At 68.6% G+C, this 57671-nt stretch carries 51 protein-coding genes (2 of these 51 only partly in view); 38 read left to right on the forward strand and 13 right to left on the reverse strand.

Going from position 1 to position 57671, the window contains the following annotated elements; genetic code table 11:
- The 15 genes from ACFVU2_RS06020 to ACFVU2_RS06090 form a co-directional block, all read left to right on the forward strand.
- Positions 1-17, forward strand: the end of a protein-coding gene (locus tag ACFVU2_RS06020) for a carbohydrate ABC transporter permease (protein WP_387872108.1). Its footprint begins 958 nt before the window's first position; only the last 17 of its 975 coding nucleotides appear in the window; the start codon falls outside the window, past its left edge; it ends in the stop codon at positions 15-17.
- Entirely contained in the window at positions 17-961 is a 945-nt protein-coding gene (locus tag ACFVU2_RS06025) for a carbohydrate ABC transporter permease (RefSeq protein WP_387872110.1), read from the forward strand. The genes ACFVU2_RS06020 and ACFVU2_RS06025 overlap by 1 nt, the downstream gene beginning before the upstream one ends.
- Positions 962-963: 2 nt before the next feature.
- On the forward strand, positions 964-2973 hold the full coding sequence (locus tag ACFVU2_RS06030) for a TIM-barrel domain-containing protein (protein ID WP_387872112.1): 2010 nt from the start codon (positions 964-966) through the stop codon (positions 2971-2973).
- Complete coding sequence (locus ACFVU2_RS06035) at positions 2970-3833, forward strand: NAD-dependent epimerase/dehydratase family protein (protein ID WP_387872114.1); 864 nt, start codon at positions 2970-2972, stop codon at positions 3831-3833. The genes ACFVU2_RS06030 and ACFVU2_RS06035 overlap by 4 nt, the downstream gene beginning before the upstream one ends.
- Before the next feature lie 14 nt (positions 3834-3847).
- The gene (locus tag ACFVU2_RS06040) at positions 3848-6517 is read left to right on the forward strand and encodes a right-handed parallel beta-helix repeat-containing protein (protein WP_387872116.1); all 2670 of its coding nucleotides are present in this window, start codon (positions 3848-3850) and stop codon (positions 6515-6517) included.
- Between the two features lie 22 nt (positions 6518-6539).
- Positions 6540-7685: a galactonate dehydratase gene (gene dgoD / locus ACFVU2_RS06045; RefSeq protein ID WP_387872118.1), complete on the forward strand. Its 1146-nt coding sequence runs from the start codon at positions 6540-6542 to the stop codon at positions 7683-7685.
- Positions 7679-9466, forward strand: a complete 1788-nt coding sequence (locus tag ACFVU2_RS06050; RefSeq protein ID WP_387872120.1) for an exo-alpha-sialidase — start codon at positions 7679-7681, stop codon at positions 9464-9466. Before dgoD ends, ACFVU2_RS06050 begins: the two co-directional genes overlap by 7 nt.
- Complete coding sequence (locus ACFVU2_RS06055; protein ID WP_387872122.1) at positions 9456-10403, forward strand: sugar kinase; 948 nt, start codon at positions 9456-9458, stop codon at positions 10401-10403. The genes ACFVU2_RS06050 and ACFVU2_RS06055 overlap by 11 nt, the downstream gene beginning before the upstream one ends.
- Positions 10393-11025 carry a bifunctional 4-hydroxy-2-oxoglutarate aldolase/2-dehydro-3-deoxy-phosphogluconate aldolase gene (locus tag ACFVU2_RS06060; RefSeq protein WP_387872124.1) on the forward strand — a complete coding sequence of 211 codons (633 nt, stop codon included), beginning with the start codon at positions 10393-10395 and terminating at the stop codon, positions 11023-11025. The genes ACFVU2_RS06055 and ACFVU2_RS06060 overlap by 11 nt, the downstream gene beginning before the upstream one ends.
- 15 nt (positions 11026-11040) lie before the next feature.
- Entirely contained in the window at positions 11041-11229 is a 189-nt protein-coding gene (locus ACFVU2_RS06065) for a twin-arginine translocase TatA/TatE family subunit (RefSeq protein WP_387872126.1), read from the forward strand.
- 51 nt (positions 11230-11280) lie between these two features.
- A complete protein-coding gene (locus ACFVU2_RS06070; protein ID WP_387872128.1) occupies positions 11281-11991 on the forward strand; it encodes a FadR/GntR family transcriptional regulator in 711 nt (236 codons plus the stop codon).
- Between the two features lie 386 nt (positions 11992-12377).
- Positions 12378-12773 carry a hypothetical protein gene (locus ACFVU2_RS06075; protein WP_387872130.1) on the forward strand — a complete coding sequence of 132 codons (396 nt, stop codon included), beginning with the start codon at positions 12378-12380 and terminating at the stop codon, positions 12771-12773.
- Between the two features lie 53 nt (positions 12774-12826).
- On the forward strand, positions 12827-13954 hold the full coding sequence (locus ACFVU2_RS06080) for a tyrosine-type recombinase/integrase (RefSeq protein WP_387872132.1): 1128 nt from the start codon (positions 12827-12829) through the stop codon (positions 13952-13954).
- A gap of 1046 nt (positions 13955-15000) precedes the next feature.
- Positions 15001-15663 (forward strand): hypothetical protein, encoded by a 663-nt coding sequence (locus tag ACFVU2_RS06085; RefSeq protein WP_387872134.1) that lies wholly within the window; start codon positions 15001-15003, stop codon positions 15661-15663.
- A 525-nt stretch (positions 15664-16188) separates the two neighbouring features.
- Positions 16189-17883, forward strand: a complete 1695-nt coding sequence (locus ACFVU2_RS06090; RefSeq protein ID WP_387872136.1) for an LPXTG cell wall anchor domain-containing protein — start codon at positions 16189-16191, stop codon at positions 17881-17883.
- A gap of 61 nt (positions 17884-17944) precedes the next feature.
- Here the strand turns inward: ACFVU2_RS06090 and ACFVU2_RS06095 are convergent, their stop codons facing one another.
- Genes ACFVU2_RS06095 through ACFVU2_RS06115 form a run of 5 tightly spaced genes read right to left on the reverse strand, consistent with a single transcriptional unit; the run spans position 17945 to position 22185 of the window.
- Positions 17945-18547, reverse strand: a complete 603-nt coding sequence (locus tag ACFVU2_RS06095; RefSeq protein WP_387872138.1) for a hypothetical protein — start codon at positions 18545-18547, stop codon at positions 17945-17947.
- 35 nt (positions 18548-18582) lie between these two features.
- Entirely contained in the window at positions 18583-19542 is a 960-nt protein-coding gene (locus ACFVU2_RS06100) for a DUF4862 family protein (protein ID WP_387872140.1), read from the reverse strand.
- On the reverse strand, positions 19539-20219 hold the full coding sequence (locus ACFVU2_RS06105; protein ID WP_387872142.1) for an N-acetylmannosamine-6-phosphate 2-epimerase: 681 nt from the start codon (positions 20217-20219) through the stop codon (positions 19539-19541). Before ACFVU2_RS06105 ends, ACFVU2_RS06100 begins: the two co-directional genes overlap by 4 nt.
- Positions 20212-21168 (reverse strand): ROK family protein, encoded by a 957-nt coding sequence (locus ACFVU2_RS06110; RefSeq protein ID WP_387872144.1) that lies wholly within the window; start codon positions 21166-21168, stop codon positions 20212-20214. Before ACFVU2_RS06110 ends, ACFVU2_RS06105 begins: the two co-directional genes overlap by 8 nt.
- A 54-nt stretch (positions 21169-21222) precedes the next feature.
- A complete protein-coding gene (locus tag ACFVU2_RS06115) occupies positions 21223-22185 on the reverse strand; it encodes a dihydrodipicolinate synthase family protein (protein WP_387872145.1) in 963 nt (320 codons plus the stop codon).
- 255 nt (positions 22186-22440) lie between these two features.
- Between ACFVU2_RS06115 and ACFVU2_RS06120 the strand changes: the two genes are divergently transcribed.
- The 9 genes from ACFVU2_RS06120 (at position 22441) to ACFVU2_RS06160 (ending at position 34494) form a co-directional block, all read left to right on the forward strand.
- Positions 22441-24021 carry an ABC transporter substrate-binding protein gene (locus ACFVU2_RS06120; protein ID WP_387872147.1) on the forward strand — a complete coding sequence of 527 codons (1581 nt, stop codon included), beginning with the start codon at positions 22441-22443 and terminating at the stop codon, positions 24019-24021.
- Positions 24022-24083: 62 nt separating this feature from the next.
- On the forward strand, positions 24084-25043 hold the full coding sequence (locus ACFVU2_RS06125) for an ABC transporter permease (RefSeq protein WP_387872149.1): 960 nt from the start codon (positions 24084-24086) through the stop codon (positions 25041-25043).
- Entirely contained in the window at positions 25043-27007 is a 1965-nt protein-coding gene (locus ACFVU2_RS06130; protein WP_387872151.1) for a dipeptide/oligopeptide/nickel ABC transporter permease/ATP-binding protein, read from the forward strand. Before ACFVU2_RS06125 ends, ACFVU2_RS06130 begins: the two co-directional genes overlap by 1 nt.
- Positions 27004-28008, forward strand: a complete 1005-nt coding sequence (locus tag ACFVU2_RS06135) for an oligopeptide/dipeptide ABC transporter ATP-binding protein (protein WP_387872152.1) — start codon at positions 27004-27006, stop codon at positions 28006-28008. Before ACFVU2_RS06130 ends, ACFVU2_RS06135 begins: the two co-directional genes overlap by 4 nt.
- Entirely contained in the window at positions 28005-29063 is a 1059-nt protein-coding gene (locus ACFVU2_RS06140) for a Gfo/Idh/MocA family protein (protein WP_387872154.1), read from the forward strand. The genes ACFVU2_RS06135 and ACFVU2_RS06140 overlap by 4 nt, the downstream gene beginning before the upstream one ends.
- Positions 29060-30055 carry a Gfo/Idh/MocA family protein gene (locus ACFVU2_RS06145; RefSeq protein ID WP_387872156.1) on the forward strand — a complete coding sequence of 332 codons (996 nt, stop codon included), beginning with the start codon at positions 29060-29062 and terminating at the stop codon, positions 30053-30055. The genes ACFVU2_RS06140 and ACFVU2_RS06145 overlap by 4 nt, the downstream gene beginning before the upstream one ends.
- Positions 30052-31116: a Gfo/Idh/MocA family protein gene (locus tag ACFVU2_RS06150; protein WP_387872158.1), complete on the forward strand. Its 1065-nt coding sequence runs from the start codon at positions 30052-30054 to the stop codon at positions 31114-31116. The genes ACFVU2_RS06145 and ACFVU2_RS06150 overlap by 4 nt, the downstream gene beginning before the upstream one ends.
- Positions 31113-31847, forward strand: coding sequence for a FadR/GntR family transcriptional regulator (locus ACFVU2_RS06155; RefSeq protein WP_387872160.1), 735 nt, complete (start codon positions 31113-31115; stop codon positions 31845-31847). Before ACFVU2_RS06150 ends, ACFVU2_RS06155 begins: the two co-directional genes overlap by 4 nt.
- A gap of 136 nt (positions 31848-31983) precedes the next feature.
- Complete coding sequence (locus ACFVU2_RS06160) at positions 31984-34494, forward strand: exo-alpha-sialidase (protein WP_387872162.1); 2511 nt, start codon at positions 31984-31986, stop codon at positions 34492-34494.
- 62 nt (positions 34495-34556) lie between these two features.
- Here the strand turns inward: ACFVU2_RS06160 and ACFVU2_RS06165 are convergent, their stop codons facing one another.
- Positions 34557-35204, reverse strand: coding sequence for a TetR/AcrR family transcriptional regulator (locus ACFVU2_RS06165; RefSeq protein WP_387872164.1), 648 nt, complete (start codon positions 35202-35204; stop codon positions 34557-34559).
- 152 nt (positions 35205-35356) lie between these two features.
- Between ACFVU2_RS06165 and ACFVU2_RS06170 the strand changes: the two genes are divergently transcribed.
- The 8 genes from ACFVU2_RS06170 (at position 35357) to ACFVU2_RS06205 (ending at position 44486) form a co-directional block, all read left to right on the forward strand.
- A complete protein-coding gene (locus ACFVU2_RS06170) occupies positions 35357-37033 on the forward strand; it encodes an ABC transporter substrate-binding protein (protein ID WP_387872165.1) in 1677 nt (558 codons plus the stop codon).
- Positions 37034-37134: 101 nt separating this feature from the next.
- Positions 37135-37959 (forward strand): ABC transporter ATP-binding protein, encoded by an 825-nt coding sequence (locus ACFVU2_RS06175; RefSeq protein ID WP_387872166.1) that lies wholly within the window; start codon positions 37135-37137, stop codon positions 37957-37959.
- The gene (locus ACFVU2_RS06180; RefSeq protein ID WP_387872167.1) at positions 37956-38804 is read left to right on the forward strand and encodes an ABC transporter ATP-binding protein; all 849 of its coding nucleotides are present in this window, start codon (positions 37956-37958) and stop codon (positions 38802-38804) included. Before ACFVU2_RS06175 ends, ACFVU2_RS06180 begins: the two co-directional genes overlap by 4 nt.
- Positions 38801-39871 carry an ABC transporter permease gene (locus ACFVU2_RS06185; protein WP_387872169.1) on the forward strand — a complete coding sequence of 357 codons (1071 nt, stop codon included), beginning with the start codon at positions 38801-38803 and terminating at the stop codon, positions 39869-39871. Before ACFVU2_RS06180 ends, ACFVU2_RS06185 begins: the two co-directional genes overlap by 4 nt.
- A gap of 2 nt (positions 39872-39873) precedes the next feature.
- A complete protein-coding gene (locus ACFVU2_RS06190; RefSeq protein ID WP_387872171.1) occupies positions 39874-40980 on the forward strand; it encodes an ABC transporter permease in 1107 nt (368 codons plus the stop codon).
- Positions 40977-43247, forward strand: coding sequence for a glycoside hydrolase family 3 N-terminal domain-containing protein (locus ACFVU2_RS06195; RefSeq protein ID WP_387872172.1), 2271 nt, complete (start codon positions 40977-40979; stop codon positions 43245-43247). The genes ACFVU2_RS06190 and ACFVU2_RS06195 overlap by 4 nt, the downstream gene beginning before the upstream one ends.
- Positions 43248-43321: 74 nt before the next feature.
- The gene (gene dcd / locus ACFVU2_RS06200; RefSeq protein ID WP_387872174.1) at positions 43322-43927 is read left to right on the forward strand and encodes a dCTP deaminase; all 606 of its coding nucleotides are present in this window, start codon (positions 43322-43324) and stop codon (positions 43925-43927) included.
- A 34-nt stretch (positions 43928-43961) separates the two neighbouring features.
- The gene (locus ACFVU2_RS06205) at positions 43962-44486 is read left to right on the forward strand and encodes a hypothetical protein (RefSeq protein ID WP_387872175.1); all 525 of its coding nucleotides are present in this window, start codon (positions 43962-43964) and stop codon (positions 44484-44486) included.
- Between the two features lie 251 nt (positions 44487-44737).
- Here ACFVU2_RS06205 and ACFVU2_RS06210 read toward each other — a convergent pair whose 3' ends face one another.
- Both ACFVU2_RS06210 and idi read right to left on the reverse strand, forming a co-directional pair.
- Positions 44738-45586, reverse strand: coding sequence for an SDR family NAD(P)-dependent oxidoreductase (locus ACFVU2_RS06210; protein WP_387872177.1), 849 nt, complete (start codon positions 45584-45586; stop codon positions 44738-44740).
- A gap of 151 nt (positions 45587-45737) precedes the next feature.
- Complete coding sequence (gene idi, locus ACFVU2_RS06215; protein ID WP_387872179.1) at positions 45738-46289, reverse strand: isopentenyl-diphosphate Delta-isomerase; 552 nt, start codon at positions 46287-46289, stop codon at positions 45738-45740.
- 154 nt (positions 46290-46443) lie between these two features.
- On the opposite strand from idi, the gene ACFVU2_RS06220 reads away from it, so the two are divergent.
- A complete protein-coding gene (locus ACFVU2_RS06220) occupies positions 46444-48312 on the forward strand; it encodes a glucoamylase family protein (protein ID WP_387872181.1) in 1869 nt (622 codons plus the stop codon).
- Positions 48313-48446: 134 nt separating this feature from the next.
- On the opposite strand, the gene ACFVU2_RS06225 is transcribed toward ACFVU2_RS06220, so the two are convergent.
- Positions 48447-49463: a hypothetical protein gene (locus tag ACFVU2_RS06225; RefSeq protein ID WP_387872183.1), complete on the reverse strand. Its 1017-nt coding sequence runs from the start codon at positions 49461-49463 to the stop codon at positions 48447-48449.
- Positions 49464-49518: 55 nt separating this feature from the next.
- Here ACFVU2_RS06225 and ACFVU2_RS06230 point away from each other — a divergent pair, with 55 nt between their 5' ends.
- On the forward strand, positions 49519-50205 hold the full coding sequence (locus ACFVU2_RS06230; protein ID WP_387872185.1) for a MarR family winged helix-turn-helix transcriptional regulator: 687 nt from the start codon (positions 49519-49521) through the stop codon (positions 50203-50205).
- A gap of 15 nt (positions 50206-50220) precedes the next feature.
- Here the strand turns inward: ACFVU2_RS06230 and ACFVU2_RS06235 are convergent, their stop codons facing one another.
- The 3 genes from ACFVU2_RS06235 to sigJ all read right to left on the reverse strand — a co-directional run bounded on the left by ACFVU2_RS06235 (position 50221) and on the right by sigJ (position 53397).
- Complete coding sequence (locus ACFVU2_RS06235) at positions 50221-50907, reverse strand: hypothetical protein (protein WP_387872186.1); 687 nt, start codon at positions 50905-50907, stop codon at positions 50221-50223.
- A 66-nt stretch (positions 50908-50973) separates the two neighbouring features.
- Positions 50974-52449, reverse strand: coding sequence for an MFS transporter (locus ACFVU2_RS06240; RefSeq protein WP_387872188.1), 1476 nt, complete (start codon positions 52447-52449; stop codon positions 50974-50976).
- A 60-nt stretch (positions 52450-52509) separates the two neighbouring features.
- On the reverse strand, positions 52510-53397 hold the full coding sequence (gene sigJ / locus ACFVU2_RS06245; protein ID WP_387872189.1) for an RNA polymerase sigma factor SigJ: 888 nt from the start codon (positions 53395-53397) through the stop codon (positions 52510-52512).
- 105 nt (positions 53398-53502) lie between these two features.
- Here sigJ and ACFVU2_RS06250 point away from each other — a divergent pair, with 105 nt between their 5' ends.
- Both ACFVU2_RS06250 and ACFVU2_RS06255 read left to right on the forward strand, forming a co-directional pair.
- Positions 53503-53925, forward strand: coding sequence for a hypothetical protein (locus ACFVU2_RS06250; protein WP_387872190.1), 423 nt, complete (start codon positions 53503-53505; stop codon positions 53923-53925).
- Positions 53922-54659 (forward strand): SDR family oxidoreductase, encoded by a 738-nt coding sequence (locus tag ACFVU2_RS06255; protein WP_387872192.1) that lies wholly within the window; start codon positions 53922-53924, stop codon positions 54657-54659. Before ACFVU2_RS06250 ends, ACFVU2_RS06255 begins: the two co-directional genes overlap by 4 nt.
- Here ACFVU2_RS06255 and ACFVU2_RS06260 read toward each other — a convergent pair.
- The gene (locus ACFVU2_RS06260) at positions 54656-55423 is read right to left on the reverse strand and encodes a GTP pyrophosphokinase family protein (RefSeq protein WP_387872194.1); all 768 of its coding nucleotides are present in this window, start codon (positions 55421-55423) and stop codon (positions 54656-54658) included. The genes ACFVU2_RS06255 and ACFVU2_RS06260 overlap by 4 nt on opposite strands.
- A 103-nt stretch (positions 55424-55526) precedes the next feature.
- Between ACFVU2_RS06260 and ACFVU2_RS06265 the strand changes: the two genes are divergently transcribed.
- Both ACFVU2_RS06265 and dnaK read left to right on the forward strand, forming a co-directional pair.
- The gene (locus ACFVU2_RS06265) at positions 55527-57110 is read left to right on the forward strand and encodes an MFS transporter (RefSeq protein WP_387872195.1); all 1584 of its coding nucleotides are present in this window, start codon (positions 55527-55529) and stop codon (positions 57108-57110) included.
- Between the two features lie 162 nt (positions 57111-57272).
- On the forward strand, positions 57273-57671 hold the start of the coding sequence (gene dnaK / locus ACFVU2_RS06270) for a molecular chaperone DnaK (RefSeq protein ID WP_387872197.1). 1461 nt of this gene lie beyond the right edge of the window; the window shows 399 of its 1860 coding nt (coding positions 1-399); it begins with the start codon at positions 57273-57275; its stop codon lies off the right edge, out of view.

Below are 57671 nucleotides of genomic sequence, written 5' to 3' on the forward strand. Positions count from 1 at the left end.
CCTGGAGCAAGAACTGATGACAGTCGACACGCAACTCCCCGTACCGGTCGCGACCCGCCGCCGCCGCGGCTCGCGCGAACGCGAGACCCCGACGCGCAGCGTCATCTCGCCCGCAGATCTTCGTCGGCCCGGTGTCCGCATCGGCGTGCGGGTGACCCAGGGCGTGCTCCTCCTACTCGTCGCGCTCGCCGGGATCGGACCGCTCTGGTGGCTGATCAAGGGGGCGCTCTCAGGGACACAGGAGCTCTTGCGGAACCCGGCTGCGTTCTGGCCGGCCGTGACGCAATGGTCCAACCTCGGCAACGCCTGGACTCAGCTCGATATCGGCCACTACCTGCTCAACACCGTGGTCTACGCGGTCGGCGCCGCCCTGACGCAGGTCCTCGTCGCCGTGACCGCGGGCTTCGCGCTCTCCGTACTGCGCCCCCGCTTCGGCCCGGTCGTCTACGGCGCGATCCTCGCAACGCTGTTCGTCCCCGGAACCGTCTCGCTCGTGGCGCTCTACCTCACGATCATCGACCTCCCCGGCCTCCACGTGAACATCGCCAACACCCCCTGGGCGATCTGGCTCCCCGCCGGAGCCCATGCGTTCAACGTGCTCATCGCCAAGCAGTTCTTCGACACCCTCCCGCGCGAGCTCTTCGAGGCCGCCTCCGTCGACGGCGCGAGCTCCCTCCGGATGCTCTGGCAGATCGCCATGCCGCTCTCCCGCCCGATGATGTTCGCCATCGGCCTGCTCTCGCTGATCGGCGCCTGGAAGGACTTCATCTGGCCCCTGATCGCCATGAGCGATCCCACCAGGCAGCCCTTGTCGGTGGCGCTGCCGCGACTCGCCCAGAACGCCGACCAGGCTCTTCTGCTCGCCGGGATGCTCATCTCCACGATCCCGCCGCTGATCGTCTTCATCGTCTTCCAGCGCCAGGTCGTACAGGGCGTCGGCTTCAGCGGGCTGAAGGGCTAGGCGTGGACCAGAACGACCGGACCGTCATTCAACGCCGCCTTCGTGGCGAAACACTTCGAATCGAACCCTGGGGGCCTGACGCCATCCGCGTGCGGTCGACGCGCCGAGGAACGATCGACCAGACCCGTCCCGGCGGGCTCGAACACCAGCAGCCACTGCGAACGGATGCTGTCGCACGTCCCAACGGCGACGGCGTCGTTCTCGAGAACGGACGACTTCGGGTCGGAGTCGGCGCCCGCGGTGATCTCACCTTCACCTCGACGGTCGACGATCGCATCCTGCTGGCCGAGGATCCGCAGACGCTCGCGTCGACTCCGCCGCGGTACAGCAGGCGCGAAGCCGGTGCAACGCGACTCGACGCGCGCTTCGCTGCCACCGAGGGGGAGCGGTTCTTCGGTCTCGGCCAGCAGCAGCACGGCCTCCTGGACCAGAAGGGCGCCGTCATCGACCTGATCCAGCACAACTCGAACGTGACGATCCCGTTCCTGCTGTCGAACCGCGGCTACGGGTTCCTGTGGAACGACCCGAGCCCCGGCCGCGTCGAGCTTGGCCGGAACCGCACGCAGTGGTCGGCGCACAACTCGGAGCAGCTCGACTACATCGTGATCGCCGGGGCGACCCCGAGCGACATCCTCGCCCGCTACACCGGACTGGTCGGACGCGCCCCGCGTTTCCCCGACTGGGCCTCCGGCTTCTTCCAGTCCCGGCTGCGGTATGCCTCGCAGGAGGAGGTGCTCGCGGTCGCCCGCGAGCACGTCGGACGCGGTCTTCCACTGGCCTCCATCGTCATCGACTACTTCCACTGGAACTTCTTCGGCGACTGGTCGTTCGACCGCGCACTCTGGCCCGACCCGGCCGCGATGGTCGCCGAACTGCGCGATCTCGGCGTGCAACCGATCGTCTCCGTCTGGCCGGCGGTCAACGAGAACAGTGCCAACTTCCGCACGATGGACCGCTCCGGATTCCTGATGACACGGTCGGAGGGCCTGGGCGTCGCCGCTCGCTTCCTCGACACGGGTCAGGACGGGCCGGCGTTCCTGCACTTCTACGACCCGAGCAACCCGGAGGCGCGTTCGTTCGTCTGGGACGCCGTCACCCGAGGCTACCGCGAGCACGGCATCGAGAGCTTCTGGCTCGACGCCTGCGAACCCGAGATCGTTCCCCAGGAGCCGTCGCAATGGGAGTACGCGGCCGGCCGCGCGGACGCCGTCGGCAACCTGTACCCGCACTGGAACGCGCTCGCCTTCAGCGACGGATTAACCGGGGACAACCCGCGAGACGCCCTCAACCTCACGCGGTCGGCGTGGCACGGCACGCAGCGTTACGGTGTCGCGCTGTGGTCGGGAGATGTCCCCTCCACGTTCGCCTCTCTTCGCGCCCAGATTCCGGCGGGGATCAACGCCGGGCTCAGCGGAATCGCGTGGTGGTGCAGCGACATCGGCGGGTTCCACGGCGACGAGACGAACGACTCGGAATACCTGCGCGAGCTCGTCGCGCGCTGGCTGCAGTTCGGGGTGTTCAGCCCGATCATGCGACTCCACGGCCACCGCGTCCCCGACGTCCCCGGCGAGCTGAAGCACGGCGCACCCAACGAAGTCTGGAGCTTCGGCGACCAGGTTCTCGCCATCGCGACGAGATTGCTGAACCTCCGCGAAACGCTGCGTCCCTACCTGCATCGCGTGATGGCGGAGGCGACGGCCTCCGGGCTGCCGGCGATGCGGGCGCTCTTCCTCCACCATCCCGACGAGCCGCGGGCTTGGGAGGTGGACGACCAGTACCTCCTCGGGGCCGACCTCCTCGTCGCCCCGCTCACCGAATCCGGTGTCGAGACGCGCGATGTCTTCGTCCCCGAGGGGGAGTGGACCTCCCTGCAGACCGGCGAGAGCGTCCACGGACCCACGACCACCGGAATCCGCGTGCCCCTCGACGGCATCCCGGCGTTCGTGCGCGCGGGCAGCGCAGTCGCCGCTGAGCTCGCGGACTGGATTCCCGAAGTGGAGGGTGCGGCATGACCTGGCTGGTCACGGGGAGCGAAGGCCGGCTCGGTCGAGCCGTGACGCAGCAGCTCCAGGCGCAGGGCATCACCTTCCGGACGTTCGATCGAGCGCAGGGAGACCGGCCGGGGCACCTCGCAGGCGACCTTACGAATCCTGCGGCGTCGGCTGCCGCCGTCGACGGGATCGACACGGTCATCCACCTCGCGGCGCTCCCGAGCGATAGCGCGGGGTCGCCCGAAGAGATCCTGAAGACGAACGTTCTCGGGACCATCTCGCTCGCCGATACCGCGCTTCGCGCAGGCTGTGCGCGTTTCGTCTATGCGTCCAGCATCAACGCCCTCGGAGTGACGGGGGCCGGCCGTCCTGACCGGCTCCCGGTCGATGCCGCGCAGCCGGCCCACCCCGCAACCCCGTACCAGATCTCGAAGCTCCTGGCGGAGGACTACCTCCTTTACCTCCATCGGGCGACGGACCTCGAGGTCGTCATCCTCCGGCCGTCGTACATCGCAGATGCGGACTTGTACGCGACGTGGAGGTCGCCGACCTTCGACGGCCTGCCCCGCTCCATCAGCGAGCTCTTCGCCTACGTGGACCTCGACGACTGCGCGCGCGCGTTCGTCCTCGCCGGTGAGTCGCGCGGGGCGGACCCGGGCCCATACCTCCTCTCGGCCGCCGACACGTGCTCAGCCGAGCCGACCCGCCGGTTGCTCCCCCGCTGGCCCGTTCCCGTCCGAGCGGACTTCGACGCCTCGCTCGACGACGACGAGCACAGATCGCTCCTCGATCTCGCCCCGACCACCGCTGCACTGGGCTGGCGACCCACCACGAGCTGGCGCGCAGCATCCATCGCACCATCCGACCATGCACCGCACTGAGAACGGAGTACACGATGTCACCTGAACTCACACGTCGCTCGTTGATTGGCGCTGCCGCCGCGGCGGGCGCCGCGGCCGCGCTCGTCAGCGGGTCCGGCGCCGCATTCGGGCTTCCCGTCCGGCCCCGGCTGACCGCGCCGGGAGCCATCGGGAACCTCACGCCGAGCGGCACGATCGCGAACCTCCCCGCGTCGTTCTATGCTCGGCCCGGCCTGGACGGCATGCCCGTCATCGACTACGAGAGCATGCCGGTCGTCAATGTCATGGACCACGGGGCGACCGGGACCGGGCTCACCTCCGATCGGGCCGCCTTCGACAGCGCGGTCGCCGCTGTGAACGCCCTCGGCGGCGGAATCGTCTACCTTCCCGTGGGCCGCTACCTCTTTCCGCCAAACGCGGCGGGGAACGTTAACTGGTGGAACCAGACGACGATCGCGAATGTCCACTTCGTGGGGGAGGGCGAAGGGAGTGTCGTCGTCTTCCGGCGGCCCAAGATGACGACCAACGGCCAGGAAGCGCCGCTGTACCCGGCGGGGGCGGGATGGACCTTCGTCAACGCGACCAATGTCTCGCTGCGCGATTTCGCGATGCAGTGGATCCCGCTCAACATGATCCGGCACACGACCACCGCGACCGCTCTGCTCGTCCGGGTTCCCGAGTCGATGCAGATCCTGCGGATGACGGTCGATCACTGCCAGCCGGGCATCATCCTCCCTCACGCGAACAACAGCTGGATGGTGGACAACGTCCTCCGCAACAGCGGCGCGGACGCCTTCAACTACGGCGGCGCGAAGAACAGCGTCGCAGCGTACAACTGGGCCGAGTCCATTGGCGACGACGGATTCGCCAACTACCAGGACAGCAATCTGTTCCCCGACAGCACCACCATCCCGAACGTCCGGTTCACCCGGAACACGGTCATCAGCGCGTGCTGGGGTCGTGGCATGACCCTGGGCGGTTCGCACCAGACGATCGACTGCAACTGGATCGAGAACACCATGGGCGCCGCCGTCCTCAGCGACATCAGCAACACCGCGACGCCGGCGACGTTGATCGACGCCACCGTGCTCGCCAACACGATGGTCCGCTCCAGCATGGAGATGCGACCCGACAACCGTGCCCTGGCCAGCGGGGGCGGCTATCACGGCGCCGTCGCGTTCCTGAACAAGGTCGATACCCTCACCGTGAAGAACAACAGCGTCCGAGCGTCCGAGGACAACGACATCGCGATCGGGATCACGAACTGGCTCGGGGTCACCGGGAACGACATCGAGGTCTTCGGCAACCATCTCTACGCCGCGGACGGAACAGGGATCAACATCCCGGTCAACAGCACCATCACCGGCCTCGACATCAGCCAGAACAGGATCATCGAGAACACCGGACCTTCCGTCACCGTCAAGGGCACGGCGACCGGTGTCACCTCGGGCGGCAACAACGTCACGACGCTACCCTCCGTGACGGGGTCGGTCACCGGTGACCTGACCGGTTTCACCACGACGACCTCCGCCCCGTACAGCGATCCGTATGCGCCCCGTCGCGCCGAACCGAGCGAGACAGCGTGGACCGATCCCCAGCCGCAGAGCACGGCGGGCCTGCCGAGTGTCAGCGTGACCAGCTACGGGGCGGTGGGAGACGGCGTCCACGACGACACCCCGGCATTCCGAGCCGCACTGGCCGCGCTGCCGGCGACCGGCGGCATCATCGCTGTTCCCGCCGGTCAGTTCCGCCTCGTGGTGGACCCGTCCTCGTCGACCTTCCGGGACACCAAGATCACCCATCACTTCGCGATCACCGAGCGTGACAACGTGCACATCGTCGGCGCGGGAAGCACCTCCGTGATCGTCTGCACGAGCCCGGACGCCCAGGGCATCCGCATCATCGGCGGGGAGGGGTGCTCGGTTTCGAACGTCGCGTTCTCTCTCCCGGACCGGCCCGACCTCCGCCGCAACCGCGCGCTGCTGGACATCAGCGGCGCCAAGGACGTCTCCGTCACGGACGTGTCGCTGTCTGGCGCGAGCGGCTCGAACCTCGTGATCGACACCTGCACGGGCGTCTATGTCGGAGGCGTCACGAGCACGAACGCCAACATGTACGGCATCGATGTTGAGGGTTCGCGCCAGGTGCGAGTGACCGGCTGCACCGCGGACGACAACCGCGACGGGGGAATCCAGATCGGCTGGGTGGGAACCGTCTTCCGTGAAGCTCAGTTCGTGCACGTCGACGCCAACACCGTCGATGGCTCCGTCGAAGGCGCGGGCATCCTCGCGAGCAGCGGTGCGGGTCTGCTCATCGACAGCAACACCGTGAGCAACACCTGCCAGGCCGGAATCTACCTGTGGGGCCGCGCCCCCGGCTTCCCGCTGTTCAGCGCGGACATCACGAACAACACCGTGACGAACGCGTGCACGGGCGCCTACACGTACACGCCCGGCGCCATCTCGATCCACTCCATCCGTGAGACGGCAGGGATGACGACAGGGACGTTCACCGTCTCCGGGAACACGATCTCGAACACTCCGTTCTCGGGAGTCTGGGTGGGTGGCAAATCGCCGATCGGCACCGTCCTGTGCCAGATCAACTCGCTGACGATCTCGGGCAACACATTCACGAGTGTCGGTGGCAGCAACGTGCTCATCGCGACCGACCAGCAGGCGAAGATCGCCAACCTGACCATCGTCTAGAAGGATCAACAGGAATCAGACAGTGAGAATCGAACGAGTAGAGACCTTCCAAGTCGCGCCTCGATGGCTCTTCGTGGCCATCACGACGGACGACGGCCTGACCGGCTGGGGAGAACCCGTCGTCGAGGGCCGGGCGGCGACCGTCGCGACGGCCGTGGCCGAGCTGAGCGAGTACCTCGTCGGCTCGGATCCGACCCGGATCGAAGACACCTGGCAGGTGCTGACGAAGGGCGGCTTCTACCGGGGCGGCCCGGTGTTCGCGAGCGCCGTCGCCGGGATCGACCAAGCGCTCTGGGACATCGCGGGAAAGCGCCTCGGCGTGCCGGTCTACGAGCTCCTCGGCGGCCCGGTCCGCGACCGGGTGCGCATCTACGGCTGGATCGGCGGCGACCGCCCGAGCGATCTGGCGGCGGATGCGGAACGCCAGGTCGCGGCCGGCCTGACTGCCGTCAAGATGAACGGGTCGGAGGAGCTCGCGGTGATCGACGTCCCGAGCTCCCTCGCCCGGCTCGTCGATCGGGTCGCCGAGGTCCGCGAGGTCCTCGGCGACTCCCGGGACATCGCCATCGACTTCCACGGCCGGTATTCGCCCGCGATGGCCCGGCGCGCGTTGCCGCTGCTGGAGCCCTTCCTCCCGTTGTTCGTCGAGGAGCCGGTCGTCCCCGAGCTCTCGTACCTGATCGGCCGGCTCGCCCACGAGACGCCCATCCCGATCGCGACGGGCGAGCGGCTCTATTCGCGCTGGGACTTCCGCGAGGTCCTCGCGGGCGGGATCGCAGTCGCTCAGCCCGACCTGTCGCACGCGGGAGGCATCTCCGAGGTGCGCCGGATCGCGACGGCCGCCGAGACGTATGGTGTCTCCCTCGCACCGCACTGCCCACTGGGCCCGATCGCTCTCGCCGCGTGCATCCAGGTCGACGTGGCCACGCCGAACTTCCTGATTCAGGAGCAGAGTCTCGGCATCCACTACAACGTGCAGACGGATCTGCTGGACTATCTCGTCGACCGCTCCGTCTTCTCGGCGACCGACGGGTACATCGACAGACCGCTCGGCCCGGGCCTGGGCATCGAGATCGACGAGAAGGAGGTGCGCCGCGCCGCCCAGTCGCCGCACAACTGGCACAACGCGATCTGGCGACACCTGGACGGGAGCTTCGCAGAATGGTGACCACCGCATCCGGGCCGCAGCTGCCCGACGATCCGCAGCTCGCCCGTCGCGACCCTCGACTGCTGGAGAGCGGTCACGTCATCCAGGCCAACGGCTACAGCGATCAGCCGTACGTCGTGGTGACCCGATCGGGATCGTGGCTGTGCGTCGTGACCAGCTCCGACGCCCACGAGGGGGATTCCTCGCAGCGCATCGTCGCACGGAGGAGCACGGATCGCGGCCGCACCTGGTCGGCCCCGATCGACATCGAACCCGCCGACGGTCCGGAGGCGTCCTGGGCCGTCCCGCTGGTCACGCCGTCCGGCCGGATCTATGTGTTCTACACCTACAACACGCAGAACATCCGCGAGGTCCCCACTGACACCGGGAGCAGCCCGCGAGTCGACACCCTGGGCGACATGGTCTTCCGTTACTCGGACGACGAGGGGCGGTCCTGGTCCGTCGATCGCTTCCACGTCCCGATCCGCACCTTCGACATCGACCGCCGCAACCCGTTCGGCGGTGACGTCCAGTTCTGGTGGTCGGTCGGCAAACCCGAGGTCGTCGGCACGAGCGTTTTCATCGCGGCGTCCAAGGTCGGTGAGTTCCGGGAGGAGTCGCAGGGCTTCCAGAAGACCAGCGAGGGTTTCCTGCTCCGCAGCGACAACCTCCTTGAGGAGCGGGACCCGACGCGGATCAGCTGGGAGACCCTCCCCGATGGCGAGTTCGGCCTCCGGGCACCAGAGGGCGACGTCGCTGAAGAGCACAAGGTCGTCGGCCTCCGCAACGGCGACCTCTATTGCGTCTACCGAAGCGAGAAGGGCTACGTCGCGAGCGCGACCAGCCGAGACGGCGGACACACCTGGTCGACACCGGAATGGGCGACCTTCTCCTCCGGCCGGCCGATCAAGAACCCGCGGGCGGCGACTTTCGCGTGGTCGTGCGGTGACGGCCGGCATCTGCTCTGGTTCCACAACAACAGCAACACCTGGTTCGGCGCGTACCGCAATCCGGCCTGGCTGAGCGGCGGCATCGAGGTCGACGGCGTCATCCAGTGGTCGGAGCCCGAGATCGCGATCTACGCGGACGACCCGCAGGTCAGCATGAGCTACCCGGACCTCGTCCAGTTCGACGGCCGGTTCTCCCTCACCGAGACGGAGAAGCGCACGGCGCGTATCCACGACGTCGATGACGAGCTGATCCAGGGGCTCTGGGGCGCGCCTTCGCGGCACCTGGAGGAGGACATCGTCCTCGACTACGTCCACGGGGCGGCCGAGGCGGCGTTCACCGTCACGCCCTTCCAGCTGCGTCGGGGGAACTGGCGGATCGAGGATGCCAGAGCGGGATTCACCCTCTCGCTCGTTGCCGAGGTGCACGATCTGGCCCCCGGCCGGATACTCCTCGACAATCGGGACTCGACCGGCCGCGGGATCTGCCTGGAGATCGCGCACGAAGGCCGGCTCCGCTTCACCATGTCGGATGGCCGGAGGGAGTGCTCGTGGACATCGGACGCCCGCACCCTCGTTGCGGGCGCCGAGACGCACATCGCGGTCATCGTCGACGGAGGGCCCAAGATCGTCCTGTTCGTGATCGACGGGCGGCTGCAGGACGGCGGCGACGCCCGCCCGTACGGGTGGGGCCGGTTCAGCGACGACCTCCGGGATGTCAACAGTGCACGTCCGCTGTCGGTCCACGGACTAGCTCGTAGCGAAGTGCGGGCACTGAGGATCTACGACCGGGCCTTGCGCGTGGCGGAGGCCGTCGACCTCCGGAGCGGATGGGGTGCGCACCATGGCGGTTGACACCCGTCGTCGCGTGGTGACGGTGGGGGAGGCCATGCTGCAGATCACCCCCGCACCGATCGGCCCGTTGGCGGAGGCGAGCACCGCGTCCTTGAGCGTTGCAGGCGCGGAGTCGACGGTGGCTTGCTACCTCGCCACGCTCGGACATCACGCGATCTGGCTCAGCGCTGTCGGCGACGATCCCATCGGCGAGCGGATCGTCTCGGAGATCCGCTCGGCCGGCGTCTACACGGCTCATGTGAAGCGGGATCCGTCCGCCCCAAGCGGGGTTTACTTCAAAGACCCGCGCGTCGGCGGTCCGACGGCAGTGCACTACTACCGGAACGGGTCGGCCGCGTCGCGAATGCGCACCGACACGTTCGCGGACTTCCGCTATCTGCGTGACGACCTGATTCATCTGAGCGGCATCACACCTGCACTCTCATCGACGTGTTCGGAACTCGTCGAGACGGTGATCAGGGACGCCCACGCGGCGCACGCCCGGGTCTCCTTCGACGTCAACTTCCGGCGTGGCCTGTGGCGCGCAGAGGACGCGGCGGGGACGCTGGCGGCCCTGGCGAACCGGTCCGACATCGTCTTCGTCGGACTCGACGAAGCGCACGAGCTGTGGGATACCCCGACCCCGGAGGACGTGCGCGAGGTGCTTCCTCAGCCGGAGCTCCTCATCGTCAAGGACGGTTCGGTTGGCGCGACCGGCTTCCAGCGCTCGTCGTCCCGGTTCGAACCGGCACTCTCGGTGGAGGTCGTCGAGCCCGTCGGGGCAGGCGACGCCTTTGCCGCCGGCTTCCTGCACGGGGTGCTCGAGGGGCTGGAGCTCTCGGCGTGCCTTCGCTTCGGACACCTGCTCGCCTCGTCGAGCCTCTCCAGCCCCGGCGATCTGGGGCCTGTCCCGACCGAACTCGCCGCGTCCGCGGAAAGGACCGTCCATGACCACTGAAGCCCTCGGCTTCGCCGCCGTTCTCCGTCAGCGACCGCTCGTCGCGATCCTCCGGGGCATGGAGGTGTCGCACGCGATTGCCATCGCCGAGCGCGTGTGGGATCGGGGGATCGGGATCGTCGAGGTCCCGGTCCAGGATCCCGCCTCGTTCGACACCTTCCACGCACTCCTGACCCGAGGCGCCGAACGTGGCGAACCCGTCGGGGCGGGCACGATCGTCGACGTCGAACTGCTTCGGAAGGTCGTCGACGCCGGTGCCTCGTTCACCGTCGCTCCCGGGCTCGACCTGGAGGTGCTCCACGGGAGCGTCCGGGCCGGCGTCCCGCATCTGCCCGGCGTCGCCTCCGCGACCGAGGTCCAGACGGCCGTGCGAGCCGGCTGCACGGTGCTGAAGGCCTTTCCCGCATCGAGCCTGTCACCGCGGTGGGTGCGCGAGATGCGGGGTCCGTTCCCGCAGGTCTCCTGCGTCGCGACCGGCGGCGTCGACGCGGGCAACGCCGCAGAGTTCCTCGCCGCAGGGGCCGTCGCGCTCGGAGTCGGCTCCGCTCTCCGGTCACCAGCGGCGGCGTCGGAACTCTTCGACATCGTCGAAGAAGCGCTCGTCCGCGGGCGAGAGCACTAACGAAGGGACACCGATATGTTCGCCAATCTCACCGGATGGCACCTGCTCATCCTCTTCGCCGTCGTATTGCTCCTGTTCGGGGCCTCGAGGCTGCCCGCGCTTTCGCGCAGCATCGGCCAGTCCATGCGGATCTTCAGGACGGAGACACGCGACCTCGGGAAAAACCCGTCATCTGAGGAGCCAACCGACCAACCGAGAGCCTGATGCTCGACTGGGCGGCTTCCTTGTATCTTGTTGGTGACCTGAGGCGGGAAATTGTCACCATCACACGACCAGGGCGGAGCCGGCCTGCACGGCGACGTCCTGGAATGGCTCGGAACCCAGATCGTCACGCACGCGTTGGCTACGGGGTACAAACTGAACCCAGACGAGTTGGGCGCTGAGCGGCAGGTTTCACGCGCGGTGCTCAGGGAAGTCTTCCGGGTCTTGCAGGCCAAAGGCCTCATCACAGCGCGGCCCAGGCAGGGCACACTCGTCGCGCCGCCAGAGTACTGGGATTACATGGATCCAGACATCATCCGGTGGAGGTTACGAAGCTCGGACCGAGAGGACCAGGTGGAGGAGCTCTTCGCTCTCAGGCTCGCGGTCGAGCCCGTCGCCTGCCGCCTGATGGCGGAGACGACCGATGCGGCTGCGGCGGACCGGCTCGATGGGCTCATCTCAGACATGCAGGCGGCCTTCGATCGGCGCGACCTCCACGCCTTCGCAACCGCGGATGTCCGCTTCCACACCCACATCCTCGAATCCTGCGAGAACAACATGTTCCGCTCACTCGTGTCGCCCGTCGCCTCCGCGGTCAGCACGAGAGAGACGCTGCAGTTCCCGCTCGAGGAAGTTGTGCTTCGCGGGCTAGACCTCCACCGGCGACTCGTCACCGAAATCCGAGCGAATGGGCCGGCCATAGAAGCAATTTCTCAGGCCTTGATCCTCGACGCGCGGCAGGAGATCGAGACGGCGATCAAATAGGTCCTGCTTCTCGCCCGCTCGTGTTGTGTCCTTGAGTGTCCCATTCGTAGCCGAAACAGCCGGAAGCCGGCCAGCCGATCTCCGACCAGCCGATCTCCGACCAGATAACGGTGTCGCGTGCGTCGGAGATCGGCTGGAACCGCTGACGGGCGCCTCGCGGGTGGCGCGGAGCCGCCTGCGGCGGCGCTGCACTTGCTGCCTTGTTTGTCTTTCCGCCGGCCGATCGTAGCTCGCTCCCGGTCCTCCGTGCCGGGCTTTCGCGGCATATCCTCGCTCCGCTGCGCTCCGTTGCGGTATTCCACGGTCCCGGCACTGCGCCCCTCCCGCTCGCTCTCGATCTCTCCGCCGGAAGGCAAACAAGAACGAGAGACAGGGGAGTGATTGTGATGCGGGTCTTCATCATTGACACCAGACACATGGGGCCGGAACTGCGGGGTGGACTAATCGGAGTGGTCAGTTCGACCAGGCCGAGCTCGGGCGAGAAGAGTGAATGCGTCGACACGGTGAGTCGGTACGCCTTGGATGGATGGGGCATCGCGGCCGATCCGTTCACGCCGATCGGACAGCTTGCGGCGCTCACCGCGGAAGCCGCGTGCGTGCCGTTCGTGAGTCTTAAGGACAGTCGCCTGGTTGGGCTTGCCGCGCGTACCATTGGCGCCACGCGTGGTCCCGTGCGGGATTCCGCTGACCTCGACGGATCGCCGTTTCCCGCGCAGATGCCCGAGACACCCATCGGCGGGATCGGGTCGTCCGGCCCGCGGATCGAGAACGGGGGTCGGTGATCATGTCCCGTCCTCCGCTTGTTTCCGAAACATGGGGCACAGTCACGACCCGCATGCTCACGCAAGACCGCTGGGCCGCGCGCGCCCGCTACCGGGATGTCGACGGCCGGACGCGGCAGATCGAGCGCATCGGCCGCACCAAGCAAAAGGCAGAGGCTCTTCTGCGCGAAGCAATGCGCGATCGCATCAAGCCGCTGGGCGATGGTGAGCTTAACCCGGAAACTCGGCTGGCCGATCTGGCGATCGTCTGGTGGGACGAGTTCAGCCACTCATCACGCTCGAATGGCACGCTTCGCCGGTACGAGACCGTCCTGGACAAGTACATCGTCCCGAACCTCGGTGGCTGGATGATCCGGGAAGCATCGGTTTCCAAGCTCGACCGGTTCATCAAACATACGGCCCGACTCAACGGCTACTCGAACGCGAGCATCGCCGTCGTCCTGCTGACCGGGATGTTCGCCATGGCGGCCCGGCATGATGCCATCGAAGCCAACCCAATGAAGTCCGTCGCACCCGTCGAAGAGCCGGATCACGAGGTGGCCACGTTCACGCTCGAGGATGTCGCCGAGCTGAGGGAGATCCTCGCCCGTTGGGACACCGGCCTCGACGCGTCCGGCCGTCGCCGCGGTACCGACCTTGCGGATCCGGTGGACTTCTTCCTCGGCACAGGCTGCCGACCGGGTGAGGTCTTCGCCCTGATGTGGGAGGACGTCGACTTCACCATCCAACCGTTCACCGTTGACATCCACCGGACAATGGCGAAGAACCGTGAAGGCCGCTGGACCGTTCAGAACAAGACGAAAACCGGAGGCGGACGCCGCCTGTTCCTGCCCACGTTCGTCGGGAAGATGCTCCTCCGTCGACGGGTCGAGTCGTTCTCCGAGCTCGTCTTCCCGTCCTCGACGCTCACGCCGCGCATCCCCGACAACTTCCGACTTCAGTGGCATATCGCTCTTAAGGGAACGCGGTTCGAAGGACGAGTGCCGAAAGAGTTCAGATCCACCGTCGCGACCGCGATCCGCGACGCGGCCGGCCTCGAGCGCGCGCAGCACCAGCTGGGCCACTCGACGTACGCGACGACCGAGCAGGCCTACCTCCCACGGGTGGTGCAGGTGCCCGACTCGACGGCGATTCTAGAGCGGTTTGATGTGCGCGGAGGCACAGGATCCGAGATACAGTAGCCGCTCGCGAGAGGCTGGCGCCCCGGTGACACTGCTCAAAGACGCAAGTCCTCTATCGAGCGGCCTAACCTCTGAATCGGTACGTCGGTCGCCAGTTTGCTCGTCGTCGGTCCGCGCGCCGGAGCCAAAGAATGAAGGCAGCAGCAGCGAACCCTACGACAAGAGTGATGCCCACTTTCCAAACAATAGGGACCGGGGAGAGGACCATCAGTACGATCAAGAGCGCCGGGACGACCACACCTAGCACGGCGTAGATGACCTTGTCCTGGGTGACAAACTCTCCCTCAGGCCCCGACCCGGGCGGGTACACGGAATTCTTCCGGGTTATCTGTGGCACGTTTCTGATACGAGAGACGACAGACGGGTAAGAGAACGAGCCTTCCCCGACTACTTGTATCTCGAACATGTCACCGGAATTCAACAGGGCCGGCTGTATCTCCACGGAGGAGCTGCCGAGATGCAGGGCGGGATCCAACCCTCGGGGATGCACTGCAGAGATATGCGCGGTCACCACGCGAATTCCTTGCGAGTAGTCAACGCTGAGGGGTTGGTCCCAATCCGAGATCGGAATTGAATCCTGGCCAGTGTTCGCGAATCGGATCGTTTGGATCCACGCGTTTCTCACCTCAACTCCATCGACAGCGACTCGGATCCGCGAGCGGTCGCCCAGGGTGACCAATGGCCGAATAGAAGCCCAGAGGTATTGAACGCGTCGCTTTGGCCCTCGTCGAGGCACTAGGGCAAGCCCAGTAAGGGTTATCCCCACGACGGCGATGATCGCGTTGATCCACCAGCCAAGATCCATCGTCATGAACTCATTTCACTGCTGCAAGACGGTTGGACGGGCGCGGGCCGGGCTGGTCCATTCGGGTTGGCATCAAGACGCGCGCCGCCGTGCGCGCGAACGGCGGCGGATCGGCGGCCCGGTTCGTGGCTGTAGTTGGTCACGATGCATACCGTAGTGGGGCATACAAAGCCGTGCGCGTTCATCGCGCTTATTGACGTGCCGTCCGCGGCATATGCGCAATCCGCGATAAACATTCCGCATGGACACGATCATCGCCGTTTACGGGGCCGTCCTAGCGACGGCAATTGCCGTCGCACAAGGGGTCAATGCGCTTCGACGTCGAGTGCGCGTCGGCGTGAGTGCTTCCCTGCACTACTCCCAACTCAACGCGAGCGACCGCGAAGCGTCGCACGGCACGCCTATTCGGGTCAAGCGCGATCATGACTCGCACTGGGAAGAGGTGCTGCTTCACCTCTCCGTCAGGAACGAAGGTGGCGTGCCGGTTCAGATTGTCGCTGTGGTCATCGAGTCCCTTAAGAGAAATGGTGATCTCGCGATTAGCCAATTCAGCCCCGAGCCGCTGCCTCACGTTCTTGATCCAGGGACACGTATCGAGATCACGATGCAGAAAGAGCCAATTGACATGCTCGACAACCTCACGTTCCTTGGCGTCTTGGACGCTCTAGGCCGGCGCTACTCTCCCAAGCCAATCGAAATCCGTAATGTCGTTGGGCAAAGCTGGAGCATGCCAACGAGAGTGCGCGAGTACGTGCGTAGAGACGACGCGACCGCGCACGTGCTGGCATACCAAAATCGTGAACGCTCAGCTCTCATCGAGACGACGAGGCGCGGCAAGAAGGCGACGGCCATAATCAGTAGGCCGTCAGTGCTAACGAACGGTTCAGGCGATGGGCACGCTTGAGCGTTTGGCCTGCTGGAGCTGATTGTGCGTTGCCCTTGATTCCATTGAGTGCCGGTCGCGGGCACGTCAGAGGCCGTGGTTTCACAACCCCGGCAAGGTGCGTCGATGCAATCGTGTCGTTGGCGGTTATGGGGCGGTTTCGTGGGTTGAGGATTCGGTGAGAGCCAGAAGCATAGCTCACCGTTTACTCACCGCTTTGGGTGTGATCCACGGCGTGTCGCTGAGATCACACGAGTACGCCAATAGTGGGAAAAACCCCGATCAACGGGGCTTACGAGGCCGAGTGCGACTCTCTGATATTCGGAGTAGTAGAAGCTGAAGTTCTACCATTGAACTACACTCGCGTGGCCCCGGAATCCCAGTGAATCGCTGGGGTGCGGAACTGTCGCCCACACTACCCGGTCGTCGGCACTCGGCCAAACCCGCCGCCTACTCTGGCGACCCAGGTCTATGGAGTGGGCGGCGCGCTCTCGTCAGGCTGGGAGGGGAGTCCGCGAGGGGCTCCCACCTGTCGAGGGAGTCCCGATGTCCCACCGCCGATCCGCCCGTCGCCGAGGCGTCCCCCTTGCCGTCGCCGCCGTCGCTGCGATCGCAGCCGTGGTCCTTCCGCTGGTCTCCGCGCCCGCCGCGGTGGCCGCAGGGGAGACGTTGGCGATCGACACCTTCATCACGACGGAGAAGGTCGGGCTGGCGGACGGCCGCTTCGGGCTGACCAGTGTGGGCGGCGAGACCCCGGGCGATGCCAGTGTCGGGGAGGCGGGGAGCACGCTCGTCCAGACCCTGAGTGCGCAGGGGACGGCCCAGGTGATCACCTACCGCATCGTCCTCCAGGGGACACCGACGGACTACTGGGTGCGGGCGACGGTCGCCGCCAGTCCCGACACCTTCGGCGAAAGCCTGCTCGCCGATCACGACTGCACGGTCTTCCGGGGCGATCCTGACGCCGGCGGCGTCGCGCCCGACTCCGATGTGCCGTACTCGTGCGACTCCGATGCGACCGACTCCGGCGGGGCGGATGGCTCCGCGACGGTCACCTTCACCGTCCGCGACAACATCCAGGCCGAGGTGCTCGGCGTGATCAAGCCGGTCGGGACGGTGTCGATGGACTCGGGGTACTTCGACCTCAGCACCGTGCACGCGGTGCCGGGCAGCACCACGATCGCGCCGCCCTACACGGCGGACTTCGACGCGATCCTGCGCCCCGGCGATGTGACGACGACTCCCGGCACCGCCCGCGGCGTCTTCGCCTACCGCATCCTCGACGGCGGCGTGCCGTCCTCCTTCTGGGTCGCGGGGATGGCCTCGAACACGGACGGCATCGAGTACGACCACACGTCCAACTGCGACATCTACGACGTCGACCCCATCCCCACCCTGCTCTCCGGCGACCCGGCGAAACCGGCTGCCGTCAGTCCGTACGCGTGCGACATGGCAGGAACGGACATCGGAGGCCGGGGCAGCTGGCAGGTGACGTTCACCGTCTCGGCACGGGATCTGCACGTCGTCACCGGCACCTACGACCAGGCCGACCTGATCAACCGGCTGTGCACGACCAGCATGGACGACTGCGGAGTCGACCACGCCGTGACGAGCCTGACCTGGGCCGACCCGGTCGAGGCGAGCAGCCGGATCAGCAATCCCACCGACCTCCCCATCAACGAGCAGCTCACGGCATCGCACACGAGCACCGTCACGACGACCGTCGGGGTCAGCCTCTCGCTCGAGGCCGGAATCGGCGAGTTCTTCAAGCTGACCGCCGCGGCGAGCCTGTCGGTCGCGATCGCGACGTCGAACACGTACTCGCAGAGAGCGTCGATCAACATCCCGCCGCACACCACCGGCTGGTGGGCGATGTCGACCCAGATGGTCCACGCCGTCGGTGACGTGATCGTCCGCGACGGCGACACGTATTACCTGCTGCCGAACGTCACCGCCGACTTCCCCGTCGCCGGCGTCGCCGCGACCCTCACCCCGGTGCTGGTGCCGTTGGAGGGGTCCATCGGCGGCGAAGAGCCGCCCGCGTCGGGAGGCGGCTCCGTTCCGGCGGCCCAGCCGGGAACGGCCGCGCCGGTCGCCGATCCGTCGTCCGGCGCAGCCCACGCGGCGGCACTCGCGGACACGGGATCGTCCCGGGATGCGACGCCGGCAGTGATCGCCCTCCTGGCTCTTCTGGTCGGCGCCGGGCTGCTGTCCACACGCCGGAGGCCCGCACGCCGCTGAGTCGCACGCCGCTGAGCCGCACGCCGCTGAGCCACGCGACGCCGAGCGGCCGGCCGCCCGCCTAGAACGTGCTCAGCCGCGCATCCAGGTCGGTCAGATTCGCCTCGATGCGGGCGACCGCCCCCGCCGTCGGCTCCGACCGGGCGAATTCGCGGCCGACCGCGCTGCTCAGGAACCGTCGCGCCTCGGAGGTCGACGCCGCCAGGTCGTACCCGGTCTCGAGCCAGATGGCGTTCCCCTGCTGGTCGAGCCGCACCCGCTGCGTCGGCGTCGAGAAGAACGTCGACGAGGCGTAGGTGCGGATCCGCGAGATCTTCTCGCCATCGAAGTGCACGTGCTGGGCGGCCCGCAGGACGTCGTCGTCGTAGTGGATGTCGAGCACGATGAAGCCGGATCCGCTCGCCGGATCGTAGGCCGCGGTGGGCACCTCGACGGCGGTGATGATCTCGAACCACCACGCGTTGTTGTACTCGACGAAGAACCGCAACGGCATGCGGGCGTCGTCCGAGAGGGTCGTCTGCAGGTAGCCGCGCTCGAGCTCGAACAGCCCGACATCGAAGTGCCGCGCACGGTACATCTCGGCGAACCGGTCCATCGACGACCTGCGCAGCGCGGTGAGCGCGGGGTCGCTCTCGGAGGAAGCGGGCGGGGCTGAGTGCGGCACGGGTTCCAACCTTTCGGGCGGGGTCAGTGCCGAGGCTAGGGGGCCATCGCACCCGACGGAATGGACCTGGGTCGCCTCTCCTCGACGGGTGCCGACCCGGCCGCGTGCATGACCTCGAGGTTCGCCTGCACGGTCGCGAGCACGTCCGCGACTGATTCGTCCCTCGGGTTCCGACTCACTTTCAGCCCGTGCCACGGGACACCTGGCGCTGCCGCAGCGGCCTCCTCGGCTCGCGATCGGTTCAGAAGCGAGCCGGACGCGGCGTCCGTCTCCATGAAGGGAAGGTGCGTGTCAGCCCATGCGGGGCCGTACGGTCCCGCCGCTGCAGACGCACCGGAGTAGGTGAGACCCATCAGGAGGCCGGTCGAGGCGGCAGCGGCGATCTGCGCGGTGACTGCTCCGGGGTCGCGGAGTTCGATGGCTGAGCGGCCCCAGTTCATCCAGATGCCCACCTTCTCGAATACCCCGGCCGTGGCGAGCTCGTCGTCGAGGCCGAGGAACCCCTTCTCATAGCTGTGCCCCGGCACGGCGGTATCGCAATGCTCGATGGCGAGACCGGCACCACACCAGTCCCAGGAGGCGAGCGTCGCCAGCGACCGACGAAGGCTGTCGACCGAGCCGTGGCCGCCCCGCGGGGCCGTGTGCAGCATGATGACGGTCGGCGCGGTCGGCAGTCGTCGAATGTCGTGGTGCAGGCGTGCGAGATCGGAGACAGCGGCCGCTCGGCCGTTCTCGTCGGAGGATGCCAGCCCGTACGCGGCAGATGCGGTGGAGCGTGTGACGGTCCACGGCAACGCCGTGACGATCAGTTCGGCCGGCGGCAGCCGGGTCACGAACCAGTCCTCATCATGGGGGTGGAGCCGGCCGAGCCATGGGATCTCCAGTGCGTCGACGCCGTCCATATCGACGAGCCCGGCGAGGAATCGCTCCTCGAAAACCGGATCCCACGTCGTATGCGCCGGGGAGGCGGCGTACGCGCTGACGACGGTCTTCAACGCGCCTCGACGGCGGACGCGAACCAGGATGTGAGCGTCGCCGGGTGGGTGATCGCGGTTCCGACCACGACCGAGTCGGCGCCCGCCTCCATCGCCAGTCGGGCATGGGCGGGAGTGTGGATGCGCCCCTCGGCGATGAGGAACCGGTCGAGCTGGAGCTCCCGGATCTCGGCGATCAGGTCGAGGTCGGGCCCGTCGCCTTGCGGGCGCTCCCCGGTGTATCCGGAGAGTGTCGTGCCGATGATGTCGGCGCCCGCCTCTGCAGCCGCGACGGCGTCGAGGGCGCTGCCGCAGTCCGCCATGATGAGCGCATCGGTCTCGTCATGCAACGCGGTCACCACCTGCTTCAGGGTCCGGAGGTCGGGTCGAACGCGCCGCGTGCCGTCGAGCGCGACGATGTCCGCACCGGCTGCGGCGACTGCACGCGCATGGTCGAGGGTGGGAGTGATGAAGACGCCATCCGAACCGTCTTTCCAGAGGCCGATGACGGGAACGCCCAGGGCGGCGGCGCCCGTTCGGATGTCGTCGAGCCCTTGCAGCCGGATGGCGGCGGCTCCGCCGCGTATCGCGGACTCCGCAACGGCGACCATGATCGTCGGGTCGCGCATCGGCTCGCCGGGGTATGCCTGCGCCGAGACGATCAGCTTGCCGGCAAGGGGGCCGAGGACATCAGTCATGGGGAGTGCTCCTGTTCGTGGATGAGGTTCGGACGGAGCCGAGGATGAGGCTCGCCGCGCCGATGCAGGCTGCCGCCTCGCTCGAGCTCGGGCTCACGGTGAAGGATCTGAGCAGCGGGAGCGCTTCGTGGCGGGCGGCGGCTTCGAACGCCTGCCACCAGCCGGCGATGTGCGGCACACCTCCGCCGACTACGACATGGGTCGGATCGAACGAGTTGACGAGGGAGCCGACGAGCGAGCCGACGGTGCGGGCCGACAGTTCGACGGCCGTGAGGGCCCGCTCGTCGCCCTGTTCAGCGGACCGGGCGACCGCGTAGGTGTCCGGTGCCATTCCCCCGAGGCGCTGGAAGGCTTCGAGGATCGCGGGGCCCGACCCGCTCGCCTCCGCGTGGCCGAGGCCGCCGCACGAGCACGCCAGACCGGCCGCGTGAGGAGACGCGATGTGCCCGAAGTGCCCTGCTGCGCCGTGGGCGCCGGCCATCACTCCGCCGTCGCGGACGAAGGCACCGCCGATGCCGGTGCCGACTGCGATCAACAGCAGCGACGCATCGCCGGGGAGTCCTGCCGCCGCGAACTCACCCAATGCGTGCGCGTGGACGTCGTTGACGACGCGTACCGGTAGCCCGGTGCGCTGCGACAAGGCGGTGGCGAGGCGGACTCCCTTCCAACCGGGGATCGCGTCTGTCGCGTCGACGACGTTGCCGTCGGCCGGGTCGATGACTCCCGCCGCACCGACGCCGATACCCGCGAGCGCGTCGCGGTCGAGGCCTTCGGTGACGGTGGCGACGGCGTCGACGATCCGGTCGATCACGGCGTCGCCACCGGTACGCGGTGTTGCGGCGCGGGTGTGGGCGAAGACTCTTCCAGTGGTGTCCAGGAGGCGAGCGTCGATCTTGGTCCCGCCGAGATCGACACCGACCGCGAGGGGGCCGTCAGCCGGCCGCGACACCGTGCTCCGTCGCCTCCGCGATCGCGAGGGTCTCGAGCGCCGAAGCATGCAGGGTCACAGCAGGCCGGCCTCGACGAGGAGGCGGTGGATGCGGTCGGTCTCCGACGCCCCGAGCGAGCGCATCGGCTCGCTCATCCGGTTGCTCTTGATGATCCCGAGGAGCTGCAGGGCGGTCTTGAACGCCCCGAGGCCCGCCGCGCCGGCAGAGATGCCGGCCTCTGCGACGTCGACGATGCCGAACAGTCGTGCGAGGCGGTCCTGCTCTCGCCGCGCCGCCGACCAATCCTCGTCGGCGGCGGAGGCGTAGAGACGGCTGTAGCCGGCGGGGTCCACGTTGGCCAGCCCCGGCACCGCGCCGTGCGCACCGCCGAGCAGGGCTCCGTCGACGACGACTTCGTGACCCGTGAAGACGCGGAACTCCGGCAGTTGCTCGGTCGCCAGCTTCAGGAGGCGGAAGGCGACGTCATCTCCGGATGAGTCCTTCACGCCGGCGAGCACACCGTCTTCCGCCAGATCGCGCACCACGTCGACGCTCAGTTTCACGTGGGTGCGAACGGGGACGTCGTAGGCGAAGAGAGGCAGGTCCAGGCGCTCCTTCACGGTCCGGAAGTGCCGGGCGATCTCGCCCTGGTCGGACAGGGCGTAGAAGGGGGCGGTGACGACGAGTGCGTCGATGCCCAGGTCGGCGAGCCGCTGCGACTCCGCCACGACTCGTTCGGTGGTCTGTTCGTTGGCGCCGGCCAGCACGGGGACCGTGCCGTCGCTCGCGTCGATGACGGTGGTGGCGACGAGGTCCCGCTCCTCCTGAGTGAGGTAGGGGACTTCGCCGGAGGAGCCGAGGATGAACAGCCCGTCGACGCCGCCATCGAGGAGATGCGAGGTGACACGCCGGAGTGATTCCAGGTCGATGCGGCCGGCAGCGGTGCGCGGCGTGATGACCGGCGGGATGATCCCGCGGAAGCGGTGGGCGGTGTCGTGGGCAGCGGCGGTACTCGCCGCGATGGTGGCGTTCGTCACGATTCTCCTTTGAGACCCACGGTGATAGGACGTGGGATGTCTTACTGCCATGAGAGTATTGCAAAGCGCGGGAAGCGCGTCAACGGGGAAGCCCCAGGTTGCTGCAAAGAAGCTATTGACGAATCCGCCGGACGTGATCTACGGTCTTGTTTCCAAGAGGTGGGACGTCCTATGTGGGCTCTCCTCGCACCCCATGGCACCTTCCCGAAAGGAACAGCAGTGGAAACAAAGATGTTGCAAGGGTCCCGTACACGAATGCTCAAACGCGTCGCCGGAGTGGTGGCGGCCGTGACTGCCGTGGGATTGGTAGCGGCCTGTTCCGGCCCTCAATCCAGCACGTCGGTCGGCGGCGCCGCCGCGAAGGGCCATGTCGAGGTCGCGATCGGCTACAACAACAACAGCTCCTGGGATCCGCTGAACACCGGCTCCGCCTTCGCCATGTCGGCGGAGAACCACATCTACGAGGCGCTCTGGGACTCGTCGCCGGTCGATCGCAAGCCGTACGCCGCGCTCGCCGCCGAGATGCCCAAGGACACCAAATCCCTGACCTGGACGGTCAAGCTCCGCGACGGCGCCACCTGGAGTGACGGCAAGCCGGTCACCGCCGACGACGTCGTGTTCTCGGTCGACCGGGTGCTCGACACCCAGAAGCCGGTCATCACCACGGCATTCTTCTCCAGCTGGCTCAAGGATGCGGTCAAGGTGGACGCGCACACCGTCAAACTCGAGTTCAAGAATGCGTTCCCCTACGCGCTCGACCGGTTCTCGATCCTGAAGATCATGCCGAAGCACGTCTTCGACGGACAGGCTGACGCCTTCTACGCCGACGCGAAGAACCAGATCGGCTCCGGGCCGTTCGAGATCAAAGCGACAGAGCCGACCTCGTTCACGTCCTTCACGCTCAACAAGGACTACAACGGGCCGCTGCACCCGAAGATCGACTCCATGCAGTGGAACGTCTCCGTCGATGCTGCAGCGCGCACCAGCCTCCTCACGTCCGGTGTCGCCGGAGTGCAGATCGCCGACAACATCCCCCAGGACGCGATCTCGAGCCTGCAGAGCAAGGGTCTCGAAGTCGATGGCGCCGACAGCATGAACCTGTTGGGGCTGGCCTTCAACACCAGCAAGGCCCCGTTCAACGACAAGCGGGTCCGTCAGGCCCTGCGCATGGCGATCGACACCAAGAAGCTGATCGATGTGTCCATTGCAGGCAAGGGCACGCCGGCCACGAGCTTCCTGCAGGAATCGAGCCCGTACTACTCCAAGGCAGCCACTCAGTACGACTACAACCCCGCCGAGGCCAAGAAGCTGTTGCAGGAGGCAGGCGTCACAGACCTCAGCCTCACGCTCCTCTCGACGAACATCTCCTGGACGACCGTCGCGGTCAACGCGATCAAGCAGGACTGGGAGGCCATCGGCGTCAAGACGAACCTCGACGTCGTCGAGACGGCCACGTTCAACACCAAGGTCGCGCAGGGCGACCCGGCCGACGTCCTGACCTTCTCGGGCAATCCCAACCAGTTCGGGACGGACGCGGACCTCAACGTGCGCTGGTTCTACTCCAACACCAACACCTTCATGCTGTGGAACAAGTGGGGCCAGACGCCCGAGTACGCAGCCCTCGACAAGGTCCTCACCTCCGCCGAGCAGGCGGACTCGGCGAGCTCCACCGACGCAGACATGAAGAAGGCGCTGAACATCATCGCCGACGAGGGCGTCATCTACCCCGTCATGCACATGCAGCTCTTCACCGCGTGGGATGGAAAGAAGCTGAGCGGCGTGAAGGCGCTCAACATCCCCGGTGTCTACATGATGAATGCGCAGCTGAAGGGCTGAGCATCCGCCGGCCGGGGCAGGCGCTGTGCTGCCCCGGCCGGCTTTACCGATAGGAACCGTTCGTGACCGTCGTCCTCAGAATGATCGGCAGGCGACTGCTGACACTGATCCCCCTGCTGCTCGGGATCGTCCTCTTCGTCTTCACCGTGATGCAGTTCTCGTCCACCGATCCGGCCGTCGCGGTCTTCGCCGACGCGCCCGTGGGCCCGGACCAGCTCGCTCAGTTCCGCGAAGAGCACGGGCTGAACCAGCCGTTCTTCGTCAAGTACTTCGCCTTCCTCGGGATGATCTTCACCGGCCAGCTGGGCAAGAGCCTCGCCACCGGCCAGGACGTGACCACACTGATCGCCACCGCTCTTCCGCTGACGCTGCAGCTCACCTTCCTGGGGCTGCTCATCGCGATCGTGATCTCCTTCACCCTGGGAACGATCTCTGCGGTGTTCCGGGACCGATCGCCGGACCAGGCGATCCGCGTCCTCACCCTCGGCGGGGTGGCCGCGCCGTCCTTCTGGGTCGCGCTGCTGCTGGTCCAGTGGTTCTCGATCAACATCCCGATCTTCCCGTCCTCCCGGTACGTCAATCCGAACGACTCCATCTACGGGTGGTTGATGACCATGACCCTGCCGTCGCTGGCCCTGGCCCTTCCTCTGGCGGCGCAGATGACCCGCATCGTCCGCACGTCGATGGTCGAGGAGCTGGACCGGGACTACGTGCGTACCGCCCGTGGCGGCGGTCTCCCGCCCTTCGTCGTCGTCGGCCGCAATGTGATGCGCAATGCGCTCATCAACCCGCTGAACGTCCTCGGCCTCCGGATCGGCTACCTGCTGGGCGGCGCCGTGGTCATCGAGCAGATGTTCAACCTTCCCGGCATGGGGCAGCTGATGATCGAGGCCGTCAAGAACAACGAACCCGCCATCGTGCAGGGCGTCGTCCTCACGATCGCTCTGGGCTTCGTCGTGATCAACCTGATCGTCGACATCCTGTCCATGCTTGCCAACCCGCGACTGCGAACGAGCCACTGATGCGCAAGAACCTCTCCGAACGACTCTCCCGGCCCGGACTCCGCTTCGGCCGGCTCACTCTCGGCGCATGGATCGCCGTCGCCGTGCTGGCCATCATCGTCCTCGCGGTGGTGTTCGCGCCCCTGATCACCCCGTACGACCCCAACCTGCAGACGGTCGCCGCAGACAAGGCTCCGAGCGCCACCCACATCTTCGGACTGGACAGCCAGGGCCGCGACATCTTCAGCCGCCTCCTCTATGGAGGTCGCTGGTCGCTCGCCATCGGGCTGGGAGCGACAGCGCTCGCCCTGATCGCCGGTGCGATCGTCGGCGCCTTCGCCGCGACGAGCCGCCGCGGTATCGACGAGACCGTCATGCGTGTGCTGGACGTCATCATGGCGTTTCCCGGGATCGCTCTCGCCGCTGTACTGGTCGCCGTCTTCGGGCGGGACGTGTTCGTCCTGATCCTGGCGATCGGCTTCCTCTACATGCCGTCTGTCGCCCGGATCGTGCGCGCCAACGTGCAGTCGCAGTACGGGGAGGACTACATCGCGGCGGAGCAGATCGTCGGCGCGAAGCGGTTCTTCATCGTCACCCGCCATGTCGCGGTCAACATCGCCGCCCCGATCCTCGTCTTCTCCACGGTGATGGTCGCGGATGCGATCGTCTTCGAGGCGTCGCTCTCGTTCATCGGCGCCGGGGTGCAGCCACCGGACCCGTCCTGGGGAAGCGTCATCTCCGATGGCAAGAACCTGCTGCTGACCGGTGGCTGGTGGGCGACTCTGTTCCCCGGTCTGGTGATCTTCGCCACGGTCCTGTGTCTGAACGTGCTCGCCGAGGGTCTGACGGATGCGATCGCAGCTCCCTCGGCGAAGGCCTCCAAGGCCGCGGCTCAGGCCGTCACGCAGGAGGCGGAGGACGTGGATCGCGGTGAGCGCGCCGTGGCCGAGATCCCCGGCCTGCGCCAGGCCGGCGAGCGGATCCGGCGACGCGTGCGGCCGATCCCCGATGTGGCGCCGGTGCTGTCCGTCGACGGGCTCACCATCTCGTTCGCCGACCGCCACAACGGAGTGAACGTCGTCGACGGCGTCTCGTTCGATGTGCGTCCCGGCGAGGTCCTCGGCCTGATCGGCGAGTCCGGGTGCGGGAAGTCGCTCACCAGCCTCGCGGTCATGGGTCTCGAGCCGCGTGGCGCGCGGGTCGGGGGCAGCATCCGTTTCGACGGCCGGGAACTGATCGGCATGCGCGGCGGCGAGCGCCGGGCGCTGATGGGCCGCGGGATGTCGATGATCTACCAGGACGCCCTCAGCTCGCTCAACCCGGCCATGACGATCAAGCAGCAACTCGTCCAGCTCACTCGTCGCGGCGGGCACCGCACCCCGGCCGAGCTGCTCGAGCTGGTCAACCTCGATCCCGGCCGCACGCTCAAGGCGTATCCCCACGAGCTCTCCGGAGGCCAGCGGCAGCGAGTGCTCATTGCGATGGCGCTCTCCCGCGACCCGAAGCTGATCGTCGCGGATGAACCGACCACCGCCCTGGACGTGACCGTGCAGGCGCAGGTGATGAAACTCCTGCTCCAGCTGAAGGAGGAGCTGGGCTTCGCGCTCATCCTCGTCTCCCACGACCTTGCGCTCGTCTCCGACATCGTCGATCGCGTCGTCGTCATGTACGGCGGGCAGGTCGCGGAGACCGGAGAGATCCATGAGGTGGTCGGTGCTCCAGCGCATCACTACACACGCGGATTGCTGTCGGCGGTGCTCTCCCTGGAGTCCGGCGACGCCGAGCTGACGCAGATCAAGGGCGTCGTCCCATCGCCGGCCGCTTTCCCCGCAGGCTGCCGGTTCTCGAGCCGATGCCCCGCCGCGACAGCGATCTGCAGGCGAGACGATCCACTGCTCGAGGGGACCGCCCTCGTCCATGAAGTGGCCTGCCACCATCCTGCCCGTCAGATCACACAGCTGGAACGAAAGGAGGTGCCGGCATGAGCGACCCGATCCTCGAACTGCGCGACGTGCACGTGCAGCACCGCATCAGTGGAGACAAGCTGTTCGCGAAGGAGACCGTGCACGCCCTCACGGGTGCCGACCTCGCCGTGAGCGCCGGCGAGACCGTGGGGATCGTGGGGGAGTCCGGATGCGGCAAGTCGACGTTGGCGAAAGCGATCGTCGGCCTGCAGCAGCCGACCTCCGGCGAGGTGCTCTTCCATGGGGACTCCTTGTGGAGGATGTCCGCATCGGACCGGCGCACCCAGTTCGGCAGGAACGTCGGCATGGTGTTCCAAGACCCGTCGACTGCTCTCAACAGGCGCATGCCGGTCAAGAGCATCCTGCGCGATCCGCTGACCGTCCACGGGATCGGCGACGCCAAGCAGCGCACCGCCCGTGTCGCCGAGCTGATGGACCTCGTCGGCCTGCCGTCGAGCGCGGCGGATGCGCTGCCTGCGCAGCTCTCCGGCGGCCAGCGTCAGCGAGTCGCGATCGCACGCGCTTTGGCGCTCCAGCCGTCCGTCCTGGTGGCGGACGAGCCCACCAGCGCGCTCGATGTCTCCGTCCGGGCGCAGATCCTCAACCTTCTGCTGGACTTGAAAGCAGAGTTCGAGCTGGCGATGATCTTCATCTCGCACGACATTCAGACCGTCCGCAGGATGAGCGACCGGATCGTCACCATGTACCTCGGCCGGATCGTGGAGGTGGCGCCGGCGGCCGCGGTTCCCGCCGAGGTGCGCCACCCCTACACCGAAGCGCTGCTCTCGGCCACGCCGAGCCTGGTCGAAGACGTCGCGCCGATCACCCTGGAGGGACCTGTCCCCTCCGCGGTGCATCCGCCGTCGGGATGTCCCTTCCGTACACGGTGCTGGAAGGCCACGGAGACGTGTGCGACCGAGATGCCGCCCGCGACACGGTTCCAGACCGTCCCGCTGCACATCGCGCGGTGCTATCACCCGGTCGGCGTCTCGGAGCCGGCGATGATCGGAGGTGCAGCGTGAGCGAAGCGATACGGGTGGGAATCGTCGGGGCCGGGTTCTTCGGCTCCATGATCGCCGGCGCCTGCGCTGCTCACGAGGCGTTCACCGTCGTCGCAGTGACCGACGCGATGCCGGATGCGGCCCGGCGCCTGGCCGAAGCCCACAGTGCATCCGTGCGCGGAAGCTTCACGGAGCTGGCGGAGGACGACGCGGTCGACCTGGTCGTCGTCGCCACCCCGAATCACCTTCACGCGGAACCGGCGGTCGCGGCCCTCAACGCGGGAAAGCACGTCTTCGTCGAGAAGCCGCTCGGTATCGACGAGGAGTCCGTCGGATCGATCCTCGCCGCCGCGCGCGGTGCGCGAGGCCGGCTCATCGTCGGACACGTCATGAGGTCGTTCCCCGGGGTTCGGCGGATGGTCGCGCAGGCGGGGCGCGGCGACTTCGGCACCATCGTCGAGGCGGCGGGCGCCCGCCGCCGGGTGGTGCACCTTCCCGCCGATCCCGGTGACTGGTGGAAGCTCGACCGTCGCCGCAGCGGAGGCGAGCTGCTTCACGAGATCCATGAACTGGACCTCGTCGTCTGGACGCTCGGCGAGCCGGCGCAGGTGCTCTCGGTGTCAGGAGCGCCCGTCGCTCACGGCGACGGCGTGGTCGACAGCGACATCGTGACCGTGGTGACGACGCCCGGGGGAGCGCTCGGACGCCACAGCGTGTCGACCTCCGCGCACCGCGCCGAATGGTGGTTCCGGATCTCGGGGACCGAGGCGAGCGTCGAGGCGGACTTCCGGGCAGGGACGGTGACCCGCTACGTCGACGGCGTCGCGGTCGAGGTGACCGGAGTCTTCGACGACCCGGCCGCCGACGAGTCCCTGCGTTCGTCGGCCGTGAAGTCGCAGTCCTACAACAGCGGCGGTCCCGGGCCGCTGTGGATGCGAACCGCCGTCACGTGCGAGCTCGACGAAGTCGCTGCAGCCGTCACCGGCACATCCACCACGCTGACCGAGCATCCCGCCACCGCGGCCCTGGTCGGCATCCGGGCGAGTGGGCTCTCCACAGCGGGAGTTGCGCGATGACGCGGGTCGCGATCGCGGGATCCGGGGTGATCGCCGGGGACCATGTTCGCGCCCTCTCCGGTCTTCCGGGCGTTGAGATCGCATACGTGCACGGGTCCGACCTCGACCGTGCGCGCCGGGTCGCCGCCTTCGCACCCGGCGCCATCGCGACAGACGACTACCGGCGCGTCCTGGCGGACCCCACGGTCGTGGCAGTCGACGTCTGCAACGCCACGCCGGCGCACGCGCCCTTCACGATCGCCGCGGGCGAAGCCGGGAAGCACGTGCACGTCGAGAAGCCGGCTGCTCTGACGCTTCGGCACTTCGACGCGATGGTCCGGTCCACCGCGGACGCAGGGACGACCCTGATGGTCGGTCAGACGGTGCGGTTCCAGCCTGCCGTCGCCGCCCTCGCCGCCGCGATCGCCGACGGAGCCGTGGGACGCCCGCGGCTCGCCCATATCAGCTGGTACACCGGCTACGTCTGGCCCGCCGGCTGGCGAGGCTGGCAGCTGGACCGGAAACAGTCCGGCGGCCACCCCGTCCACAACGGCACACACCTGCTCGACGCCGTGACGTGGCTCCTCGGCCGCGTCCCTGTGCGTGTCTTCGCGCGCTCGTTCCCGAGCTTCGCTGCCGGGATGCCGGTCCACGACTCGTTCCAGCTCATCGTCCGCTTCGACGATGACTCCCTCGCCACGCTCGAGATCTCATACGCGCTCGCGCAGCCGCGCGACATGTTCCGACGCATCGTCGTCGCGGGCACCGAGGGCACCGTGTCGCATTCGACCGACGACGACCCCGTCCTCCACTCGGCGGCGACAGCCGTCCCGCTGCCCTCGGTCGAGAACGCGATGAGCCGCCAGCTCCGCCACTGGATCGACGTCGTCGGTGGAGCCGAGCCGATCGTCCGCACCGAGCAGGTGCGCGCCGCGCTCGCCGCGGCCCTGGCCGCTCAACTCTCGCTCGACACGGGGAGACCGGTCGACATCCGTCCGGAGGTGCACTCATGATCCGCGTCGGCTTCCTCTCCGCCGTCCGGCATGCCGAGTCCTACCTGCCGACCTTCGAGGCAGATCCGCGCACGACCGTCGTCGGTGTCGCCGAAACGGACACGGCCGCCGACTGGGTCGCCGCAGATACGCGTCGATTCGCGCAGGACCACGGACTGCCGCTCATCTCCTCGGCGCACCTGCTCGCGCCGGGAGTGTGCGACCTGATCGTGGTGTGCAGCGAACCCAGCCGGCACGCTCGGCTGGCGATCGACGCGCTTGATGCGGGCGTCGATGTCCTCGTGGACAAGCCCGTCGCAGTCACTGCCGAGGAGGCCGATCGCATTCGTGCGGCCCAGGAGCGCTCGGGGCGCGTCGTCTCCGTGGTGAATCGGCTTCGCTCACCCGCGGTCGAGCGGCTGCGGAACTGGGTCGACGCCGGGCACATCGGGCTCCCGCTGCACGTGGACGTCGAATGGTTCGCGTCAGGCGCCCACTTCTCGACGTCGGTGGAGCGGCCCGAGTTGGTGACCGATCCCACCCTGTCAGGTGGGGGCGAGCTGCTGAACTTCCTGCTCTACCCTGTCGACTACATCCGGTACCTCACCGGTCTCGAGGTCGTCGAAGTGTACGCCGAAGCGGCGACCCTCTTCCAGGACGCGCACCGTGCGACCGGAGTCGAGGATTCGGCCGTCGTCTCCCTGCTGCTCGAGAACGGCGTCACTGCGACCGTCACCCTCGGTCGGGTCGCCGCCGCTCCGGGCCACGGCCCGGTGTCGAGCTCCATCAGACTGCTCGGGTCGCACGGGCACGCGATCGCCGACGACGACAAGCCGGCCATCTCCGTGTTCGGAACCGACGGCAGGCAATCGGCGCGACCTGCCGGCGGCCCGAGCTCCATCGTCGCCGTCGAGCGGTTCCTGGACGAACTCATCGGGGCTCTCGACTCGGGGCGTCCACCCCGCTACACCTTGCTCGATGCGCGGGCGAGTCTCGCCGTGACCGAAGCCTGCTATGCCGCGATCCGCGGCGGGGAACCCGTTACATTGAACAACGACACGAATCTGGAGGGGGAACGGTGACCACCGAACTGACTGCGACGAGGCTGGCCCGGTTCGGGGCGCAAGAGCGTCTGCGCACCCTCCAGAACGACATCATGGACCTCATCCTCAGCCGCAACCTCGATGTCGGCGATCCGATGCCCACGGAGAACGAGCTGTGCGCCGCTCTCGGTGTCGGCCGGAACACCGTACGGGAAGCGCTCAAGGTGTTGCAGGCGCTCGGTGTGGTAGAGATCCGTCACGGCTTCGGCACCTTCGTCGCCGCGACCAGCTTCGAGTCCCTCGGCGCGAGCCTGGCGTTCCGCGGACGGTTGTCGCTTCGTCACGGCGGAGCTGAAGCGCTCGAACTGGTGGACGTTCGGCAGGCCCTCGAGTCCGGGCTCATCGGCTTGGCGATCGACGCGATGACCGAGGGCGACCTGCTCGCGCTCGAGAGCCGCGTGCGTTCGATGGAGGCGCTCGCGGCGCAGGGCAAGCAGTTCATCGACGAGGATCAGGACTTCCATCGTCTGTTGTACGTGCCGCTGCACAACGAGCTGCTCTCCAACCTGCTCGAGGTCTTCTGGAACGTGTATCGACAGATCCACGAGGAGGCCGGGGTCGAGCAGCACAGCCTCGTCGAGAACGCTCACGCCCATCGGCTCATCCTCGAGGCCGTCCGCAGCGGCGACAAGGCGCTGACGGCTGAGCGGCTGAACGCCCACTTCCATGGCATCCGCGCGCACCTCGCCGGCCTGAGCCGACAGAGCTGAGTCGAGCGGAGAGGACGATGGCGCGCAGCCCGCCGTCTAGACATCCCACCTGGGATGTCTGCCCTTCTTAGTCGGCATCGCCGGCAACCCGATCGCACCATCACGCAACTGTTCACCGTAGAAAGCAGGCCCGCTGATGAAACACCCTCGATCGTTGTCCCTCCTGGTCGCCGCCACCCTGGTTGCTGCGACCGTCGTCACCCTTCAAGCACCCGCGGCAGCGGCCCCGCCGTCCCCGGTGCTGGACGACTCCACCTCCGTCACCTACACGGGCTCCACGTACACCGACCACACCGGCGACCTGTCCGCCGTGAGCGGGTTGAGCAGTGGCAGCATCGTCGTTCGCTTCAAGACCACGAGCGCCGGCAGCGCGATGACGCTCATCAGCGCTGCGAACACGTTGCTGCCCTCCAGCAACCTCACCCTGTCCGTCAACGCCGGAAAGCTCCACTTCGAGGTGAGGCAGAACAACGCGACGACCAATGACTTCGCAACCACCCTCACCTATCCGAGCGCCGACGACCCGACTGCCGCAGCCACCTTCAACGATGGTGCGTGGCACACCGCCGCCGTCACCGTCGGATCAGGCGGAACACGCGTCTACGCCGACGGATATCAGGTGTTCGCCGGTACATCGACCGCGTTCTTCAACACGGTCACCGGACTGAACGGCATGTGGATCGGCCGCAACGTCGACAGCGGCGGTGGCCAGTGGTACTTCACGGGCACTGTCGCATCCGTGAAGGTCTACGCGTCCGCGCTCTCCGCCGCGGACGTCGTCTCCCTGAGCGCGGCCCCGGGCGCCCTGCTGTCCTACCCGGTGAGCCAGTCGTTCAACGGCACCAGCACGTACATCGACAAGACAGCTGACCTCGGTGCCGTCTCCTCCCTCGCCACCGGGAGCATCGCCGCCTCCTTTGCCAGCACGAGCACCGCGGCGGCCGGCACCATCCTCAGCGCCTCCGACACCACCAACCCGTCCAGCAACATCACAGTCAGCCTCAACAACGGCGCGCTGTACTTCGAAGCACGGACCAATGGGACGTACAGCACTCAGTTGACGGCGCCGGGACGCTTCAACGACGGCGCGACGCACACCGTCGTGCTCGCGGCGGGTCCGGCCGGGACGACGATCTACGCCGACGGCTACCGGCTGGCCGCATCGACCTCAACGGCGTTCTTCTCGTCGGTGAGCGGGCTCAACGGCATGTGGATCGGCCGGAACGCGGACAACGGCGGCGGCCAATGGTACTTCGGCGGAACGATCAACTGGGTGCGCGCCTATTCGACGGCTCTGTCGGACAGTCAGGCCAAGAACCTCGCCGGTGCCACCCCGTCGACGTTTCAGGCGTTGTACGACAACGGCTACGCGGGATCGGCCAACTACCGCATCCCGGCGCTCCTGACGACGTCCGCCGGAACCCTGCTCGCGTCAGCCGACCAGCGGGAGAGCTCGGCCGGCGACGCCCCGAACGACATCAACACCGCCATCCGACGCAGTACGGACGGCGGTGCCACCTGGTCGGCGGCGACGACGATCCTCGACTACCCGGGCACCGGCGCCAACGGGGCGAGCGCGATCGATTCGGCCATGGTGCAGGATGCGTCGACGGGTCGCATCTACTTGATGGTCGACCACTTCCCCGGCGGCTGGGGACAGCCGAACAATCAGGCTGGGACGGGATTCGATGCGTCAGGCAACCGCGTGCTGGTGAACTACTCAACCGGTGCGACATACGGGCTCCATTCCGATGGGTCCGTGTACACCTCGACGGGAACCCCGACCGGCTATTCGGTCGACATGGCGACGGGAGCAGTCACCAGCTCCGGCGCTGCTGCCGGGAACATCTATCTGAAGAACGGCGTCGACGCGAACCAGAGCCTCTCTGAATACGGGACCTCGTACCTCGTCGTGATGCACAGCGACGACGATGGCGCGACCTGGTCTCAGCCCGTGCACATCAACGCGTCGGTGAAGGCGTCGTGGACGAAATTCCTGGGGACCGGTCCCGGCAACGGAATCCAGCTGGCGAACGGTCGACTCGAGTTCCCCGTGTACTACAGCAACGGGTCGGGGGTCTACTCCTCGGCGGTCGTCTACAGTGACGACCACGGATCCACCTGGCAGCGCGGCTCCTCCCCGAACGACGGCCGGGTCCTCAACGGTGTGACCATCCAGTCGCAGACGGTGACGACGTCGAGCGCCAGCCTTCACGAGCCCTCGATCGTCCAGAAGGCGAACGGCGACGTGCTGATGTACATGCGCAACAGCTCGGGTACGGGCAAGGTAGCCACGGCGACGAGCGCGGACGGTGGAGTCACCTGGTCGCAGGTCGCCTACAACAGCCAGTTGACCGACGTCTTCTCGCAGACCGCCGCGTTCCACTACCCGTCGCTCGGAGACGGCAAGGATCGGGTGCTTTTCGCGAATGCGACAGGGCCGGGGCGCAACAACGGCGTCCTGCGCCTCAGCGCCGACGGCGGGAGCACCTTCGCGTACAACCGCGCCATCAGATCCGCCGGCTATGCCTACAACAGCCTCACCGTGCTGCCGGACGGAAGCATCGGAGTGCTCTGGGAGCTGCAGAACACCGGTCTGTACTTCCAGAAGCTGCCGCTGTCGTTCTTGACGTCCTCGGCCGGCTAGGGCGCACGCCGCGGGGGTGCGGCTGCACCCCCGCGGCACGCGATCCCTCGTGACGAGCGGCGTCAGCCCTCGACCACGTACGAGGTCAGCTCCGGCCCCGGGTGCAGCACGCCGTTGACGATGGCCTGGATGGCGAACTCGCTGGCGCCGGCGAGGTCGATCGCGCCGGGTTCGAGCAGCCACTGGAGCTGGAGGCCGTCCATGACGGCGAGGATCGATGCGGCGGCCTTGTCGATGGCGTCGGGATCGGTGACGCCCTCCTGGGCGCAGAGCTCGCGGAACGCCTCGTCGATCTCGCGCCGGAGGGTGTGGTACCGCTCCTCGAAGTAGGTCTTCGCGGGGTGGTCGTCGGTGACCGACTCCGCCGAGAGCACGGTGTAGACCTGCACGATCCCGGCGCGCTGGGCGTTGCGGAACGCGGTCTGGACCAGGTGCGTGAAGAGGGCGGGACCGCCGGGGATGTGCCGGTCGGCGAGGTGGGCGACGTCGTCCTGGTCGCGGAACTCGAGCACTTCGAGGAGCAGGTTCTGCTTCGACCCGAAGTGGTGCAGCACACCGGCGTGGGTCATCCCGACCTGCTCGGCGATGTCGGCGAGCGTGCCGTTGGTGGAGCCCTTGGTGCCGAAGACCTCGACGGCCGCACGCAGGATGTCCTTGCGTTTGCGCTCGGTCTCGGGGCGCGGGTTGGCCGTGCCGGCGGTGGTGGCCATCCCGCATCTTCTTTCGCTTGTGGTGGTTGCGTGGCAGCTTACCACCCAGTAACCTCACGCTAACTTGCTTTCTGACCAGTAAGCAAGTTATGTTCACCATCACACCCCTGCACCACCAGGCACAAGGACTGTGCCGTCACGAAGGAGAAGCAATGAGGCTTAGGAAGCTCTTGATCGCGGGCTCCGCGATCGTCGCTGTCGGCGCGTTGGCGCTGACGGGATGCGCGAGCAACGGTTCGAACGCATCCAGCGGATCGGGCGGATCGATCACCGTCGCGAAGCCGGACGGCGCAGCCGTTCTGGCGACGCAGATCAACAACCCGTTCATCGCCACCGGCTCGGGCCAGTCGCTCGGCTACAACCGGATGATCTTCGAGCCGCTGGCCATGGTCAACCCGGTCGGCAAGAACGAGACCACCCCGTGGCTCGCGTCGAAGGTCGAGTGGAACTCCGACTACACGCAGCTGACGGTCACGCCCCGCGAGGGCGTCAAGTGGAGCGACGGCAAGCCCTTCACCGCCGACGACATCGTCTTCACCTTCAACCTCATCAAGAGCACGCCCGCCCTCGACCTCGCGGGCCTGAAGCTCGCCGACGTCAAGAAGGACGGGGACAACGTCGTCCTCAGCTTCACCGAGTCGAAGTTCGTCAAGCAGGGCGACGTGCTCCAGACGGCCATCGTGCCCGAGCACATCTGGAAGAGCATCGCCGACCCGACCAAGGACGCGGTCAAGGACGCGGTCGGCACCGGCCCGTACACGATCAAGACCTTCTCGTCGCAGGGCGTCGTGCTCAAGGCCCGCACCGACTACTGGGGCGGCAAGGTCCCGGTGGGCGAGCTGAAGTACCTCGAGTACAACGACAACACCGGCCTCCTGCGCGGTCTGCAGAACGGCGAGACCGACTGGGCGCAGATCTTCATCACCGACTACCAGAAGAACTACGTCGACAAGGACCCGAAGCACAACGTGTTCTGGGGCGCCAACGTGCTCAGCCCGGACATGATCCTGGTCAACACGACCAAGGCCCCGTTCGACAACGTGGCGTTCCGCAAGGCCGTCAACATGGTCGTCGACCGCAAGGCGCACGCCGAGAAGGCCCGCAGCAACGCCGGCCCCGAGCTCAAGAACGTGACGGGCATCCCGCAGCCGACCGGTGACCAGTACATCGCTCCGGAGTACAAGGACCAGAACTTCACGGTCGACGTCGACGGCGCCAAGAAGGTCCTCACCGACGCCGGCTACACCTGGAAGGACGGCGCCCTGATCGACCCGTCCGGCAACCCGGTCTCCTTCACCCTGCAGGACCCGCAGGGCTGGAACGACTACGTCACCGGCATCCAGCTGGTCGCCACGCAGGTGAAGAACACGCTCGGCGCCGACGCGAAGGTCGCCACCCCGGACGCCGACACCTGGACCACCAACGTGGCGACGGGCAACTTCGACGCCGTGCTGCACTGGACCGGCTCCGGCTCGAACCCGTGGCACATCTACGACGACGTCATGAACGGCGCCTACCTCGACCAGGCCGCCGACGGCAAGGTCGCCGACAACTTCGGGCGCTACAACAACCCGGAGGCGACCGCCCTCCTCAAGGAGTACGCGCAGGCGTCCGACGACGCGTCCCGCACCGCCGCCCTCAACAAGATCCAGAAGATCTTCGTGGAGGACGTCCCCGCCATCGCGATCGGAACCCACCCGCAGCTCGCCGAGTACAACACGCGCAAGTACGTCGGATGGCCGAGCGAGAGCGACCAGTACGCGACCGCCGACCCGACGCAGCCCTCGGCTGTGCAGGTGATCATGAAGCTGAAGCCCGCGAGCAAGTAATCCCCCACACGCGTCCGGGGCGGAAGACGGTTTCGACCCCCTTCCGCCCCGGACGCTCGGCGGTCGGCACCGCTTCGCGGTCAGCACGAAAGCGATATCTCATGACAGACACCCTTCTCTCGGTGCGCGACTTCTCGGTCGTGTACGACGTCGATCCGCCGGTCCAGGCGGTCAAGAACGTCACCCTCGACATCAAGCGCGGCGAGATCGTCGGCCTCGCCGGCGAGAGCGGATGCGGAAAGACCACCCTCGCCTACGGGGTGCAGCGGCTCCTGCGCCCCCCGGCCGTCATCACCGACGGAAGCGTCGTCTTCCACGACAAGGACGGCGGCGACGTCGACATCAACGCCCTCGGCGTCGAGCAGATGCGCCGCTTCCGCTGGGACAAGATCTCGATGGTCTTCCAGGGCGCCATGAACGCGCTCAACCCCGTGGCGACCATCGGCTCGCAGCTCGAAGACGTGTTCATCGTGCACCGGCCCGAGATGAACCGCACCGAGCGCCGCAAAGCCGTCGTCGAGCTCCTGGAGATCGTGAAGGTGGGAGGCCAGCGCTTCCGCTCCTTCCCCCACGAGCTCTCCGGCGGCATGCGCCAGCGCGTGATGATCGCGATGGCGCTCGCCCTCCGTCCCCAGCTGATGGTGATGGACGAGCCGACCACCGCGCTCGACGTGCTCGTGCAGCGCGAGATCCTGCGGCAGATCTCGCAGCTCCGTCACGAGTTCGGCTTCTCGGTCGTCTTCATCACCCACGACCTCCCCCTGCTGCTGGAGATCAGCGACCGCATCGCGATCATGCGCGAGGGCGAGATCATCGAGCTGGCCACGGCCGAGCGGATCTGGAACGACCCGCAGCACGAGTACACGCGCAAGCTCCTCGCCTCGTTCCCGCGCCTGACCGGAGAGAGAGGAGTGGTCGCGCGATGACGACCCTCGAATTCAAGAACGTCACCAAGATCTACAACGTCCGCGGCGCCGGGCAGCTCAAGGCCCTCGACGAGGTGAGCTTCACCCTGGGATCGCACCAGACGCTCGGCCTGGTCGGGCAGTCGGGCAGCGGCAAGTCGACGATCGCGAAGATCCTGACCCAGCTGGAGACCCCCACGAGCGGCGAGGTGCTGCTCGACGGCGTCCCGATCCCGCGCTCCGGCAAGCGGCTGCGCGCGTACCGTCAGCAGCTGCGGATGGTGTTCCAGGACCCGTTCGCCTCCCTGAACCCCTCCCACTCCATCCGCCACCACATCGAGCGTCCTCTGCGTCTCGACAACGTCGTGCCCAAGCGCGAGGTCGACGACGAGGTGCGCCGGCTGCTGCTGCGCGTGCGGCTGGACGCGGACGCCGTGATCGACCGGCGCCCCCACGAGCTCTCGGGCGGTCAGCGTCAGCGCGTCGCCATCGCCCGCGCCCTGGCCTCGCGGCCGGCGCTGCTGGTGGCCGACGAGCCGGTCTCGATGCTCGACGTCTCCATCCGCCTCGGTGTGCTCAACCTGCTCGCCGACCTGCAGCGGGAGGAAGGGCTCGGCGTCCTCTACATCACCCACGACCTGGCGACGGCGCGGCACTTCAGCGACGAGATCATGGTGCTCAACCAGGGCAAGGTCGTCGAGCGCGGAACCGCCGACGACGTGATCCTGCGCCCCACCGACCCCTACACGCGCGAGCTGCGCGCCGCGTCGCCCGACCCGGAGAAGCACTTCCGGGAGCTGGCCGCCCAGGCCGCAGGGACTACGCAGACCCCACTGACCACGCAGACCTCGGGAGGTGCGCAGTGAGCGCCGATTCGCAGACCTCGGTCGACCCGACGCTCGTCGGCACGACGGCCGCCCGCACGGAGCGCAGCCGCTCGCGCATCCCGTGGCGCTTCATCGGCGGCCGGGTGGCGTTCTACGCCTTCACCCTGTGGGCGGCCATCACCGTCAACTTCTTCCTGCCCCGCCTGATGAAGGGCGACGCGGTCGACTCGTTCATGGCGCGGAGCCAGGGCCAGCTGACGCCGGACGCCGAGAAGGCGCTCCGCGCGCTCTTCGGCCTGGACAAGTCGGTCCCGCTCTGGGACCAGTACGTCAACTACTGGAACATGCTCCTGCACGGCAACCTGGGCATCTCGATCTCGACCGGCATGGCGCCGGTCGGCGATGCGATCGCCTCGGCCCTGCCGTGGACCCTCGGACTCGTCGGCGTCGCCACGATCATCTCGTTCGTCATCGGGACGAGCCTGGGCGCGGTCGTCGGCTGGAAGCGCGGGAGCAGGCTCGACCTGTTCGTGCCCGTCACGACGTTCCTCGGCACCATCCCCTACTTCTGGCTCGGACTGATCTTCATCGCGATCTTCTCCACGACCCTCGGCTGGTTCCCGGCCGGGCACGCGTACGAAGTGGGCGTGGAGCCGGGCTGGAACGCGGAGTTCATCTCCGAGGTCGTCTCGCACGCCATCCTGCCGGTGGCCACCATCGTGGTCGTCTCGCTCGGCGGCTGGGTGCTGGGCATGCGCAACATGATGCTCACCGTGCTCGACGAGGACTACATCACGGTCGCGCAGGCCAAGGGCATGCCCAACCGACGCGTGCTCTGGCGCTACGCCGCCCGCAACGCGGTGCTGCCGCAGATCCAGAGCTTCGCGCTCGCGATCGGCTTCATCGTCGGCGGCACGCTGGTGATGGAGATGGTGTTCTCGTATCCCGGCATCGGGCTGCTGCTGCTCAACGCGACCAACGCGAAGGACTACGCGCTGATGCAGGGCATCTTCCTCGTCCTCGTCCTGGCCGTGCTGGTCGCGAACATCATCGCGGACATCGCCTACGCCATCCTCGACCCGCGCACCCGTCAGACGGAGGCCTGAACATGACCACCCCCGCCGAAAGAACCGTTCCCGCCGAGAACGCGCCGCTGGTCACGCAGCACGTGGGCGTCGGCGCCCCCGAGACCGCGGCCGTGCTGGCCGGACGGCCGCAGCAGAGCCCCGAACACGCTCCTCAGAAGACGTTCTGGTCGCAGCTGAAGGTGTCGCTGGCGATGTTCAGCAACCCGAAGTCCGCCACGGGCCTGATCATCCTCGGCGTGTTCGTGCTCGTCGCGATCTTCGCACCGTGGATCGCCCCGTACGACCCGCAGGCGCAGAACCTCGACGAGACCCTGCAGCCGCCGTCGTTCCAGCACCTCCTGGGCACGACCCACATCGGCCAGGACGTCTTCAGCCAGATCGTCTACGGCACCCGCGGCGTGCTCGTCGTCGGGTTCCTGGCGACGATCATGGCGACGATCGTCGCGATCGCCGTCGGTGTGACCGCCGGCTACCTGCGCGGCTGGAAGAGCGAGTCGCTCTCGGCCCTGTCGAACGTGTTCCTCGTCATCCCCGGCCTCCCGCTGATGATCATCATCGCCTCGCAGTTCGAGGACCCGCCGCTGATCGTCATCGCGGCAGTGCTCGGCCTCACCGGCTGGGCGTGGGGCGCCCGTGTGCTCCGTGCGCAGACCATGTCGCTGCGCAACCGCGACTTCATCCAGGCCGCGCGCGCCAACGGGGAGCCGCTGCACCGCATCATCCTGGTCGAGATGCTGCCGAACCTGATGGCGCTCATCGCCTCCAGCTTCGTCGGCACCATGACGGCCGCCGTCCTGGGGCTGACGACCCTGGCGTTCATCGGCGTCATCCCGGTGTCGAACCTCAACTGGGGCACCGTGCTCTTCTGGGCGCAGCAGAACAACGCGTTCCCGGACTACTGGTGGTGGTACGTGCCCGCCGGACTGTGCATCGCCCTCCTCGGAGTCGCGCTCTCGCTCGTCAACTTCGGCATCGACGAGTACGTCAACCCGCGCCTGCGCTCCGCAGGCGAGCGCGCCCGCGCGATGAAGAAGAAGGGCCTGAACATCAACGCCACCGTCACCCAGGTGCGCACCGGCGCCTCCGCCCCCATCCCCCCGACCGCGTCGGAAGGCGTCACCGAATGACCTCGACCCTGCCCGTTTCGCACGTCGCACCGACCGGCACCGCCCCCTACTGGGATCCGTCTCTGACGACGGAGGAGCGCGTGCGCGACCTGCTCGGCCGCATGACCGTGGAGGAGAAGGTCGGGCAGATGCTGCAGCTGGACGCGCGGGACGACCTGCGCGACCACGTCCTGCGGCGTCACGTCGGCTCGATCCTGCACACCTCCCCGGAGCGCATCCTGGAGGCGAACCGGCTGACGGCCGAGACGCGTCTGCGGATCCCGCTGCTCGTCGGCGAGGACTGCATCCACGGGCACTCCTTCTGGCCCGGCGCCACGATCTACCCGACCCAGCTCGGCATGGCCGCGTCGTGGGATGCGGAGCTGATCGAGCGCGTCGCCCGCGCGACGGCCGAGGAGGTCGCAGTGACGGGCGTGCACTGGACGTTCTCGCCCGTGCTGTGCATCGCACGCGACCTCCGCTGGGGCCGCATCAGCGAGACCTTCGGCGAGGACCCGTACCTGATCGGCGAGCTCGCGAGCGCGATGGTCCGCGGGTATCAGGGCGACGGCCTCGACGACCCGTCCGCGATCCTCGCCACCGCCAAGCACTTCGCCGGTTACTCCGAGACGCAGGGCGGCCGCGACGCGAGCGAGGCCGACATCTCGCGGCGCAAGCTGCGCAGCTGGTTCCTGCCGCCGTTCGAGCGCGTCGCCCGCGAGGGCTGCCGCACGTTCATGCTCGGCTACCAGAGCACCGACGGCGTGCCGATCACCGTGAACGACTGGCTGCTCAGCGAGGTGCTGCGCGGCGAGTGGGGCTACACCGGCACCCTCATCACCGACTGGGACAACGTGGGCCGCATGGTCTACGAGCAGAAGGTGCAGCCCGACTACGCGCACGCGGCCGCGGCCGCCGTGAAGGCCGGCAACGACATGGTCATGACCACTCCTCTCTTCTATGAGGGAGCTCTGGAAGCGGTCGCCCAGGGGCTGCTCGACGACGACGCCTTCGACGCCGCGGTCGGCCGCATCCTGACCCTGAAGTTCGACCTCGGGCTGTTCGAGGACCCGCGTCTGCCCGCCGCCGACCTCGACACCGTGGTCGGCAGCGCCGAGCACGCGGAGCTGAACCTCGAGATCGCGCGTCGTTCGCTCGTGCTGCTCGAGAACGACGGCACGCTGCCGCTGCAGGCGGACACCGCTGCTCCGGTCCGCGTCGCGCTGGTCGGCCCGCTGGCCGACGACGCGCAGACGCAGCTCGGCGACTGGGCCGGCGGTTCGGGCCAGGCCGGATGGCTCGACGGCCAGCCGCGCGAGATGATCACGACCGTCCTCGACGGGCTCCGCGCGATCGACGGCCTCAGCGTGAGCGTCGCCCGCGGAGCCGACATCCTGACCCTGGAGGACGACCCGGCCGGCCGCACATTCCCGGACGGCCAGCCCCGGCCCCCGGTGGTCGTGCCCTGCGCGCCCGACCGGCAGCTGATCGACGAGGCCGTGGCGGCTGCCGAGCAGTCGGACGTCGTCGTGGCGGTGGTCGGCGACCGCATCGAGCTCGTCGGCGAGGGCCGTTCCACGGCGACGCTGGAGCTGATCGGCGGCCAGAACGCCCTGCTCGACGCTTTGATCGCGACCGGCAAGCCGGTCGTCGTGGTCCTGCTCGCTTCGAAGCCGCTCGTGCTCCGCGCGTCGACCGCGCACGCGGCGGCCGTGATCTGGGCCGCCAACCCGGGCATGCTCGGCGGCCAGGCGCTCGCCGAGCTCATCGTCGGGCGCATCGAGCCCGCGGGTCGACTGCCGATCTCGTTCGCCCGTCATGTCGGCCAGCAGCCGACGTACTACAACCAGATCCGCGGCCAGCACGGCGACCGGTACGCCGACCTCACGCAGACGCCTGCGTGGGCGTTCGGCCAGGGGCTGTCGTACTCGACGGTCGAGTACGCCGACCTCGCGCTCGCACGCACCGAGCTGGGTGCCGGTGACGACATCGTGGCCGAGGTCACCGTCAGCAACACCGGTGACCGGCCGGTCCGCGAGACGGTGCAGGTGTACGTGCGCGACGCCGTCACCAGTGTGAGCTGGGCGGACCGCGAGCTGAAGGCCCACCGCCAGCTCGACCTGGCACCGGGCGAATCCACCCGGGTGAGCCTGACCCTCCCCGTCGCCGAGTGCTCGATCGTGGACTCCACCGGGGACCGTCGCGTCGAGGCGGGCGTGTTCGAGCTGCTGGTCGGCTCGTCGTCGCGCGAGTCCGACCTGCTGGCGGCGCCGTTCGAGGTCCGGTGAGACCTGTGACGACGGGGCGCGGGGGCCGCTCGGCTCCCGTGCCCCGGCCGTCCGGCACCCGATAAGCTGTCCCCGTGCTTCTCTCCGATCGCGACATCAAGGCCGAGCTCGGCGCCGGGCGGATCGGCCTGGAGCCGTTCGACCCCTCGATGGTCCAGCCCTCGAGCATCGATGTGCGGCTGGACCGCTTCTTCCGGTTGTTCGACAACCACAAGTACCCGTTCATCGACCCGTCGGAGGATCAGCCCGAGCTGACGCGCTTCGTCGAGGTGGAGCCCGACCAGCCGTTCATCCTGCACCCGGGCGAGTTCGTGCTCGGGTCCACCTACGAGCTCGTGTCCCTCCCGGACGACGTCGCGGCGCGCTTGGAGGGCAAGAGCTCGCTCGGCCGTCTCGGGCTGCTGACGCACTCGACCGCCGGCTTCATCGACCCGGGGTTCTCGGGCCACGTGACGCTGGAGCTCAGCAACGTCGCCACCCTCCCGATCAAGCTGTGGCCGGGCATGAAGATCGGCCAGATGTGCTTCTTCCGGCTCACCTCGCCGGCCGAGAAGCCGTACGGGTCGAGCGAGTACAGCTCCCGCTACCAGGGGCAGCGCGGGCCGACGGCCTCGCGTTCGTTCCTGAACTTCCACCGGACCGATGTGTCCGGCACCGAGGCCGGGCGTCCGTCCAGCTGAGACCCCGACCGACCCTCGACCCGGGAGGCGCACCATGAGCGAGACGACCGATGCCAGCTTCGCGAGTGCGCTGATCGCCTCCGGCCCGACGCCGGTGCGGCCGCAGCGGATGCACCTGTTCGGTCAGCTCGTGGGCAGTTGGCGCGCGGAGTGCCGCTTCCTCGACGAGGAGTCAGGGGCGTGGAGCGAGTTCGAGACGGACTGGCTGTTCGCGTACACCCTCGGCGGGCGCGCCGTTCAGGATGTGCTGGTCGCCCCGACCGCGGCCGATCCGTCCCGCACGGAGTCCAAAGGCACGACCATCCGGGTCTACGACCCGGTCCTCGGCGCGTGGCGGGTGAGCTGGTTCGGCGCCGTCGCCGGCGACTTCTGCACCCTGGTCGCCTCCGGGCACCGCGACGGGATCCGGCAGGACGGTACACAGACCGACGGCCGGCCGATCCGCTGGAACTTCTCGTCGATCACCGAGGACTCGTTCGAATGGGACGGCTGGGTCTCCGACGACGAGGGCCGCACCTGGTGGCTCGAGCAGCACATCGACGCAACGCGCACCGGCTGAGCGGCGCCGCGCTGCGCTGCGCCGCGGTGCGCCCATCGGTTGGTCACGACATGCCGTCGGCGCCTGTGCATGCGCGGCGTGTCGTGACCACTGCTTCGCGGGGCGCGCTTCGGACGCGGCGTGTTGTGACCACTGGATGCGAACGTGCTCCGTCGCTCACCGTGCCCATCCATTGGTCACGACACGCCGTCGGCGCCGTGTCCACGCGGCGTGTTGTGACCACTGCTTCGCGGGGCGCCCTCGACGCGCCCCTACGCGACCCAGCGCGCGGTCGCGCCGGTGACGGCGGAGCCGTCGAGGTCGGAGAGCTTCAGGCCGACGAACGCGCGCGCGGCGTCCGACGTCTGCACGCGGAAGGGCGGCTCCGCCTCCGTCAGCACCTGCTCGATGACCGCCGCGACCTCGGCCGGCTGCTGTGCGGCGGCGAATGCTCCGGCGGTGCGCTCGAGATAGGCGGCGAGCAGCGGCTCGTAGGGGCCCGCGTCGGCGAGGGCGGCGTCCCGGCCCTCGGTGGCGTTGGCGACGAACTCGCTCGCGACCGCTCCGGGTTCGACAACGACCACGGCCACACCCAGCGCGGCTGCGACCGGGTGGAGGCTCTCCATGAAGCCCTCGACCGCGAACTTCGCCGCGCAGTAGGCGTCGTTGAACGGCTGTCCGACGATCCCGCCCACGCTCGACACGGTGACGACGCGTCCGCCGCTGGCGCGGAGGGCGGGGAGCGCAGCATGGGTGAGCTGCACGACACCGAAGAAGTTGACCTCCATCGCCGCGCGCACGCGATCGATGCCCATCGTCTCGGCGGTGCCGAGGGCGGCGGCTCCGGCATTGTTGACCAGCGCGTCGAGGTGGCCGCGGTCGGCGACCACCTGCGCGACGAGGGAGGCGGCGCCTGCGGCGTCGGTCACATCCAGCGCCCGGATGTCGAGCGAGACGCCTGCGGACGATGCCGCGTCGCGCAGACGATCGGCGCGGGCGACGTCGCGCACGGTGGCGACGACGTCCCACCCGCCGCGGGCGAGGGCGACGGCCGTCTCGAGTCCGATGCCGGACGACGTGCCGGTGACGAGGGCGACGGGAGCGTTGGAGGAGGAGTTCATGCTCTCAGCATGCTCCTTCGAGTGCGCTCGAAGTCAAACCTTGGGCGGTCTCCCGCCTGAGGCTGTGAGTGCGCGAAGGTATGCGGTCACGGGTATGTCTGCACGTGAGTTATCCACAGGGAATTTCACAAGTGGAAAATATGAGCCGTTCTCACAGCTGGCCCGAAGGTTCGCCGGTCGGATCGGCGTAGAGAGCCGGCAGCTGGAGGGTGAGCCAGGGGCTGAACGCCCACGGCGTCGCCTCCACCGCCGAGAGGAGGGTGCGGGGGTCGACCCATTCCCACTCGGCGACCTCGGACGCCGTGGGGGCGAGCGGAGACGCGACCGTCGCCGTGTAGACAGGGCAGATCTCGTACTCGACCACTCCGGAGGCGTCCACGGCGCGATAGCGGAAGTCGGGCAGGGCGACCACGAGGTTCTCGATCGTCGTGCCGAGCTCGTCGGCGGCGCGGCGGGCGACGGCGTCCTCCATGGGCTCGCCGGGACCGGGATGCCCGCAGAACGAGTTCGTCCACACGCCCGGCCACGTGGCCTTGCCGAGAGCGCGGCGGGTGACCAGGATGCGCCCCTCGCCGTCGAAGAGGTGGCACGAGAACGCCAGGTGGAGGGGCGTCTCCGTCGTGTGCACGGTGGCCTTGTCCGCCGTTCCGATCGGCGTCCCGTCCTCGGCCAGCAGCACGACCTCTTCACGGGGTGGCGTCATGCGTCCATCCTAGGCTCCGCGGCCTTGGCGGCCTCGGGGAGGGGCGGCGCGGGGGTCGTGGGTTGCGACTTGGTATGTATGCGCATACACTCGCTCGAAACCGTGACGACCGATCTCCCACGCGTGTGCTCGGGAGGTCGGCGAAAGGACGATGATGCCCCTTCACCTCCGCCGCCTTCACCCACGCCGCCGCGCGCTCCGCGCCGGCGTGACAGCCCTCGCCGCCGCCCTCGCGGCGACGGCCGCACTCGCCGCTCCCGCGGTCGCGGCGAACTCGGCTCCCGCCGCCGCTGCGGCGCCGGCACCTACCGCGATCTCCGTCGACACCCATGGCCCGGCCTCCGGCGACGGCACGCCGTACTCCGCCGACCTGCGCCGGTGGGCCGCGGACACGTGGCGGTCGCTCGACGCGATGACCATCCCCGCGGTCGGACTCCCCGCCGACAACATCGACGGCGCGCTCGATCCCGCCTCCGCCAGCGGGCACACCTCACCGACCAACATCGGCGGCTATCTCTGGTCGACCCTCGCTGCGCGCGGGCTCGGGATCATCTCGGCCGACGATGCACGCACCCGCCTCGCCACGACCATCGGCACGCTGGAGCACCTCGAGCGCAATGCGGCGAGCGGGATGTTCTACAACTGGTACTCCCCGTCCGACGGACACAAGCTCACCACGTGGCCGGAGGACGGCTCGGTCGTCCATCCCTTCCTCAGCACGGTCGACAACGGCTGGCTGGCGGCCGCGCTGCGAATGGTCGCCAACGGCGAGCCGACGCTCTCGGACCGGGCGCGGGCCCTCTACGACTCGATGGACTTCGGCGTCTTCTTCGACCCGACCCCCTACAACCCGCACCTGCCCGCCGGGACCAACAAGGGCGGGTTCTGGGAGGCGCAGCCTGGCGACACGTGCGCGAGCGAGCATGCACCGTTCTCGGGATCGGGCCCGGACGTGTTCTACACCTGCCACTGGTACGACACGACGGTGAGCGAGAGCCGCATCGCGACCTACCTCGGCATCGTCAACGGGCAGATCCCGCCGTCGGGGCTGTACGGCACCTTCCGCACGATGCCCGCCGGCTGCGACTACTCGTGGCAGGAGCAGAGCCCGGTCGGCGAGAACCGCGTGTACGACGGCCTCACCGTCTTCGAGGGCGCCTACAGCTTCGACGGGATGCAATTCGTGCCGAGCTGGGGCGGGAGCATGTTCGAAGCGCTGATGCCCGACCTCCTGGTGCCGGAGGAGAAGTGGGGGCCGACCTCCTGGGGCCTGAACCATCCGATCACGGTCGCCGTGCAGGAGAAGCACGGGCAGGACGCCGGCTACGGCTATTGGGGCTTCTCGCCCGCGAGCAACCCGGACGGCGGCTACCGCGAGTACGGAGTCGACGCGGCCGGGATGCGCGCCGACGGCTACTTCTCCGATCAGGAGGACACCGACGTCGATCTGCCGTTCGCCGGGTGCCCCACGGCCGTGCGCGGCACGAATCCGTCGCCGGCCTATGGAGACGGCGTGGTGACGCCGCACGCCTCGTTCCTCGCTCTCGGCTATGACGCCCGCGGCGCGGTCGACAACCTGCGCGGCATCGAGAGCGACCTCGGCGCATACGGCGCGGGCGGCTTCTACGACGCCGTCGCCGTGCACAGCGGCCGGATCGCCGCGCGCTACCTGTCGCTCGACCAGTCGATGATCATGGCCGCCGTCGCCAACAGTGTGGACGGAGACGCGATGCGCACCCTCTTCGCCGACGACGCGGTGCGGGATGCGCTCCAGCCGCTCATGGCGGCCCAGACCTTCTCGGCGGCGTGGGCTCCGGCCGCGGGTGGCGATACGGGTGGCGACACGGGTGGAGCGGCCGACGCGGCCGTTGCGGCCGTCGCGACGAGCGAGCTCGCCGCGACCGGATCGCCGGCCGTCGGCATGAGCGGCGCTGTTCTCGGAGCCGGTCTGCTCGCCGTCGGAGGCGTCGCCGCGCTGGTGCTCGGGCGGCTCCGCGCTCGCCGTCGCCGACAGACGTCCTGACCGCGCCCGCAGCGGGCGGCGGACATGCCGGAGGCCGGGACGCGTGCGCGCCCCGGCCTCCTGTGTCGTCCGTCGCCGGTGCTGTCCGTCGCCGGTGCCGTCCGCCGAACCGGTCGGCGGATGGTGAGCGGCGGTCAGCCCTGCTCGGGTGACCGATCCGGGCTCGCCGTGCCGTCTGGGTTGGCGGACTCCGCCGGGCGGCGCGGCTCCCAGCCCAGGTTGCGGGCCATCGTCTCGAGGGAGGCGATCGTGGTCGCGTAGTCCTCGGGCGAGATGCCCTCGGCCAGCGACGCGCGCACCGCGCCGACCCGCTCGAAGGCGGCGTCGTGGGCGGCGCGGCCCTCGTCGGTCAGGGTGGCGCGATCACCGTCGAACCACACCCAGCCGCGCTCGGTGAAGTCGGCGAGGATGCGCTCGATGCGCGCCGTACGGTGGTCGCCGTCGCATCGGCCGTGCGGCCGGCCGTGGCCGTGGTGCGGGCCGAAGCCGCGCCCGCCGCGGAATCCGCCGGGGCCGCCGAAAGGCCCGCCGAACGGGCCGCCGAACGACGGCGTGGCCGCGGTTCCGCGCTGGAACCCGCGCTCGAAGCCGCGCTCGAAGGCGGCCTCGCGGTCGTGGTGGTCGTGGTCGTGGCCGTGGCCGTGGCCGTGGCCGTGGCCGTGGCCGTGGTCGTGGTGATCGTGGTGATCGGCCGCGTCGGAACCAGGGTGGTCGTGGTGTCCGCCGCCCGGCCCGAGCGGGCGTTCCGCCCGCCAGGTCTCGCGGCTGTACGTCCAGGCGCCCTGCGAGCGCGGGGACGGGTGCGGGTGGTGGCCGTGCTCGCGAGGGTCGAACCCGTCGCGGCTGCGCTCGCCGCCGTCGCGGCCGAAGCCGTGGCCGTGGCCGCCGTCGCGACTGAAGCCGCGGCCACGGCCCCGGCCATGGCCGACGTCGCCGCGGTCGCGACGACCGCGGGGGAGGCGGTCGGCGAGCTCGGCGGCGGTCGCCGGGCCCTCGGACAGGGAGTGGAGCAGGCGCCAGCCGCCGCGGCGGAGGCCCTGCTCGGCCAGTGCGTCGCGCATGCGCTCACGCAGGCGGCTCTCGATCTCGCCGAACCAGTAGCCGGGCGGGGTCGAGGCAGGGGTGTTGTTCGAGTCGTCGATGTTCGTCATCGGGGACCCCTTCCTATTTGCATGTATCTTGACAAGTAAATGTATAGTTACATACATGGATGACGAGAGTCAAGCTCAGCAGGGTTCGCCGTCAGCGGACGTGGTCGCGCTGGTCGAGAGCGCGCTCATGGCGGTCCGCCGCGATCAGTCCCGGCGGCGGCCTCCCGGGCCGTGGGGCGAGGCCCCCTTCGGCCGCGGGCCGCACGCGTGGGGTCCGCGCGGCCCGTGGGGTGCCGCGGGGGGCGACGGAACCGGTGCCGGTCGCGGCGACCGCGACCACGGCGGCCACGACCACAGCCCGCACGACCACGCCGACCATCCCGACCACATGCACCCGGCTTTCGGTGACTCCGCGCGTCCCGGCCCCGGTCGCCGCGGGCGCGACGGGAGCCTCGGCCGCATCGCGCGCATCCGGATGCTGGAGGCGCTGGAGACCGCCGAGGCGGCCGGCAGTCCGCTCTCCATCAGTTCGCTGGCGCAGGCCATCGGCGTCGATCAGCCGCGGGCGAGCCGGCTGGTGCAGGAGGGCGTCGAGCGCGGCCATGTGCGCCGGGTGCCCGATCCGTCCGACGCGCGGCGAGCGCTCATCCAGCTCACGGCCGCGGGCCGTTCCCAGCTCGACGAGGTGCGCACCCACCGGCGCAGCGCCGTCGAGTCGGCGCTCGCGACCTTCACTCCGGAGGAGGCGCGGACGTTCGCCGAGCTCTTCGACCGGTTCGTGCGCGCCTGGCCGCGCCCCTGACCGAGGCCGGCGACCTCAGTCCGTCCGCGGTCCACTCGGCTGCGAGAGGCAGTCGCACGGCGGGTACTCGCCGCGCAGGACGTCCGCCGGGGCTCCGCCGACCAGCAGCGACCGTCTGAGCCGTCGACCCCAGAACGGCCGGCGGCTCGTGATGCGCAGTCGCAGGCTCGAGTGCGTGATCCAGTGGCCGTCCGCCCAGAGTGCGAGCGTGCTCTCCACCCGGTGCACGCGCCGCACGTAGTGCGCATTCGCCTCCCGCCACGCGCGATCGGCGGGTGCGGCATCCCTGCCGATGGCGTGCATCCAGCCGTGGAGGGTGTCGGCCTGCTCCTCGAGGAAGATCTGGGAGTTGAACAGCCAGTCGCGCGCCCACGTCCCGCGACGCGGCTGGAGGAGCATGAGGTCGGCGGATTCGTCGGCTGCGCTGTCCACCGGCCGTGGACCGCGGGTGCGGGGCGTCAGGCCGTCCGGCGGGACGAGCGGGCCGGTGACACGACCGTCCTCGTCGTCTCCGTCGCCGTCGGAGCGGAGCCCGAACACCGACGCGAGCTTCGCACGGGCCCACGCGCGCCGGGCCGCGATCACGGGATCCGTCCGGGCCGAGCCGCGCAGCACGCTCGCCCCGACGACCATTCCGATCGCCAGGGCGACCACCCCGACGAGCACCACCACTCCGAGCGGGACCGTCGCATCGTGCGCCATGGCGCCAGGCTACGGGTTCCGGCCTCCCGGCCGAATGGCCGATTCAGTCCGCCGTCCGCAGCTCGCTCAGCGCGGCGACTTGACGGGGATCAGCAGCCCGAGACCGATCGCCAGTACGAGCACGATGCCGAGGATGCCCCAGTACTGCGCACCGCCGACGGCGACGAAGGTCGCGAACAGCAGCGGCGCCAGGAACGACACCGCGCGTCCCGTGGTCGCATAGAGGCCGAAGACCTCGCCCTCGCGACCGGCCGGCGTCACGCGCGTCAGGAACGTGCGGCTGGCGGACTGCGCGGGGCCCACGAAGAGGCAGAGCACCAGTCCGCCCACCCAGAACGCGGTGGCGCCGCCGTCGTGCAGCACGAACACGGCGAGGCCCGCGATCACGAGACCGACCAGTGCGGTCACGATCACGGGCTTCGGGCCGTACCGGTCGTCGAAGCGGCCGGAGATCAGGGTGCTGACGCCGGCGACGACGTTGGCGGCGATCGCGAAGATGATGACCTGCCCGCTGGAGAAGCCGAAGGTGCCCTGGGCCAGGATGCCGCCGAAGGTGAAGACACCGACCAGCCCGTCGCGGAACAGGGCCGAGGCGATCAGGAAGAGCACGGTGTTGCGGCTCTCCTTCCACAGCCTCCCGATGTCCCGGACGAGCACGGCGTAGGAGGCGAAGAAGCCGACGCGCGGGGTGCGCACGTTCTTCGCCATCTCGGGCACCGCGAGCAGCACGGGGAGCGAGAACACGAGCGTCCAGAGGGCGGCGATCAGGGCGATGATCCGGATGTTGAGGCCCGCGTCCTCCGGCGCGTGGAACAGCCCGCCGGTGCCGTCGCCGTTGTCGGTGACGAGACCGAAGTACACGATGAGCAGCAGGACGATGCCGCCGAGGTAGCCGGCGCCCCAGCCGAACCCGCTCACCCGGCCGACCGTCTTCGGCGTCGAGACCTGCACGAGCATCGCGTTGTAGTTGACGGTGGCGATCTCGTAGAACACCGTGCCGATCGCCACCAGGGCGACGCCGAGCAGGAAGAACGACGGCTCTCCGGCGACGAGGAACATGAGTGCAGTCACGACGACGACCACGCCGGTGTTGATCCCGAGCCACAGCTTGCGCCGGCCGGATCCGTCGGTCCGCTGGCCCAGCACCGGAGCGAGGAGCGCGACGATGATGCCGGCGATGGCCAGCCCCCAGCCGAGACCGCTCGAGAGCGGCGCCTCGGCGGCCGTGACCGCGGCGTGCGCCGGACCCTTCAGGTCCGTCTCGGCGTCGCGGGCGGCGACGAGGGCGGGGTCCACGAAGAGGCTGCCGGTCAGGTAGACCGTGAAGACGAAGGTGGTGATGACCGCGTTGAAGGCGGCGCCGCCCCAGTCCCACAGCGCCCACGACACGACCCACCGGCGGGGGATGCGGCGCTCCGTCGAGCTGTCGGCGAAGAGGGGGCTCGCCGACGTCACCAGTGCGTCGGTCGAGGTGGTGGGGCGTCTCGTGGTCGCGTCGTCGTCGCCGCTCGCACCGCCGCCTCCCGGGAGGTCGCGTGTCATGCCCACAGCGTAGAGGCTGGCGGGGAACGGGCGGTGAACTGTTCCGGCGCGGTCCCGCCGTCACTGCCAGCTGGTCAGCTTGTCCGGGTTGCGCATCATCCGGAGATCGGTGACGAGCCCGTCGCGCACGCTCAGCGTGATGATGCCCGTGACGGCGCCTTCCTCCCGCACCTCGAACCCGAGCCCGTCGGCCGTGACGACGGGGCCGACGGAGGCGTCCGGGTGCTTCGCCGCCAGCCCGAGGAGGAAGCGCGCGACGTTCTCGGCACCGTGGACGGGCCGGCGCGCCGCGCTGACCCGGCCGCCGCCGTCGCTGACCAGCACGGCATCGGGGTCGAGCACCGCCACGAGCGCGGCGAGATCGCCGCCGGCTGCGGCGGCGCCGAACGCCTGCACCACCCGGTCGTGCTCGGCCCGGGGGACGGCTCTCTCCCGCCGGTCCTGCACGCGACGGCGCGCGGAGGCCGCCAACTGGCGACAGGCGGCGGGCGAGCGGCCCACGACCTCGCCGATCTCGTCGAAGGGCAGGGCGAACACGTCGTGCAGCACGAACGCCACCCGTTCGGCGGGGGTCATCGCCTCGAGCACGACGAGGAGCGCGGTGCTCACCGACTCGTCGAGCGTGACGCGGTCCAGCGGATCGGCGGAAGGGGCACGACCGATTCCAGCGAAGGTCGACGACGGCAGCGGCTCGGGCAGCCACGGCCCGACATAGCTCTCGCGGCGTACCCGTGCGGAGCCGAGCACGTCGAGGCAGACCCGGCTCGCGACGCGGGTCAGCCAGGCACGCGGGGACGCGATCGCGTCGCGCTCGTCCGGCGTCAGCCGGTACCAACGCGCGTACGTCTCCTGCACGGCGTCCTCGGCCTCCGCCACCGTCCCGAGCATGCGGTAGCCGAGCGCGAGCAGATGCCGCCGTTCGGCGATGACCTCCGTGTCGACGTCCATGCCGCCTCCTCCCACACCGCCTCTTCCCACACCATTAAGACGGATCGGCGGGCGCGGATGTGAGGCGTCACCTCACATTCGCACGATCCGTCTCGTCCTGAGGGTATGGACAACACACCACTGCGCCGTTCGCTGCTCGGCGTCGGCGCCGCCCTCGGCGCGTACGTGGGCGGCTGGGCGTTCGCCGCCCCCGACGCCTTCTACCGCTCGTTCCCCGGAGCCGGACTGCACTGGATCGACATCGACGGGCCCTACAACGAGCACCTGGTCCGCGATGTCGGTGCCCTCTACCTCGGCCTCGCGGTCGCGAGTGTCGCGGCCGCGCTCAGCCGCTCCGCAGCGCCCGGCCGCGTCGTCGGCCTCGCGTGGGCGGCGTTCGGCGTGCTGCACTTCGGGTACCACGCGCTCCACCCGGAGGGATCGACCGGAGATCAGGTGCTCTCGCTGGTCTCGCTCGGGGTGAGCGCGCTCCTCGGCCTCGTGCTCCTGCTCCCGCTGCGTCGGCGCGCGGTGGAGGTGGCCCGATGAGGGTCGCTGTCGCCGGTGGGACCGGAGTCGTCGGCCGGCACACGGTGCACGCGCTGCAGGCGGCCGGGCACGAGGTCGTCGTGCTCAGCCGGTCGCGCGGCATCGACGTGCACGCCGGAAGCGGGGTCGTGGCCGCGATCGAGGGATGCGCGGCCGTCGTCGACGTCACGAGCGTGCAGACGACCTCGGGCCGGGTCTCGCGCGAGTTCTTCGGCGGGGTCACCCGTTCGCTGCTCGCCGCCGAACGCGACGCGGGCGTCCCGCATCACGTCGCCCTGTCGATCGTGGGCGCGGTGGAGGCCCCCGCCGCCTACTACGCGGGCAAGGCGCTGCAGGAGGAGCTGGTCCAGCGGTCGGGCGCCGGGTGGAGCATCCTGCGCGCCACGCAGTTCCACGAGTTCGCCGCCCAGCTCGTCGGCACGGCCGAGAAGCGGTTCCACCTGGTCCCGGCGATGCGGTCCCAGCCGATCGCCGCGGCCGAGGTCGGCGCGGCGCTCGCCGGGATCGCGGCCGGCGAGCCGCGCGGTCTCGACCGTGATCTCGCGGGCCCTCTGGTCGAGCAGATGCCCGACCTGGTGCGTCGGTACCTCGCCGCGAGCGGTCGGCGCGGACGGGTCGTCACGGTGCCGATCCCGGGCCGGTGGGGGCGCGCACTGCGCGACGGCACGATCCTGCCCGGGGCGGACGCCCGGCTCGGGCGGCAGACTTTCGCCGAGTGGCTGGAGGCGCGCTAGACCTGGATCGGGAGGCTGTACTGACGCATCCCGCCGCCGTCGCCGCGCACCTGGCGGTGGATGTCCTCCATCGTCACGTCGAGCTGGGCCGCCGTGCCTGCGGCAGCGGTGAGGTCGCGCATCAGATGCTCGGGGATCTCGCCGTCGTACTTGTAGTAGATCTTGTGCTCGAGGCTCGCCCAGAAGTCCATCGCTACGGTCCGCAGCTGGATCTCGACCGGCACGTGCACGGGACCGGCGCTGAGGAAGACCGGGACCTCCACGATCACGTGCAGGCTCTTGTAGCCGTTGGGCTTGGGGTGCGCGATGTAGTCCTTGACGCGCAGCACGCGCACGTCCTCCTGTGCGACCAGCAGTTCGAACACGCTGTAGACGTCGGAGACGAACGAGCACACGATCCGCACGCCGGCGATGTCGGTGATGGCGTCGCGGATGGCCTCGAACGACGGCTCGCAGTTCTTGCGCACGACCTTCTGCTCGATGCTCTCCGCGGACTTCAACCGGCTCGAGATGTGCTCGATCGGGTTGTACTCGTGCAGCTCGGCGAACTCCTCGCGCAGGATGGACACCTTGGTCGAGATCTCGTCGATCCCAAACTTGTACGGCATGATGAACCGCGCGAAATCGTCGCGGAACGCCTGCACCTCGCTGAGGGTCGCCGGGTCGATGCTCTGCAACGCCTCGATGGCGCGCGACGACAGCAACGGACCTCCGTGCTCCCCTGCGAGAGCGGGTGCGTCGGCGTCGGCAGGGTCCGGATCCATGCCTCCACGCTATCGACGGTGGTTGTGCGAAAAGTGTGAATCGCGAGGGGCGTCCGGTCGCCGCGGGCTACCCAAACCCGGTGGGCTGTGCTGTCATGTGCGCATGACCGGCGGCTCCGACGCCTCGGCGCCCTTCAACGCACGGCTCGCCATCCTGCTCGCGATGGCGATGTTCGTCCTCGTGGTGGACACGTCCCTGATGAACGTGTCCATCTCCGCAGTGGTGCGCGATCTCGGCACGACGGTCAGCGGGGTGCAGGGGGCGATCGCGCTGGAGGCGCTGGTGTCGGCCGCGTTCATCCTGATCGGCGGCAAGACCGGCGACCTGATCGGCCGCAAGCTCGCGTACATCCTGGGTCTGCTGGGCTACGCGGCGGGTGCGATCGCGATGACGCTGGCCCAGAACCTCACGGCCGTCATCGTCTTCTGGGCGATCGTCGGAGGCATCGGCGCCTCGCTCCTGCTCCCGGCCATGCAGTCGCTCATCCACGGCAACTTCGCGGGCGACCACCAGAAGCGGGTGTACGCGCTCGTCGGCGCATCCGCGGCGATAGCGGCGGCGGTGGGGCCGCTGCTCGGCGGGTTCATCACGACGTTCCTCTCGTGGCGGGTCGGATTCCTGCTCGAAGCCGTGATCATCGCCGTGGTGCTCGCCGGCATCGGGCTGGTGAAAGACGTCCCCTACACGGGCTCGCGAGCGATCGACCTCGTCGGCGCGCTCCTGTCGGTGATCGGGATGGGCGGCATCGTCACCGGCATCCTGGTCTGGCAGGAGGGCGGCGACAGAGTGCTGGCGCTCATCCTGCTCGGAGCCGCGGCGCTCGCCGGGCTGGTCTTCTGGCTCCGCTGGCGCAGCCGGCGGGCACGGGCCGTGCTGCTCGACCCCGCGCTGTTCCGGTCGCGGCTGTTCCAGGCCGGGGCGTCGGGGCAGCTTCTTCAGCAGATCGCGCTCGGCGGCACGATGATCGCCCTGCCGATCTACCTGCAGATGGTGCTCGAGTACAACGCGCTCTGGGCGGGGCTCTCGATCGCTCCGCTCTCGCTGAGCATGTTCGCGGTCGCGCTCCTGGCGGGCCGCGGGCTGAAGCGCAGGCCGGCGACGCTCATCCTCTGGGGGTTCGCCCTGGTCGTGCTGGGGATCATCGTCGTCATCCTGCTCGTGCCGATCGCCACCTCCGGGTGGTATCTCACCCTCCCGCTCATCGTCTCCGGCTGCGGGCTCGGCCTGCTGGTCTCGCAGCTGAACAACTACACGCTGTCGCCGATCTCGGACGAGCGGGTCAGCGAGGCCGCCGGGGTCAACTCCGCCGCCGGCTCCTTCGGTCTGTCGTTCGGCCTGGCCTTCGCCGGAGCGATCATGCTCTCGACGCTGGCCGCGACCTTCGGGTCGATGACGCAGGCCAGCACCGTCCTCCCGTCGGACGACAAGCAGCAGATCGCCGCCGTGCTGGAGGAGGACGCCCAGCTGATGTCGAACACGAGCCTGACCGAGCTGCTGGCCGGGGAGCCGGCGCCGGTGCGGGAGGAGGTCATCCGCATCAACACGGAGGCGCGCCCGCTCGCCCTCCAGATCGCGCTGCTCGTGCCACTCGCTGCGGGCCTGCTCGGCATCGCGAACGCCCTGCGGATGCGCCGCCTGCCCGACCCGAAGCCGTCCGCCGCATCCGCCGGAGACGGAATACTGTGACCCTCCTGAAAGTTGAGTCAGGTGTACTCAAGTTTTGAGCTCCTCGGCTTGACAGCCTTCCCGCCGGGATGGCAGTCTTGAGTCGTCGGGACTCAACTCTCGACCCCCGAATTTCACCGGCCAGCGAATACGCAGACCAGCAACAAAGGAGAGAAAGCACATATGTCACGTGCAGTAGGTATCGACCTCGGAACCACCAACTCCGTCGTCTCGGTGCTCGAGGGCGGCGAGCCCACGGTCATCGCCAACGCGGAGGGCTTCCGCACCACCCCGTCCGTCGTCGCATTCACCAAGGACGGCGAGGTGCTCGTCGGCGAGACCGCGAAGCGCCAGGCGGTCACCAACGTCGACCGGACCATCTCGTCCGTCAAGCGCCACATGGGCACCACCTGGACCCAGGAGATCGACGGCAAGAAGTACACCGCTCAGGAGATCTCGGCGCGCATCCTGCAGAAGCTGAAGCGCGACGCCGAGCAGTACCTCGGCGACACCGTCACCGACGCGGTCATCACCGTTCCGGCCTACTTCAACGACGCCGAGCGTCAGGCCACCAAGGAGGCC

This window comes from Leifsonia sp. NPDC058194 (assembly GCF_042883605.1).
In the GTDB taxonomy this organism is placed as follows: domain Bacteria; phylum Actinomycetota; class Actinomycetes; order Actinomycetales; family Microbacteriaceae; genus Leifsonia.

Excerpts from the sequence above, each read along its gene's own strand:
- ACFVU2_RS06025 (WP_387872110.1), top strand. The coding sequence starts at position 17 with ATGACAGTCGACACGCAACTCCCCGTACCGGTCGCGACCCGCCGCCGC.
- ACFVU2_RS06035 (WP_387872114.1), top strand. The coding sequence starts at position 2,970 with ATGACCTGGCTGGTCACGGGGAGCGAAGGCCGGCTCGGTCGAGCCGTG.
- ACFVU2_RS06040 (WP_387872116.1), top strand. The coding sequence starts at position 3,848 with ATGTCACCTGAACTCACACGTCGCTCGTTGATTGGCGCTGCCGCCGCG.
- ACFVU2_RS06050 (WP_387872120.1), top strand. The coding sequence starts at position 7,679 with ATGGTGACCACCGCATCCGGGCCGCAGCTGCCCGACGATCCGCAGCTC.
- ACFVU2_RS06055 (WP_387872122.1), top strand. The coding sequence starts at position 9,456 with ATGGCGGTTGACACCCGTCGTCGCGTGGTGACGGTGGGGGAGGCCATG.
- ACFVU2_RS06060 (WP_387872124.1), top strand. The coding sequence starts at position 10,393 with ATGACCACTGAAGCCCTCGGCTTCGCCGCCGTTCTCCGTCAGCGACCG.
- ACFVU2_RS06065 (WP_387872126.1), top strand. The coding sequence starts at position 11,041 with ATGTTCGCCAATCTCACCGGATGGCACCTGCTCATCCTCTTCGCCGTC.
- ACFVU2_RS06075 (WP_387872130.1), top strand. The coding sequence starts at position 12,378 with ATGCGGGTCTTCATCATTGACACCAGACACATGGGGCCGGAACTGCGG.
- ACFVU2_RS06080 (WP_387872132.1), top strand. The coding sequence starts at position 12,827 with ATGCTCACGCAAGACCGCTGGGCCGCGCGCGCCCGCTACCGGGATGTC.
- ACFVU2_RS06085 (WP_387872134.1), top strand. The coding sequence starts at position 15,001 with ATGGACACGATCATCGCCGTTTACGGGGCCGTCCTAGCGACGGCAATT.
- ACFVU2_RS06090 (WP_387872136.1), top strand. The coding sequence starts at position 16,189 with ATGTCCCACCGCCGATCCGCCCGTCGCCGAGGCGTCCCCCTTGCCGTC.
- ACFVU2_RS06105 (WP_387872142.1), bottom strand. The coding sequence starts at position 20,219 with ATGACTGATGTCCTCGGCCCCCTTGCCGGCAAGCTGATCGTCTCGGCG.
- ACFVU2_RS06120 (WP_387872147.1), top strand. The coding sequence starts at position 22,441 with ATGCTCAAACGCGTCGCCGGAGTGGTGGCGGCCGTGACTGCCGTGGGA.
- ACFVU2_RS06130 (WP_387872151.1), top strand. The coding sequence starts at position 25,043 with ATGCGCAAGAACCTCTCCGAACGACTCTCCCGGCCCGGACTCCGCTTC.
- ACFVU2_RS06135 (WP_387872152.1), top strand. The coding sequence starts at position 27,004 with ATGAGCGACCCGATCCTCGAACTGCGCGACGTGCACGTGCAGCACCGC.
- ACFVU2_RS06145 (WP_387872156.1), top strand. The coding sequence starts at position 29,060 with ATGACGCGGGTCGCGATCGCGGGATCCGGGGTGATCGCCGGGGACCAT.
- ACFVU2_RS06150 (WP_387872158.1), top strand. The coding sequence starts at position 30,052 with ATGATCCGCGTCGGCTTCCTCTCCGCCGTCCGGCATGCCGAGTCCTAC.
- ACFVU2_RS06160 (WP_387872162.1), top strand. The coding sequence starts at position 31,984 with ATGAAACACCCTCGATCGTTGTCCCTCCTGGTCGCCGCCACCCTGGTT.
- ACFVU2_RS06165 (WP_387872164.1), bottom strand. The coding sequence starts at position 35,204 with ATGGCCACCACCGCCGGCACGGCCAACCCGCGCCCCGAGACCGAGCGC.
- ACFVU2_RS06170 (WP_387872165.1), top strand. The coding sequence starts at position 35,357 with ATGAGGCTTAGGAAGCTCTTGATCGCGGGCTCCGCGATCGTCGCTGTC.
- ACFVU2_RS06175 (WP_387872166.1), top strand. The coding sequence starts at position 37,135 with ATGACAGACACCCTTCTCTCGGTGCGCGACTTCTCGGTCGTGTACGAC.
- ACFVU2_RS06180 (WP_387872167.1), top strand. The coding sequence starts at position 37,956 with ATGACGACCCTCGAATTCAAGAACGTCACCAAGATCTACAACGTCCGC.
- ACFVU2_RS06190 (WP_387872171.1), top strand. The coding sequence starts at position 39,874 with ATGACCACCCCCGCCGAAAGAACCGTTCCCGCCGAGAACGCGCCGCTG.
- ACFVU2_RS06195 (WP_387872172.1), top strand. The coding sequence starts at position 40,977 with ATGACCTCGACCCTGCCCGTTTCGCACGTCGCACCGACCGGCACCGCC.
- ACFVU2_RS06205 (WP_387872175.1), top strand. The coding sequence starts at position 43,962 with ATGAGCGAGACGACCGATGCCAGCTTCGCGAGTGCGCTGATCGCCTCC.
- ACFVU2_RS06210 (WP_387872177.1), bottom strand. The coding sequence starts at position 45,586 with ATGAACTCCTCCTCCAACGCTCCCGTCGCCCTCGTCACCGGCACGTCG.
- idi (WP_387872179.1), bottom strand. The coding sequence starts at position 46,289 with ATGACGCCACCCCGTGAAGAGGTCGTGCTGCTGGCCGAGGACGGGACG.
- ACFVU2_RS06220 (WP_387872181.1), top strand. The coding sequence starts at position 46,444 with ATGCCCCTTCACCTCCGCCGCCTTCACCCACGCCGCCGCGCGCTCCGC.
- ACFVU2_RS06225 (WP_387872183.1), bottom strand. The coding sequence starts at position 49,463 with ATGACGAACATCGACGACTCGAACAACACCCCTGCCTCGACCCCGCCC.
- ACFVU2_RS06230 (WP_387872185.1), top strand. The coding sequence starts at position 49,519 with ATGGATGACGAGAGTCAAGCTCAGCAGGGTTCGCCGTCAGCGGACGTG.
- ACFVU2_RS06235 (WP_387872186.1), bottom strand. The coding sequence starts at position 50,907 with ATGGCGCACGATGCGACGGTCCCGCTCGGAGTGGTGGTGCTCGTCGGG.
- ACFVU2_RS06240 (WP_387872188.1), bottom strand. The coding sequence starts at position 52,449 with ATGACACGCGACCTCCCGGGAGGCGGCGGTGCGAGCGGCGACGACGAC.
- sigJ (WP_387872189.1), bottom strand. The coding sequence starts at position 53,397 with ATGGACGTCGACACGGAGGTCATCGCCGAACGGCGGCATCTGCTCGCG.
- ACFVU2_RS06250 (WP_387872190.1), top strand. The coding sequence starts at position 53,503 with ATGGACAACACACCACTGCGCCGTTCGCTGCTCGGCGTCGGCGCCGCC.
- ACFVU2_RS06255 (WP_387872192.1), top strand. The coding sequence starts at position 53,922 with ATGAGGGTCGCTGTCGCCGGTGGGACCGGAGTCGTCGGCCGGCACACG.
- ACFVU2_RS06260 (WP_387872194.1), bottom strand. The coding sequence starts at position 55,423 with ATGGATCCGGACCCTGCCGACGCCGACGCACCCGCTCTCGCAGGGGAG.
- ACFVU2_RS06265 (WP_387872195.1), top strand. The coding sequence starts at position 55,527 with ATGACCGGCGGCTCCGACGCCTCGGCGCCCTTCAACGCACGGCTCGCC.